Here is a 57671-nt window from a genome sequence, read left to right as displayed (position 1 = left end):
ACAATCATGATGATAAATGGAAAATACAGATTTACCTATTAGCTTATCTTTGGAAGTATTTAGTGTTTTAGCTAAAGTATTGTTGCACTCTAAAATTTTTGTTGTGGAAGCGCAAACCGATAATAACATATCGGGAGAACTGTCATATAAAATCTTATAGTTATCAAGAGTAAAAACAGATGGTTTGTCTTCTGCAGCTGTTTTGTTAAGCATTTGTTTTTTTGCATTATATTATGTTTATAAATATAAAAAATATTAACTAAAAAAAGCCGTCTAAATTCAAATATTAAACGACTTTTTTTAATGATAATGCTTTATTTCTTATAAATTAAAGGCAGTTTTAACCTTATCTACATAATCTAATTTTTCCCATGTAAATAGTTCAACATCAAGAGTTATGCTTTCTCCGTTGGGTTGATTAAAGGTTTTGGTAACAGTTTCATTTTTTCGTCCCATGTGTCCGTATGCGGCGGTTTCGCTATACATTGGTGAGCGTAGTTTTAAGCGTTCTTCAATAGCAAATGGTCGCATATCAAAAATTTCACTTACTTTTTGAGCAATTTCACCATCGGTCATGTTAAAAGGGCAAGTACCATAAGTGTCAATAAAAATTCCCATAGGCTCTACAACTCCAATGGCATAACTTACTTGAACTAAAACTTCGTCAGCAACACCAGCAGCAACCAAGTTTTTAGCAATATGACGTGTGGCATAAGCAGCACTACGGTCAACTTTACTCGGGTCTTTACCAGAAAATGCACCGCCACCATGGGCGCCTTTACCACCGTAAGTGTCTACAATAATTTTTCGTCCAGTTAAGCCAGTATCGCCATGTGGTCCACCTATAACAAACTTGCCTGTTGGGTTAATATGGTATGTAATGTCGTTGTTAAATAAAGCCTGTGTTGCTTCTGGTAATTTTGCTACTACACGAGGTATTAATATTTCAATAATATCTCTTCTAATTTTAGCAAGCATTGCTTCATCTTCATCAAATTCGTCGTGTTGTGTAGAAACTACAATGGCATCAATACGTTGCGGAATATTATCATCACTATATTCAATAGTTACTTGACTTTTACTGTCTGGTCTTAAATAAGTAATGTCTTTGTTTTCTCTTCGTAGTTCGGCAAGTTCGGTTAAAATGCGGTGCGATAAATCTAGTGCCAAAGGCATAAAATTCTCGGTTTCGTTGGTGGCGTAACCAAACATCATACCTTGGTCGCCAGCACCTTGAAGCTCTTTGCTTCCGCGGTCTACACCTTGGTTAATTTCATCACTTTGTTCATGAATTGCAGATAAAACACCACAAGAATTACCATCAAACATATATTCGCCTTTGGTGTAACCAATTTTATTAATGGTGTCGCGAGCAATTTGCTGAACATCTAAATAAGTTTTTGAGCGCACTTCTCCTGCAAGTACTACTTGTCCAGTAGTTACAAGAGTTTCGCAAGCTACTTTCGAGTCTACATCAAATGCTAAAAAATTATCAATTAAAGCATCACTAATTTGGTCTGCGACCTTATCTGGGTGGCCTTCAGAAACACTTTCTGAAGTAAATAAATAAGCCATAAAATATATTTTAATAGAAATCGATTTGACGGAAAACGTCAAGGTAGTTAACACTGCCTTTAGCATTTTTTTATTCATGCTGAACTTGTTTCAGTATCTTTATGTTTTTCTGAAAAGTTCAAATAGAATAGAGGTTGCAATCAGTCAAATCTTTCCTCTGTTATTTGTGGCGCAAAATTATAAAAATAAAAGAGAACCAAAACCATTTTTCTTTTTTTTATGAAAAAATTGGAACTTTAAAATAATTTATAAATCTTTGTTAAGTGAAAATGAGAAAAAACCTTTTAAATATCGTTTTAGTTATTGTCGTTGTGATTTTTTCACAATGATAGGGAACGGTATTTTTGAATATAAAACTTTTATGAAAGCCTTCCCGAAACGGAAGGTTTTTTTTATGCGTTTTTTTATAGGTTTTGAACATCATAAAAAAAATCATTTAAAGATCTGTAAAACAGCTTTTTATGTGTTTAATTGGGGTTGTGGATTTAAACTAAAAAAAGATAGAAAAATAGCTAGAACAGCTTAAAAAACTAATTTCGAAGCTTATTATGTCTTTTTTTAAGTGAAATTTAAAATGAGGAATTAAAAATTAAATATTTGCTAAAAAATTAAGATAAAAGATAAAATTTTCTGTAAACAAACAATGAAAGAATTAAATAAACACAGTAAAAGGTTAACGCAAGACGAATCGCAACCTGCATCACAAGCCATGTTGTATGCTGTTGGATTAACAGATGAAGACATGAACAAAGCCCAAGTAGGTATTGCAAGTACAGGTTACGATGGTAACCCATGTAATATGCATCTTAACAGGCTTAAAGATGAGGTGAAATTAGAATGTAAAATTGCTAACTTAGTCGGTTTAGGGTTTAACACAATAGGGGTTAGTGATGGTATATCAATGGGAACATCAGGAATGAACTATTCTTTGGCTTCTCGCGATATTATTGCCGATTCTATAGAAACTGTAATGAATGCACAAAGTTACGATGCGTTAATTTCTATTGTTGGCTGTGATAAAAATATGCCTGGAGCTGTAATAGCCATGTTACGATTAAATCGTCCGTCTATTATGATGTATGGTGGAACTATTGCTTCTGGAAACTATAAAGGGAGAAAACTTAATATTGTTTCTGCTTTTGAAGCTTTAGGACAAAAGGTAGCTGGTGAAATTGAAGAAGACGAATATAGAGAAATTATTCGTCGTGCTATTCCAGGAGCAGGAGCATGTGGTGGTATGTACACTGCAAATACTATGGCTTCGGCAATAGAGTGTATGGGCTTTGCTTTACCTTATAACTCATCTATTCCTGCAGAAAATCCTAATAAATTATCAGAAAGCGAGCGCCATGCGAGAGCGATTAAAAATTTGTTAGAGCTAGATTTAAAACCATTAGATATTATTTCTAAAAAATCTATAGAAAATGCCATTGCTTTAGTAAATGCTTTAGGCGGATCTACCAATGCGGTGCTTCACTTTTTAGCTATTGCACATGCTGCCGATATCGATTTTACTTTAGAAGATTTTCAGCGTGTAAGCGACAGAACTCCTTTAATAGCAGATTTAAAACCTAGTGGAAAATACCTAATGGAAGATGTTCACGGTATTGGTGGTACACCAGCAGTAATGAAATATCTTTTAGATAATGGTTATCTGCACGGAGATTGCATGACAGTTACAGGAAAAACTTTAGCCGAAAATTTAAAAGATGTAGAGCCATTAGAGTTTGAGGAGGAAAGTCAAGATGTAATTTTTCCAACAGATAAGGCTTTAAAATCTTCAGGAAACTTACAAATACTTTATGGAAACTTAGCGTCAGAAGGAGCTGTAGCAAAAATATCAGGAAAAGAAGGATTGGTTTTTGAAGGAAAAGCTGTGGTTTACAATGGCGAACAAGCGGCAAATACAGGTATTTCTAATGGCGAAGTAGAGCGTGGCGATGTCGTCGTTATCCGCTATGTGGGTCCAAAAGGAGGTCCAGGTATGCCAGAAATGCTTAAGCCAACATCATTAATTATGGGAGCAGGTTTAGGTAAATCTGTAGCATTAATTACCGATGGACGTTTCTCTGGAGGTACTCATGGTTTTGTGGTTGGTCATATTACACCAGAAGCACAAACGGGCGGTACAATAGGTTTGTTAAAAACTGGAGACAAAATTAGAATTAGTGCAGAAGACAATTCTATTAACGTTTTAATTTCAGATGAAGAATTAGCTGAAAGAAAAGCACAATGGAAAGCTCCAGAATTAAAACATAAAAAAGGAATTTTATACAAGTACGCAAAATCGGTAGCATCGGCTTCAAAAGGCTGTGTAACCGACGCGTAAAATAAAACGTTTTGTCATTTCTGTTTAGGCAGAAATCTCATGAATAAATATGAGCTATGGATACACAAACAATAAAACAAAATAAGAGCGTGGCAAATAAAACAGAACGCATCACAGGAAGCGAAGCCATTATAAGGTGCTTAATAGAAGAAGGTGTAGATGTACTTTACGGATATCCTGGAGGTGCAATTATGCCAGTTTACGACGAAATTTATAAATATCAAGGAAAAATTCATCACGTACTTACACGTCACGAGCAGGGAGCAGCTCATGCGGCTCAAGGTTACGCGCGTATTTCTGGTAAAGTTGGTGTCGCTATGGCAACATCTGGACCTGGAGCTACTAATTTAGTAACCGGAATTGCAGATGCTCAAATAGATTCAACACCGTTAGTTTGTATTACAGGGCAAGTGTTTTCACACTTATTAGGTAGCGATGCTTTTCAAGAAACCGATATTGTTGGTATTTCAACACCAGTAACAAAATGGAATTGCCAAGTTACTAAAGCTTCAGAAATACCTGAAGTTTTAGCAAAAGCTTTTTATATTGCTAAAAGTGGTCGTCCAGGACCAGTTTTAATCGATATTACTAAAGATGCTCAAGTTTCAGAACTTGATTTTCAATATAAAAAATGTACTGGTATTCGTAGTTATATTGCGGTGCCAAAAACAAAACCCGAAGCCGTAAAAGCAGCTGCAGATTTAATAAATAATGCTAAAAAACCAATGATTGTTTGGGGGCAAGGTGTTATTTTAGGTGAAGCCGAAAACGAACTTAAAGCGGTTATGGAAAAAGCAGGAATTCCTTCTGCTTGGACTATTTTGGGGGCTTCTGCCATACCAACATCACATCCTTTAAATATTGGTATGGTTGGTATGCATGGTAATTATGCACCTAATAAATTAACTAACGAGTGCGATGTATTAATAGCCATTGGTATGCGTTTCGACGATCGTGTTACGGGTAATTTAGCAACGTATGCAAAACAGGCTAAAATTGTACATTTCGATATAGATCCTGCAGAAATTGATAAAAATGTAAAAACCGATGTAGCTGTAATTGGCGATGCTAAAGATAGTTTATCTCAACTTTTACCACTTTTAAACGAAACAAAACATGAATCTTGGTTGCAAGAATTTAAAGATTTATACCAAATAGAGTTCGAAAAAGTTATCAAACACGATATTCATCCGGAAAAAGAAGGCTTAACAATGGGCGAGGTATTAAAACAAATTAATATCGAGTCTGAAGGTAAAGCAGCTATTGTATCAGATGTTGGTCAGCATCAAATGATTGCTTGTCGTTATGCCGATTTTAATGTTACTAAAAGTAATATTACCTCTGGTGGTTTAGGAACTATGGGGTTTGCCTTACCCGCAGCTATTGGTGCGAAAATGGCAGCGCCAGATCGTGAAGTTGTAGCCATAATAGGCGATGGTGGTTACCAAATGAATATTCAAGAGTTAGGTACCATTTTTCAGCAACAAGTACCTGTAAAAATTGTAGTATTAAACAATGAGTTTTTAGGAATGGTGCGCCAATGGCAACAACTGTTTTTCGATAAGCGTTATGCTTCAACCGAAATGGTAAACCCAGATTTTGTTACTATTGCAAAAGGTTATCATATTGAAGCTCGCAAAGTGGTAAAACGAGAAGAATTGGCCGATGCTGTTAAGGAAATGATTGCTTCTAAAAAATCGTATTTCTTAGAAGTGTGTGTTGAGAAAGAAGATAACGTGTTTCCAATGATTCCAACCGGAGCATCAGTTTCAGATGTTCGTTTAAGCTAAAATCTTATAAAAATGAGTGAAGATATAAAATCATATACCATTTCAATATATACCGAAAATAACATCGGGTTATTAAATCGTGTTTCGGCAATTTTTCAACGCAGACATATCAATATAGAGAGCTTAACAACTTCACAATCTGAGATTGAAGGGGTTAATCGTTTTGTTATTGTAGTAAATATTTGCGAAGATCAAGCTAAAAAAATTGTAGGGCAATTTGAAAAACAAATTGAAGTAATTAAAGCCTATTATCATACCGAAGACCAAACTATTTTTACAGAGTCTTGTATGTTTAAAATAAAGTCTGAATTACTTTTTGAAGAACCTCAAATTCAAAATATAATTAAAGAAAGTAACACCAGAATTGTAACGGTAAACAAAGAATTTTTTGTTTTAGAAAAATCTGGACGACGTCATGAAATTGAAGCATTACGTCGCGATTTAAACGTATTTGGTATTATGCAGTTTGTACGTTCAGGGCGCATAGCTGTAACAAAAGATGAAATGAAGATAACAGAAATGCTTGATGCATTTAATAATTAATAAATAAACAACAACTAGAAAAATAAAATGGGAAATTATTTTAACACACTATCATTAAGAGATAAAATCGATCAATTATCGAAGTGTAGATTTATGGACGCTTCAGAGTTTGAAGATGGTGTAGAAGCATTAAAAGGAAAGAAAATTGTTATTGTTGGTTGCGGTGCTCAGGGACTTAACCAAGGATTAAACATGAGAGATTCTGGATTAGATATTTCTTATGCCTTAAGACCAAAAGCTATCGAAGAAAAGCGTCAGTCTTTTGTAAATGCTACAGAAAACGGATTTACTGTTGGTACTTACGAAGAGCTAATTCCAACTGCCGATTTAGTTTTAAACTTAACTCCAGATAAGCAACATACAAATGTTGTTAACGCTGTTATGCCTTTAATGAAAAAAGGAGCTACGTTAAGCTATTCTCATGGTTTTAATATTGTTGAAGAAGGAACTCAAATTCGTGAAGATTTAACTGTAATTATGGTAGCGCCTAAGTGTCCAGGTTCAGAGGTTCGCGAAGAATATAAAAGAGGTTTTGGTGTGCCAACATTAATTGCGGTTCACCCAGAAAACGATCCAGAAGGAAAAGGTTGGGCGCAAGCTAAAGCCTATGCAGCTGCAACTGGTGGAGATAGAGCAGGTGTTTTAGAGTCATCTTTTGTTGCTGAAGTAAAAAGTGATTTAATGGGAGAGCAAACCATTTTATGTGGTTTATTACAAACAGGATCTATTCTTTGTTTCGATAAAATGATTGAAAAAGGAATTGATGCTGGTTATGCTTCTAAATTAATTCAATTTGGTTGGGAAACTATTACCGAAGGTTTAAAATACGGTGGTATTACAAACATGATGGATAGATTATCTAATCCAGCTAAAATTAAAGCGTTTGAATTATCTGAAGAATTAAAAGATATCATGCGTCCGTTATTCCAAAAACACATGGATGATATTATGGAAGGACGTTTCTCTAGCGGAATGATGGAAGATTGGGCAAACGGAGATGAGAAACTATTAGGATGGAGAGCTGAAACTGCTGAAACTGCATTCGAAAAAACTCCAGCTGGAGATGTTGAAATTTCTGAACAAGAATTTTACGATAACGGTGTATTAATGGTAGCTATGGTTAAAGCTGGTGTTGAATTAGCTTTTGAAGCCATGACAGATTCTGGAATCATCGACGAGTCTGCTTATTACGAGTCGTTACACGAAACACCACTTATTGCAAACACTATTGCAAGACGTAAATTATACGAAATGAACAGTGTTATTTCTGATACTGCAGAATACGGATGTTATTTATTCGATCATGCTTGTAAGCCTTTATTAGCAGATTTCATGACTAAAATTGATACAGACGTAATTGGTAAGCCATTCGCAAAAGATAATGGTGAAGGTGTAGATAATGCTAAATTAATTGCTGTAAATAAAGCATTAAGAGAGCATCCAGTTGAAAAAATTGGTGAATTCTTAAGAGCATCTATGACGGCTATGAAACCAATCGTGTAAATACAAAACACATATAGTTTTTCCGAAACCTCAAGATGCATTCTTGAGGTTTCTTTTTTAATTATTATTTTCGCTTTAGTAGCATAAAACGCTTTAAATATGAGTACGGAAACCACTTATTTTCCAAGTTTAGAAAACATTAAACAAGCAGCAGCCAATATTAAAAAAGTATCGGCAATTACGCCTTTAAGTCCGAGTTTAAGATATTCAAAACAGTTTCAAGCTAATATTATGCTTAAGCGCGAAGATTTACAACAGGTACGCTCGTATAAAATTCGTGGTGCTTACAATAAAATAAGTTCGTTAACTCTGGAGCAATCTAAAAACGGGGTAGTTTGTGCAAGTGCTGGTAATCATGCGCAAGGTGTGGCCTTGTCTTGTAAGTTGTTAAAAATTCATGGCACCATTTTTATGCCAGCTCCAACTCCCAAGCAAAAGGTTGAGCAGGTAAAAATGTTTGGCGAAGATTTTATTGAAATTAAGTTAATTGGAGATACGTTTGATGATGCTAATGCAGCAGCAACAAAAGAGTGTAACGAAAAACAAAAAACCTTTATTCATCCGTTTAACGATCCAAAGGTTATTGAAGGTCAAGGAACCATTGGGCTTGAAATTTTAGAACAAGCAACACAACCAATAGATTATGTGTTTCTTGCAGTTGGCGGAGGTGGTTTAGCGTCTGGATTATCTTCAGTATTTAAAAAATTATCACCAAATACTAAAATTATAGGAGTTGAGCCTGAAGGCGCACCTTCTATGAAGACTTCCATAAAAAATAATAAAAATACGGAGTTAGATTATATAGATAAGTTTATTGATGGTGCAGCAGTAAAACGCGTTGGCGACCTAACGTTTTCTATTTGTAAAGAAAATTTGCATAACATGATAACGGTTCCGGAAGGTAAGGTTTGCGAAACTATTTTAGAGCTTTATAATAAAGACGCTATTGTTGTTGAGCCTGCTGGAGCTTTAAGTATTTCTGCACTCGATTTTTATGCTGAAGAAATTAGAGGTAAAAACGTAGTTTGTATTGTTAGTGGAAGCAATAACGATATAACCAGAACTCCAGAAATTAAAGAACGTGCTTTACTATATGCTAATTTAAAGCATTATTTTATAGTAAAGTTTCCACAGCGTGCTGGGGCATTACGAGAATTTGTAGTAGATATTCTTGGGCCAGAGGACGATATTACCTTTTTTGAGTATGCCAAAAAAACAAACAGAGAAAATGGTTCGGCAGTAGTTGGTATTCAATTAAAAGCTTCAAAAGATTTAGAACCACTTATTTCTAAAATGAAAAGTAGAAACTTCTATGGTGATTATTTAAACAATAAACCCGATTTATTTCAGTTTTTAGTGTAAAAATCAGCTACAAATATTAAACATGTTTTAGCCGAAAACGTTTGCGGTTTTAAAACTTTAAGTAAATCAATTTAATCTGTTAAACTTATCCTATTTTTTTAATAACCCTTTAGTTTTTAAAGAGTTGTTTTTGTTCTTCTTCGTATATTAGTAGTAAACAATTAATCTATTTTAATATGAATATTGTAGCTACAGAAATACCAGAAGCATACAAAATTTCGTCACTGCTTCATCAAAAAACATATTTATCAAACGGAGAATTAAAAACATGGAACGGAGAAACTAGTGAGGTGTATTCCACCATTTCTTCAACCGACGATTATAAACCAACTCTATTAGGTAGTATTCCAACTTTAGGAAAAGCTGAGGCCATGGATGCGCTAGATGCTGCATTGGGAGCTTTTAATAAAGGGCAGGGTTTGTGGCCAACAATGAAAGTTGAAGATCGAATAAAATGCATGGAAAAGTTTGTTGAGCAAATGAAAACCAAGCGCGAAGAGGTTGTAAAACTTTTAATGTGGGAAATCGGTAAAAATTTACCGGATTCTGAAAAGGAATTCGATAGAACGGTAGATTATATTTACGATACCATTGAAGATTATAAACAACTCGATAGAGATTCTGCAAAGTTTGAAAAACACGATGGTGTTTATGCGCATATTCGTCGTGGCCCATTAGGTACGGTCTTGTGTTTAGGTCCTTATAATTATCCGTTAAACGAAACATTTACTTTGTTAATTCCTGCATTAATAATGGGGAATACCGTAATATTTAAGCCAGCAAAACATGGTGTTTTACTTATACATCCACTTTTAGAAGCTTTTCAAAATAGCTTTCCAAAAGGAGTTGTAAATATTATTTATGGGCGTGGTCGTGTACTAGCATCTCCAATAATGGAATCTGGTAAAATTGATGTTTTAGCATTAATAGGTAATAGTACATCGGCAAATGCTTTACAGTCTGCTCATCCAAAAGGAAACAGGTTGCGTATGGTTTTAGGTTTAGAAGCTAAAAATCCGGCAATAATTTTGCCCGATGCCGATTTAGATTTAGCAGTAAACGAGTGTATAGCAGGAACCTTGTCGTTTAACGGCCAGCGCTGTACAGCATTAAAAGTAATTTATGTTCACGAATCTGTTGCAGAAGAGTTTAATAGACGTTTTTCGTATGCCGTCGATCAATTAAAATTTGGAAATCCATGGGAACCAGGAGTGAAATTAACTCCATTGCCAGAAAAAGATAAACCCGCTTACATTCAGGAATTAATAGACGACGCTAAACAAAACGGAGCAACTATTTTAAATGAAAAGGGAGGAGAAACTACCGAGAATTTTATTTTTCCAGCCGTGTTATATCCTGTAAATAAAAACATGCGTGTTTATAAAGAAGAACAATTTGGCCCTGTTGTTCCTGTAATGTCGTTTAAAGACATTCAAGAACCTTTAGATGATATGGCAGAATCCAATTACGGGCAACAAGTAAGTTTGTTTGGTAAAAATGTAAACACTTTAGCACCATTAATTGATACGCTGGTAAATTTAGTATGTCGTGTAAACTTAAATAGTTCTTGTCAACGTGGTCCAGATGTTTATCCATTTACAGGGCGTAAAGATTCAGCTTATGGTACATTAAGTGTGCATGATGCTTTGCGTTCATTTTCAATAAGAACCTTTGTGGCTTCAAAAGATAATAATTATAACAAAGCTATATTAAATGAGCTTTTAGATACAAAAGCATCAAATTTTATTAGTACAGATTATATTTTATAGAATATTTTAACATACTAATTGGTTAAAGTGCAATATTTTTCAATGAAAAATACTGCACTTTTTTATGTTTTTTAATATTTATATTTGAAATTGTATATATTATGCTTCATAAACTAAATAGCCAAACTTTAAAAATGAAAACATTAAAATATGTACTCGTTGTTGTTTTTTCATCTACATTTTTAATCTCCTGCGGTAATAAGGAAGAAAAAAAGAAAGCGGGTTTTACTTATGAAAAATCTTCAGAACAACCAATAACTAAGCCTAGCGAAGAAAACAATTTGCAAACAGTTGTAATTTCTGGAAACGACCAAATGCAATTTGATATATCAGAAATAAAAGTACAATCTGGTAAAAAAATAAAGTTAACACTTAGGCATAAAGGAAAAATGGGTGTTAATATTATGGGGCATAATTTTGTGCTACTAAAACAAGGCGTAAATGTTGCGGGTTTTGGAAGAAAGGCTGCTTCAGCAAAAGACAATCAATTTATTCCTAAAGATGCCGAAAACGATGTTATCGCCTTTACTAAAGTTATAGGTGGTGGCGAAACGACGTCAATTGAGTTCGATGCTCCTAAACCAGGAACGTACGACTTTATTTGTAGCTTTCCAGGTCATTATGCCTTGATGAAGGGTAAATTTATTGTCGAATAATCCTAAAAAGAAACATATATTATAATTTAAAGGTGATAATTTATTAAATTATTAATATATCATCACTTTTTTTGTAGAAAAGATAAAAAATGAAGAAAATAGCAGTTCTGCTCCTCGTTGGGTTAGCCATGTTAGGTTGTAAGGAAAAAGAATATACAGATATTATTTACGAAAAACCGGAAATAGTACCTGAAGCACCATCAACTTTTATGTCTCCAGAAGAGAGTATGGAAACATTTCACTTACCTAAAGGCTTTAAAGTAGAGCTTGTGGCTAGCGAACCTATGATAAATGAGCCGGTTACCATTGCTTGGGATGGAGATGGCCGTATGTATGTTGCTGAAATGAATACCTACATGCAAGATGTTGATGCTACAGCCGAAAATAAACCAATAAGTAAAATTAAATTACTAGAAGATTTAGATGGCGATGGTAAAATGGATAAAAGCACTGTTTTTATTGATAGTTTATTATTGCCAAGAATGATTCTACCTTTAAAAGATGAATTAATAGTAAACGAAACTTACACATACGATTTATGGAGTTATAAAGACACAGATGGCGATGGCGTTGCCGATAAAAAACAGCGTGTATATTTTAATCCAAATCGTCGTGGTGGAAATTTAGAGCACCAACAAAGTGGGCTAATTTGGAATTTAGATAATTGGGTTTACACAACTTATAACCCAATTCGTTTCAAATTTAAAAGTAATGGTGAAGTAGTTGTAGATTCTGTTGAAGTTATGCCACGCGGTCAATGGGGACTAACACAAGACGATTTAGGAATAATGTATTATGCTTCGGCGGGAAGTGAAAACCCCGGGTATGGGTTCCAGCAGCCTGCAATTTATGGCGATTATAATCCTAAAGGTAGATTTGCAGAAGGGTTTATTGAACCATGGCCAATAGTAGGAACACCAGATGTACAAGGAGGAACAAAACGCTTGCGTCCAGATAATACATTAAACCATTTTACTGGTGTTGCGGGACAAGAAATTTATCGAGGGCACAAATTACCACCATCAGTTTATGGTGATTTATTTATACCAGAACCTGTGGGTCGATTAGTTCGAAGAGCTAAAGTAAAAACCGATAGATTTGGTAAACGTGTACTCCACAATGCTTATGATCAAGCTGAATTTATGGCGTCAACCGATTTAAATTTTAGGCCAGTTCAAGCTAAAACAGGACCAGACGGAGCCTTGTATATTGTCGATATGTATCGTGGTATAATTCAAGAAGGAAATTGGACGCGTAAAGGAAGTTTTTTACGTCCAGTAATTGTGCGAAAAGGTCTTGATAAAAATATTGGTAAAGGTAGAATTTATAGAATTGTTCATGAAGATATTGAGCCAGATGAGAAACCTAGTTTAACCAATAAAAGTGCTTCAGAATTAATTGAATATTTAGGGCATAAAAATGGGTGGTATCGTAATACCGCACAAAAATTAATTATTTTAGAAGATGATAAATCTGTAATCCCTTTATTAAAGGAAATTGCTTTAGATAATACCTCTTTATTGGATGAATGGTTTGGTTCTGATAAAGATTTAGGATTGCAACGTGTTCATGCGCTTTGGACTTTAGAAGGTATGGATGTAATAGATAAATCGCTTTTGCAAGCAAAGTTGAAAGATGAAGATAAACGCGTTAGAATAACAGCAATTCGTTTATGCGAAAACTTATTTAAAGAAGGCGATATTGAAATTTTAGATGATTTAGAAGAATTAATTTACGATCCGTCGGTAGAGGTTGTAAACCAACTAGCTTTAAGTTTAAGGTATAGTAAATATAAAAAATCAACCGAAATTTTAAACACGCTAAAAGATCGATTTGCAGCAAACGAAATAATTACACATTCGGTTACCGAAAGTTTAAAGAAAGACGACTCTAAACTGGAGAAACTTAAAGAGCAAATTAAAGGTTATGGCACAGGAACTAAAAAAAGCATTCTTGCTGGTTACGATGCCTATAATCAATTGTGTATTACATGTCATGGCCCCGATTTAATGGGTGTTCCAATTGGTACCGATGGTTTAGTTGCACCACCATTAATTGGAAGTGCTCGAGTTAAAGGTGATGTTACTACACTAAGTAGAATATTATTACACGGTTTAATTGGTCCTATTGAAGGTAAAGAATATGGTATAATGATGCCTTTAAAAGATAATAGCGACCAATGGATTGCCGATGTTTTAACTTATGTAAGAGCTATGAATGGTGAAGGTGGTGTGCACCGAAAATATGTAAGTAATGCAAGAAGAAAAGCTGGTGATCGAGAAGATTATTGGACCATGGATGAGCTTATGGATTTAGAGAAAAAAGAGAAATAGATCGTTTAAATTTGATATATTTTATAGTTAGTAAAAAAAAACACCTAAGGCATTTGTCTTAGGTGTTTTTGTTTTTTTACTAAGTATGTTCTAATTAAAAAACATAATTTAATTGAAGCATCGTAGCGCGTGGTAAAATAGGCACTACTACAAAACTCGCGTCTGGGTTAGCTTCAATATATTCTTGTGTGGCGCCATTGGCATTTGCTCCAAAGGTGTTTGCCCCAAAAAAGTTAGCTAATCCTTCCGAATTAAAAATGTTGCTTGCTAGTAAATTGGCTGATAAATTTTTGTTTATTTTATAACCAATACCGGCGTTAAACGTACTGTAAGGGTCTAATTGAAAGGCATTGGCAACATTACCTTCGCGTTTACCCATGTATTGCCATTTTATAAAAGATGAGAATTTATTTTTATTAAATTCGGCCGATAAATTAAATAGCAGTTTAGGGTTAAAAGCAAGTTGGTTTCCAGAATAGTCGGTGGTGCTGTCGTCGCTGGTGTCTACAGTTCCTGCGGCATCATAAACAGTCCACTTACTAGCTTTTGGGTTTTGTAAAACACCGTTAAAACGAAATGCTAAAACATCAATTGGTGAATAAACACTTTCCCATTCTAATCCAATAGTTCTTGAGGTGTTATTTTGAATAGGTGTGTAAAAAATACTTCCGTTATCGCTATCAAATTCAAAATTTGTGCTTCCAATATTTTTCAATTCGCTCCAAAATAAAGTTGTTGTAAACGAGAAATCTTTCAAACTTGATTTTAGTCCAAGTTCTATTTGGGTGATATCTTGAATTTCACCTTTATCATTAATTGGCACATTAGAAAAATTATTGAAATAATAATTTAATTCAGGAGCTTTATGTCCTTTTGAAAAACGTCCAAATAAGGCCGCATCTTCATTTAACTTATAATTTAATCCACCAGAATACGATAAATAATTATAGGTGAAATTAAAAGCGTTGCGCTCGCCGGTTGGCTGTAAAATATTATTATCGTAAGCTGTAGTTTCGTCGCCGTCTAAACCGCCGGTTGCTGTATAAGGTTCAAACATGTCGTTGCTTCCTTTGTGTTTTATGCTTTCAAAGCGTAATCCTAAATCTAAAAGTAGCTTGTTTGAAATTTTCCATTGGTCGTTAGCAAAAACAGCAATTTGACTAACATCGGCTCTACTATTCGTAAAAAATAAACCGCCATAGTTGCTTACACCATATTCATCAGACAAATAAAGGACATCATCTCCAGGATTTTCTAAAGTAACTTGTAGCATTCTTGGATTGTTTTCGTAGGTTGAAAACGCAAAACTTCCTTGTGTAAATACCGACGTGTCCGAAAAACCAGAAGCCAAACCAAAGTTTAAATCGTGATCGCTAAATTCTTTTCTAAAATTAAGTTGTTGCATAATTTCGTTAGCATCGTTGTCTTTATACCACGTTGAGGTTCCCATTACGGCATCGTTTGGTAGAGCACCACTAATGTATTGCGAACCAGTGCCGGCAAAAATTCCGCTGTTATTAATGGTTGCTAATTCGTTTCCAGTGTTGGCGTCTTTAAAAACAATTTGTCCAACAGGAAAAGGATTGCCATTACTTACTAAATAATAAACCGTAGGATCGCTAATTGATACAAAAGCATTACTAATTGAAGTTTGCCAATTTGCATCTTTAAATGAGAGCTTAATATTGTTTTTAACCGACCAATTATTACCTAAATCTTGCAGAAAATCGAAGCCAACAGCTAAATCTTTAGCATGAGCCCCTTGTGAGGGATCGAAACTGTTGGTTGTGCTTAAATTCCTGCCATCTGGAATATTGGCATTAAACTCGGGCATCATTAAAGCAGTGTTGTTAAAATCGAAACCAAAAGTAGGTGTTGGGTCGTTCCAATTTGTAGCTGCAACGCCATTATATCGGTTGGTTTTGTCGTTTAAATATTTTCCGTAAAGCTTAAAATAGCCTCGAGAATTTTCTTTAATAAGGTTAAATTTAAATTGCCCACCTTTACTAAACGTAAAATCGGTATTTCTGGCGCCTTCGTTATGTCGGTAATGTCCTCCAGCGCTAAAGAACCAATTGTTGCCAAGGCCGCTAGTTACAAAGGCATCGGTTCTGTAAATAGGGTTGCCGTCGCCTTGAATTCCCGTTTGTGCTTGTATTTCGCCCGATAAGGTTGCGCTGTGTTTTTTCGATATAAAGTTGTAAATGCCTCCAGGAGCATTCATAGCGGTAATAGATGCGCTGCCACCTCGTAATGCTTCTACTTTTTGCGTTGTAATATCTGCTCTGTGAAATAAATCGGACCCATAATACGAGTGTTGCACTAAGCTAACGGGTAATCCGTCTTCTTGAAGAGAAACATAATACCAACCTAAATCATCTTCGGCTGCAGCCGAAATACCTCTCGTATAAACTCTTGTAAATACTTCGCCTGCTGAGGCATCGGCGAAAGTTCCAGGAATGTTTTGCAGTAAACTTGCTGTACCTTGAGGGGTAATTTGTTTAAATTCGCTAGTGTTTAAAGTACTAATAGAAGTACTAGATTCTAGTTGGGGTTTAGGGGTGAAATTACCAGTAACTACAACCGTATGAAGGTTAAGTAAATCCGGGTTTAAAGTATAATTTTTTGTGAAATTTTCTGAAATATTTAAATCTTCAATAATGGTTTTGTAACCTAAATGAGAAATAGTAAGCGTGTAGTTGCCATCTGAAATATTTTCTAGTATAAATTCTCCATTAGAATCGGAAATAGTAAGGAGATTTGTATTTGATTTTAAAAGAATGGTAACACCTTCTAAAGGTGAGCTATTAGAGTCTAAAATAAGACCAGAAAATTTAGATTGAGATATTAATAAAAAGGAATTTAAAGCAAAAATAAATGCAATTATCTTGGTTTTTAACATAAAAATAGAATAAAGTTGGTTTTAGTATTTTTCAAAAGTAAAAAATAAATTCACTTATATCTGTGCAGTTTTTTACAATGAAATTTTTTAAACATTAATGTTGATAAAATAACTAATTTGCTGCTGAATTAATTTTAATAAAAATGAAAGTCAAAATAAATACAAAGCAAAAAGTAATAAATGTTTTATTTTTTATAGTTTTTGTAATATTTGCTTTATTACAAATTAACGACCCAGATCCTGTGCTGTGGATTTTAATTTATGGGTTTGTATCTGTTTTGTTTTTATGCGCTAATTTTTACAAATTCCCAAAGTGGTTTATTGGTTTGGTTATAGTAGCGTTACTTGTTTATGGTAGCTTTTACTTTTCTAGTGTTATAGATTGGTTGCAAACCGAAAATAAAAACGAAATTTTTGGAGATATGGTTTATGAAAAACCATATCTAGAAGGTTCTAGAGAATTTTTAGGTGTATTTATTGCTGCGTTTGCTTTAGTTGTTTTGTTAAGGCAAACAAAATAAGTTGATATTTATTAGATGATTAACTAAATGTTAAGATTTTGTTTCTTAATATTTAAATAGCTATTTTGCACTAAATGTTTAAAATATTTCAGTGGAAATTAAAACGCAATGTATACAGCCCTATGAAGCCGATGGTATAGTTTACCATGCTGATACTTGTTTGCCTTTAATTGATGCTGCAAAACGAAAAAAAATAACATTTAAAGCACTTTCTAGATTAAGCTACCCCGGAGATGAATTAGATGAAAACACTATTGGCTTAAACAGTGTTGGCTATTGGGATGCCAACGAACCACAAGATTGGGGTTTAGATTGGCACAGAAATGAAGGTATTGAATTTCATTTTTTGGAATCGGGTACAATGCCATACGCTCAAGAAGGTAAAGAAGTAATTTTAGAGCCTAATTACTTAACCATTACACGCCCGTGGGAGGCTCATAAAGTAGGAAACCCGCATATTGGAATGGGTAAGTTTTATTGGGTAATTATAGATTTAGGCGTACGTCGTCCCCATCAAGAATGGGTTTGGCCAGATTGGATTACACTTACTCCAAAAGATTTAACGCGTTTAACAACTATCCTTAGAAAAAATAAAAAGTCTATTTTAAAAACGAATTCAAGCATTCGTGATTGCTTTTTAAGAATCCAAAAAACTATTAATTCCGATGTTAATGGTAGCAGTGCTTCTCGTTTAAGGTTATTAATTAATCATCTATTAATTCTGCTTCTCGATGTAATGAATGCAGAAAAAATAGAACTTGACGAATCGCTTACCGATAGTTCCAGAAGTGTGAAATTCTTTCTTAAAGAACTCGATAAAAATCTTTCGGAAAATTGGACTATCGAAGATATGGCACAATCTGCAGGTGTTGGCGTTACACGTTTTACATTTCATTGTAAACAATTAACTAATTTAACACCTATGCGCTATTTAACCATGAAGCGTTTAGGGTTGTCTAAACAACTTTTAATCGAAAATGCAGAGTTGTCTATTGCAGAAGTGTCTTATATGAGTGGTTTTGCTACAAGCCAGTACTTTGCTACAGTTTTTAAAAAATACGAAAAGTGTTCGCCTAACGAATTTCGTTTAAAACACAACCTAAATAATTTGCAAGTTTCTTAAAATTAACTTGTTTAATTTTTTTCAATGAATTAAAACGCACAGTGTTTTAGTAATTTTTATTTAATTTTCACAGAACTATCTTTCTAATTCTTGATTTTAATATTGGAATCACCACACCAATAAATACCATTTAGAAAGTTAGAATATACCAACTTAATTAAATAATTATGAAAAAAATTAACAAAAGCCGCCTCTTTTTGGCAAGTTGTTTAGCTTTAATTACTACGGCAATGACGTTTGCTATTCGTGCCAGATTAGAAACTGTATTTGGTCCAGAAGGTGTTGGACTTACACTTGAACAAATAGGATATGCCTTTACGCCAGCCTTTTTTGGCTTTACTCTAGCCATGATTTTTGGCGGACCATTAGTAGATTTTTTGGGTATAAAAAAAATAACGTGGATGGCGTTTATAGCACATTCCATAGGTATTGTTTGGACCATAATGGCAGATTCTATGACTTCCTTATTTCTAGCAACATTATTTGTGGGTATTGGAAATGGTATGGTTGAAGCGGCACTAAACCCGTTGGTAGCCTCAATGTATTCTACAGAAAAAACAAAAATGTTAAATCGTTTTCATGTTTGGTTTCCTGGAGGCATTGTAATTGGCTCAATTGTAGGTTGGCTAGTTATGGATGTTTTAGGTTTAAGCTGGCAAATTATGGTTGCAACACTTTTTATTCCAGTAATTATTTACGGCGTTATGTTTTTAGGACAAAGTTTTCCAGTAACCGAACGTGTACAAATGGGAATTACTAATAAACAAATGTTTTCAAGTTTAGGAAAACCGCTGTTTATTTTTATGGTGTTTTGTATGTTTTTAACAGCAGCATCCGAGTTAGGAACTACGCAACGCATTGAATCACTCTTAAAAGAATCGGTAGCAGTACCATTATTAGTACTCGCTTTTATTAACGGTATTATGGCATTAGGGCGTTTATTTGCAGGTCCGGTAGCACACAAATTAAAACCATCGGGCATGTTGTTGTACTCGGCAATATTTACATTTATAGGCTTGTGGTTGTTAACCATAACCAGTGGAGGAATGACCTTTGTAGCTGCAGCAGTATTTGCAATTGGTGTTACCTTCTTTTGGCCAACCATGATAAGTTTTGTAGCAGAATATTTACCAGAAACCGGAGCGCTTGGGCTATCTATTATGGGTGGTGCTGGTATGTTTTCGGTATCGTTGGTTTTACCAATTATGGGAAGTTTAATGGATAATGCTAGTGCGGGCGAAGCGTTACGAACCATGTCTGTTTTACCAGCAATTTTAATTGTGGCCTTTTTTGGGTTGAATATGTATATGAATAAAAGAAAACAAAAAGCATAAAGTTAGCATGAATAGAAAATTAAGAATGGGAATGATTGGCGGAGGAACGGGCTCATTTATTGGCGATGTTCACCGAAAAGCTTCCGGAATTGATGGCATGATCGAGTTAGTTTGTGGTGCATTTAGTAGTACCGCCGAAAAATCGATTAGCTCAGGGAAAGCGTTGTTTCTTCCTGAAGATCGTTGTTATGGCTCTTTTGAAGAAATGATTTTAAAAGAAAAAGAACTTCCTGAAGGCGAGCGCATGGACTTTGTGTCTATTGTTACTCCAAATCATATGCACTTTCCTCCAGCTAAAATGGCTTTGGAACATGGTTTTCATGTGGTAAGCGATAAACCAATGACGCTTACTTTAGATGAAGCTATAGAGCTAGAAAAAATAGTAGAAAAAACGGGTAAGCTTTTTGCTTTAACACATAATTACACCGGGCACCCAATGGTAAAGCAAGCTAAGGCTTTGGTCGATCATGGTGATATTGGTACTATTAGAAAAGTGCAAGTACAGTATTTACAAGGTTGGCTATCTACAGCTGTTGAAAAAACTGGACAGAAGCAAGCGTCATGGCGTGTAGACCCGAAACGATCGGGTATTGGTGGCGCCTTAGGCGATATTGGTACGCATGCCGAAAATTTAGTGGAATATATTACCGGACTTAAAATTGATGAATTAGCTGCCGATTTAGGTGTTTTTGGTGAAGGAAGAACGCTTGATGATGATGGCAATGTATTACTTCGTATGGAAAATGGCGCAAAAGGAACGATGTCGTTTTCGCAAATTGCTTTAGGTGAAGAAAATAACCTAGCGATTAAAGTGTATGGCGATAAAGGAAGTTTGGAATGGCATCAAGAAAATCCAAACCAATTAATTACACATTGGTTGGAAGAACCTGTGAAAATTTACACGCCAAATGGTAATAATTTATACGATGAAGCTTTAAACGTTTCACGAATTCCTGCTGGACATCCAGAAGGTTATTTAGAAGCTTTTGCAACCATTTACAAAAATTTTGCTACGCATTTAATGGCTGTTTTAAATGGTAAAACTATTGATAAACCAGATTATCCAACGGCTAAAGATGGCGTTCGCGGTATGCAATTTATTTATGCGGCTGTTGCAAGTGATAAGAATAACGCCGCTTGGGAAAAAGTAGATTAAATAAACAAATAGTTGGCAGATGTGCCCGCGTTAGGGATTGAAGCGGCATCCTTTTTTATGTCAGTTCGAGTGTTTTGTGAAGCATGAGCAAAATGTATCGAGAACCAATAAAAAAGACCTGCCTGCCGGCAGGCAGGTATAGCGCAAAGCCCGACCCTTGTGGTAACGCCAAAATAAAAAATATAAAAAAATGAATACAATAAAAGGACCGGCTGTTTTTTTAGCACAATTTGCAGGAAGCGAAGCACCGTTTAATAGTTTAGATGGGATGTGTAAATGGGCTTCGGATTTAGGATACAAAGGCATACAAATTCCTACTTGGGAAGCCAGTTTAATTGATATTGAAAAAGCTGCCGAAAGCGAAACTTATTGCGATGAATTGAAAGGAAAAGTGCAGTCGTACGGACTGGAAATAACCGAATTATCGACGCATTTACAAGGGCAGTTGGTAGCGGTGCATCCAGCATACGATACGATGTTTGATGGTTTTGCGCCAGAACATGTTCGTGGAAACCCGAAAGCTAGAACCGAATGGGCAATAGATTTTGTGAAAAAATGTGGAACGGCTAGCGGACGATTAGGATTAAAATCGCACGCCAGTTTTTCTGGAGCTTTATTATGGCAAACTGTGTATCCATGGCCACAACGCCCTGCGGGATTAGTGGAGTTAGGGTTTAAAGAATTAGCTAACCGATGGTTGCCTATTTTAAATCATTTTGATGAGCATGGGGTTGATGTGTGTTACGAATTACACCCGGGTGAAGATTTACACGATGGCATTACTTTCGAGCGTTTTTTAGAAGCTACCAACAACCATACTAGGGCTAATATTTTATACGATCCGAGTCATTTTGTGCTACAACAACTCGATTATTTAACGTTTATAGATTATTACCACGAGCGCATTAAGGCGTTTCATGTTAAGGATGCTGAGTTTAATTCTAGTGGAAAACAAGGTGTTTATGGTGGTTATGCCGATTGGAAAGATCGTGCAGGACGTTTTAGAAGTTTAGGTGACGGACAGGTAGATTTTAAAGGCATTTTTACTAAACTAACAAAGTATAATTGTGATGTTTGGGCAGTTATGGAATGGGAATGTTGTATAAAATCGTCGGAACAAGGAGCAAGAGAAGGTGCGCCATTTATTAAAAAACATATTATTGAAGCGGCAACACGTAGTTTTGATGATTTTGCTGGCGGCGATATTGATGAAGATTATTTAAAGCGTGTTTTAGGGATTTAAGAAAGTAACTTTATGATTAAAAGAATTGTTTTTATACTGTTTGTAGTATCTGTTTTTGCAAATGGTTATAGCATTAATGATAAAAGAAAAAAAATTAAAGTTCTAATTGTAGATGGGCAAAATAACCATAATGTTTGGCCAAAATCTACCATTATGATGAAGCAATATTTAGAAGAAACAGGTTTGTTTAAGGTCGATATTGCAAGAACAAAATATTTAAATAAAAGCGAGCGATTTAAAGATTGGTTGGGTTATGCAAAACGCGTTCCCGATGGTGTAGAAGGAAAACCTAAAACCGATCCAGATTTTAAGCCAAAATTTAAAAAATACGATGTGGTAATTTCCAATTTTGGTTGGCAAGCAGCATCATGGCCAGAAGAAACAAAACAGGCTTTTGAAACTTATGTAAAAAATGGAGGCGGTTTTATAAGTGTGCACGCTGCCGATAATAGTTTTCCTAAATGGAAAGCCTACAACGATATGATTGCCGTTGGTGGTTGGGGAGGAAGAACCGAAAAAGATGGCCCATATTTATATGTAGATAAGGATAATAAAGTAAAAAGAGATTACAGCCCAGGTAAAGGTGGTACACATGGAAAAAGAGAGGCTTTCCCAATAACTATTTATAATACAGAACATCCAATTACCCAAGGTATGCCTAAAGTTTGGATGCACGCCGAAGATGAGTGTTATGCTTTTTTAAGAGGTCCAGCGAAAAATGTTGATATTCTAGCAACGGCTGTGTCAACTAAAAAGAAACCTGAATTGGAACAAAAAGAACCTGTGGTAATGGTTATAAATTATGGTAAGGGACGTGTTTTTCATACGCCTTTGGGACACGACGTAGAAGCCTTTGAATGTGTTGGGTTTATTACCTTGCTAAAACGTGGCGCCGAATGGGCTGCAACTGGCAAAGTGTCTCAAACCGAAATACCAACTGATTTTCCAACCGAAACCGAGGTGTCTAGCAGAAATTTCGAACTAAAAAATTAAAATTAATTCAATTTAGATTAGTTATTGAATTAATTAAAGCCTCTAAAAATGTGTGTGTTATATGTTTTGGAGGCTTTTTTATTGAAAATAGAGTGGTTTTTGGCTTAAAACGTAAAAGAAAAATTAATGTTATTGTTTACTTTTTAAGAATACGTTAATTCATGATTAACTAAATTTAAAATCTGTTTATTTTTAAATTATTTAGTTGCGTAATTCATAATTAGTTGTACATTTGCCACTCATATTAACGAAAGGGGCTCACGCCGACGATTTAGAGTTAATAGTAAAGATAGTTATTCAGTGAAAACAGGAAACAACATATCTCTTATCTCTTTTGTTCTAGTAAATTTTACTAGAGCGGTTGTTGTGCGTTTTCCACATACACGCCCCTAGGGGCTATTCTGTTTAAGAAAGCATTCGCTGCTTTCAATTTTCGTTATTATTTAGAGTAAAATTTTAAAAGTCGAAAGCTTTTATTTTCATTAACGTGCATTTTGCACTAGGTTTAATTATTACTGAAAATGGAAACCGTATTGGACGTTGAAAAAAATATTATTATTGAAGAAGCCAAAGCCTATTGTGAGTTACAAGGCTTACAGGTTGTATTCACGCACGACATTACACATGCGCAGCTGCAAATTATTTCAGAAAGAACTAAAAATCAAGCGGCGATGTATCATGCCAACGTGGGTATGTTGCTAGATCGTTTAAAAAACGGATGCTATCTTATAGTTAAAGATGGTGAAATTTTTGGTCATATCTTTGCGCACAAACATGTAGTTGGTAAATTTTCGGTTTACGAACGTTCTTCGCTTTGGGTTCACGAGAAATATCGTAACCATAACCTAGGTTTGTTGTTAATGGATTTGTTAACAAAGCACTTTAATAAAAACTTCCTTATTTCAATTGCTCAGGGTGCAACAGTGCATCATAATAATGAGTTGTTAGGAATGAAATATATAACTTTAAAAGATTTATCTCCAGTTTTAATTGAGGTTTTAGAAAAGTTAGGAAAATTAAGAGATGAGCTTAAATATAAGTATTATGTAAATGCTTATTTCGAGTCTAAAATTGGTCAGTTTAATAAAATTCTCAAAACTAAAATAGTAGAGTAAAAAGTGTACTCGGCTTTTAAAAATTCTATTAGTAAAATAAATTATTCAGATACAAAAAAACAATAAAAATAAACACATGAAAAAATTAGTAATAGCCTACAGTGGTGGTTTAGATACATCGTATTGTGCCGTAAGTCTATCAAAAGAATACGAAGTACATGCCGTTAGTGTTAATACTGGTGGTTTTACAACAGAAGAAGTTAATAAAATTGAAGAAAACGCCTATAAAATGGGGGTTACCACTTATAAAAATATTGATGCTGTACCAACATTTTATAGCAAAGTGGTTAAGTATTTAATATTTGGTAATGTGTTAAAAAACAATACTTATCCGTTATCGGTAAGTGCAGAGCGTATTATTCAAGCTATCGAAATTATAGAATACGCAAAAAGTATAGATGCAGAATATATTGCTCACGGTAGTACTGGAGCAGGAAACGACCAAGTGCGTTTCGATATGATTTTTCAAACCTTAGCACCAGGTATAAAAATTATTACACCTATAAGGGATAAAAAATTATCAAGACAAGAAGAAATTGAGTATTTAAAGGCAAATGGAATTGACATGTCTTGGGAAAAAGCCCAATACTCCGTTAATAAAGGACTTTGGGGAACTAGTGTAGGTGGCGCAGAGACCTTAACATCTGAAAAACCTTTACCAAGCGAAGCATATCCGTCGCAATTACAAAAAGAAGGTGAAGAAAAAGTGACTTTAACTTTCGAGAAAGGCGAGTTTGTGGCTTTAAATGGTGAAGCAAACGCTCCTGAAGTAAATATTGAAAAATTGAATACTATAGCTTCAGCCTATGCTATTGGTAGAGATATTCACGTAGGCGATACTATTGTCGGTATAAAAGGTCGCGTTGGTTTTGAAGCTGCTGCAGCTTTAATTACTGTAAAAGCACATCATTTATTAGAAAAACATACACTTACAAAGTGGCAATTACAACATAAAGATTATTTGTCTAATTTTTACGGCATGCATTTACACGAAGGACAATATTTAGATCCTGTTATGCGTGATATGGAAGCTTTTTTACAAAGTAGCCAAGATAAAGTTTCGGGCGATGTAACGGTAACATTAAAGCCTTATCATTTTACATTAGACGGTATTAAGTCGAAACACGATTTAATGAGTGCTAAATTTGGAAGCTACGGCGAAGAAAATAAAGGTTGGACTGCCGATGAGGCCAAAGGATTTATTAAAATAGTTGGTAACCAAAATAAAATTTATCAACAGGTAAATAATTAAGGTTGATTTGCCGAATCGTTTAAGCGGTTATACAAGTAAACATTTAAACAGTTAACCGAATAAACAATTACACATTAAGTACATGAAAAAAATACAAGTAGGAATTATAGGTGGTGCCGGTTATACAGCTGGTGAATTAATAAGATTATTGGTAAATCACCCAGAAGCCGAAATAGATTTTGTTTACAGCACCAGTAATGCTGGAAACCAAATAAGTAAAATTCATCAAGATTTAGTTGGAAGTTTATACCGAGTGTTTACAGATACGGTTAACCCAAATGTAGATGTGTTATTTTTATGTTTAGGGCATGGTAATTCGGTTAAGTTTTTATCGAGTCATACCTTTTCTGAAAACACTAAAATTATAGATTTAGGTAACGATTTTAGATTAGAAGCTGATAAGGTTTTTGAAGGTAAAACCTTTGTTTACGGTTTGCCTGAATTAAATAAAACGGCTATTGAATCGGCTAATTATATTGCAAATCCGGGTTGTTTTGCAACAGCAATTCAATTAGGTTTATTGCCACTTGCTGATGCTAATTTTTTACAAAACGATGTGTATATTAATGCTGTAACTGGTGCTACTGGTGCAGGAACTTCGTTGTCTGCAACGACGCATTATACGTGGCGCGATAATAACTTTTCGTATTACAAACCATTTACGCATCAGCATTTAGGAGAAATTAATCAGTCGGTTAAGCAATTGCAAGATAGTTTTGCTTCAGAAATTAATTTTATGCCTAACCGCGGTAATTTTTCTAGAGGGATTTTTGCAACACTTTATACAAAGTTTGAAGGAACAGTAGATGATGCTAAAAACTTGTATCAAAATTTTTATGATAGCGCTAAGTTTACTTTTGTAAGCGACGATTTTTTACACCTGAAACAAGTTGTAAATACCAATAAATGTTTAGTGCATTTACATAAGCATGAAGATAAATTATTAATAACAAGTATTATTGATAATTTATTAAAAGGTGCATCTGGACAGGCTGTACAAAACATGAATTTAATGTTTGGTTTAGAAGAAACAACAGGTTTAGGATTAAAAGGAACGTATTTTTAGACATGCTGCTATGCTGAATTTTTGGTTTCAGTGTTTCAGTATCACATAACAGTGGTGCGTTAGCGATTGCAGCGGCATCCTTTTTTATGTTAGTTCGAGTGTTTTGTGAAGTATGAGCAAAATGTATCGAGAACCAATAAAAAAGATATAGCGGAAAGCGCGACCCCTTGGGGGTAACGCCATAAAATAAATTTTTAAAATTATGAAAATAGCCATTATTGGAACGGGTAATTTAGGTAGTTCAATTGCCAAAGGACTTATAAAAAACAAATCGTTTACATCGTTGTATTTAAGCGATAAAAATACGGCTGCTGTTCAAGCTTTTTATAAGGAAGATTATGTAACTATTACTAGCGATAATGCTGAGGCTGTTAAAAAATCGGATGTTGTAATTTTTGCATTACAACCAAGGCATATTGAAGCTGTGATGGAAAGTGTTGCCAAGTGTATTAAAAAGCATCATGTAATCATGTCGGTTGCTGCTGGATTTGAAATTTCTAAAATTGAAAGCCTTATTGGAGCCGATAAAAATATTATCCGCGTTATGCCAAATACGGCGATTTCAATTGGAAAATCTATGACCTGTTTAGCTGCGAATGATAAAGGCGAGGAAAAAATTGAATTGGCAAAAAAAATATTTAACCAGTTAGGGGCAACTATGGTAATTCCTGAAGAACAAATACAGGCAGCAACTGTAATTTGTGCGAGTGGTATTGCATTCTGGATGCGACTTATTCGCGCTACAACCCAAGGCGCTATTCAGTTAGGTTTTGAGGCAGAAGAAGCTCACGAACTTGCGGTGCAAACTTGTTTTGGGTCGGCGAGTTTATTGCTGGAATCTGGCAAGCACCCAGAACAAGAAATAGATAGAGTTACCACACCAAGCGGTTGTACTATTGAAGGTTTAAACGCTATGGAACACCAAGGTTTAAGTTCGGCTTTAATACAAGGTATTGTCGCCTCTTTCGAAAAAATTAATCACCTAAAAAACAGTTAGTAGGTTTTGTTTAATAACCGATAACCAACAACAAAAAACAAACAACTAAAAGAACAAAGAAATGCCATTATTTGATGTGTATCCGTTATACAACGTAACGCCAGTGTCTGGAAAAGGCGCTTATGTTTACGACGATAACGGAACAGAATATTTAGATTTATACGGTGGTCATGCAGTAATTTCTATTGGTCATGCACACCCTAATTATACAAAAGCCATTACAGAGCAGGTTAATAAACTTGGGTTTTACTCTAACGCTATTCAAAACCCGTTGCAGGTTGAATTAGCAAATAAAATTGAAGCTTTATCTGGCTGTAAAGGTTACAACTTGTTTTTATGTAATTCTGGAGCCGAAGCAAACGAAAATGCTTTAAAATTGGCGTCGTTTAAAACAGGAAAAGAGCGTGTTGTGGCCTTTAAAAATGGATTTCACGGACGTACATCGGCGGCGGTTGCAGCTACCGATAATAAAAACATTATTGCGCCAATTAATGCCCAACAAAAGGTAACTATTTTAGAGCTTAACGATATTTTAGGCGTAAAAGCAGAACTTGAAAAAGGTGATGTTTGTGCTGTTATTATTGAGTTTATTCAAGGTGTTGGTGGTTTAGATCAAGCTACTGCAGATTTTTACGAACAAGTATTCGCGCTTTGTAAAGCTAATAACACCATGTTTATTGCCGATGAGGTGCAATCGGGCTACGGGCGTTCTGGTAAATTCTTTGCATTTCAGCATTACAATGTTACTCCAGATATTATTTCGATAGCTAAAGGTATGGGTAACGGTTTTCCAATTGGTGGCGTTTTAATTCACCCAGATATTGAGGCAAAATACGGTATGTTAGGTACTACTTTTGGCGGAAATCATTTGGCTTGCGCTGCAGGTTTATCGGTTTTAAATACTATTGAAGAAGAAGCGTTGATTGCTAATGTAAATGACATTTCTGAGTATTTTATTTCTGAAGCTAAAACCATTTCGCAAATAAAGAATATTAAAGGTCGCGGATTAATGCTTGGTTTAGAATTCGATTTTGAAGTAGGCGAATTAAGAAAAAAATTAATTTACGAACACCATATTTTTACTGGTGGTGCTTCAAATAAAAAATTACTTCGAATTTTACCGCCATTAAACATTACTAAGGCACAAATAGATGTCTTTTTTAAAGCCTTAAAAGAAGTACTTTAAAGTTTAACAAAACATTATAAATGCCTAATCGTTATTCAGTTTTAAAAATTGTACCATAAGGCAAACTATAAAAAAGAAAACACAATGAACACCTTACTATCTATTGAAAAAAGAAACGCCGTTTTATTGCGAATGGCAGAACTTTTAGAAGAAGAAAGGCAAGAAATTATTAACATTAATAAAACTGATTGCGACGCTTACAAAGGCGACGATATTTCGATGTTCGATCGTTTAAAAGTGAATGATGCCAAGGTTGATGAAATGATTAAATCTGCAAAGCATTTAGCATCGCAAGACGACCCAGTTGGTGTTGAACGCTTTAGCTTTAAGCACGAAAACGGCATGCAAATTTATAATAAAACGGCATCGTTTGGTACAGTTTTAATTATTTACGAATCGCGTCCAGATGTTACGGTTGAAGCTGCTGGAATTGCATTTAAATCGGGTAACAAAATTTTACTTAAAGGCGGTAAAGAATCTTTACGCTCTAACTTAAAAATTGTTGAGTTATGGCACCAAGCTTTAAAGGAAAATGAAGCGTCAACCGATTGGGTAGAGTATCTTCAGTTTAACAGAACCGAAACTCAAGCTTTTTTAGAAAATCCAACGCAACAACTCGATTTAATTGTACCTCGCGGTGGCGAACGCTTAATAGCATTTACAAAGGAACACGCTCGTTGTCCTGTTATTGTTAGTGGTCGTGGTAATAATTTTGTGTATGTGCATAAGGAAGCCGATTTAGATATAGCTATTGATGTTATCCTTAACGGAAAATCTAAAATTTCGGCATGTAACGCAGTCGATAAAGTTTTAATTGATGAAAACTTACCTAATAAAAACGAATTTGTTGCGCAATTAATTTCAAAATTAAACGAATCAAAAATTAAAGTTTTAGGCGATAATAAAATAGCACAAGCTAATAATTTAGAAGAAATTACTTCTGATGATATTTGGCATGAAGAATTTTTAGATTATAAAATTTTAATAGGTGAAATTGAGAATAATGAAGCAACCATCGCCATGATAAACAAATACTCTGGCGGGCATTCTTCATCTATCATCACAAAAAATGAAGCTGAAGCTAAAACCTTTATGGAAAATGTTGATACAGCAGCGGTGTATCACAACGCGTCAACGCGATTTACAGATGGCGGACAATTAGGTTTAGGTGGCGAATTAGCTATTAGTACAGATAAATTACACCAACGCGGACCAATAGGATTACAGCATTTAGTAACCAATAAATGGTACGTTCACGGTACTGGACAAACACGTTAAATTAAAGAAGTAACTGTAACACTAAGAATGTCACGCTGAGCGCAGTCGAAGTTAAAAATGGGAAAAAAGAAACGCATTTTACTAAAAATAGGATCTAACACGCTTACTAAAGAAACCGATAATTTATCTCGTGGAAAAATTGAAGATTTAGCAAATCAAATAGCAAAACTTCAAAAAGATTACGAGTTTGTAATTGTAAGTTCTGGCGCTATTGCAGTAGCAAAGCAATTTGTAAAGTTAGAAAGTAAGCAAGAAGATGTTTTTGTAAAACAGGCGCTAGCTTCTATCGGTCAGCCGCATTTAATTCGTATTTATCAAGAAATATTTAGAGAATATGGCTTGCTAACCTCGCAGTGTTTGCTGTCCTATTCCGATTTCGAAAAAGAAGAAAGCAAAGTAAATATTGTAAACACCATTAATGTATTGGTAAACAATAATTACATTCCTATTATAAATGAAAATGATACGGTTGCTACCGATGAAATTAAATTTGGCGATAACGATAAATTAGGCGCTTTAACAGCCTCGTTAATTGAAGCCGATTTGTTTATAATCGCAACAAATACAAACGGCATTTATACCAAAGCTTCTATGGAAAACGGAACGCCAGAAACCATTGCTTTGGTTGAAGATTTTGAAGATTTAAAAAACGAAGTTGTAAATTCTAAATCATCTCACGGTAGCGGTGGTATGCAATCTAAAATAGAAGCCGCTTCGGTAGCGAAACAATCAAATATAGAAACTTGGATTGTAAATGGACTTGAAGATAATTTTATAAAAAATGCCATTGAAAATAAAGTGTCATTTACTAAAGTAAAATAAAGAAATATGTAGCCTGCAAGACCGTTAAAGTCTTGTAGGTTTTTAATTAAATAAAAAGATGAAACATTACACATCAATAAACGATATCGATAACATCGATTCTTGGATTGAAGAAGCCAAAGCGCTCAAGCTAATGCCGTTAAAACATATAGATTTAGGAAAAAACAAAACTTTAGGTTTGTTGTTCTTCAATTCTAGTTTACGCACGCGCTTAAGTACTCAAAAGGCAGCTTTAAATTTAGGAATGAATCCTATTGTAATGAATGTTTCAGGTGACGCCTGGGGTTTAGAGTTTGAAGACGGTACAGTTATGAACGGTAACACCGCCGAACATATTAAGGAAGCCGCAGCAGTCGTATCTCAATATTGCGATATTATTGCCGTAAGAGCATTTCCAACCTTAACAGATAAAGTAAAAGACGAAAGCGAACAAGTTTTAGAGGCCTTTAAAAAATACGCATCTGTGCCTATTGTAAACATGGAAAGTGCCACAGGTCATCCGTTACAAGCCTTAACCGATGCGATAACTATTTCTGAGTTTTCTAAAAAGAAGAAACCAAAAGTAGTTTTAAGTTGGGCGCCACATATAAAGGCATTGCCACATGCGGTAGCAAATAGTTTTACACAGGCCATGCAAAAAATGGATGTAGATTTCGTGATAACAAATCCTGAAGGCTATAATTTAAGTCCAGAAATAACTAAAGACACGCCAATAATTCACAACCAAGAAGAAGCATTTAAAGATGCCGATTTTGTTTACGTAAAAAACTGGAGTTCGTATGAAGATTACGGTAAAGTGACAAACACCGATGCTAATTGGATGATTACTAAAGAAAAATTAGGCGATGCTAAATTTATGCACTGTTTACCAGTAAGGCGAAATGTAATTGTAGAAGATGCCGTGTTAGATTCTGAGAATTCAATTGTAATTCAACAAGCCAATAACAGAACATTTGCAGCGCAATTAGCACTAAAGAAAATATTGCAAAACTTATAGTTTTGTTATCCTGAATTGTCACGTTGAGCATAGTAGAAACGTTGTTTTGGGATATTATTTAAAGGAAATAAATTTTTGTCATTCTGAATTTGTTTCAGAATCAAATGAAACAATAATCAAGAACCAAATATCAAGTTCAGCTTAAATGGAAACACTTAAAATAGTAAAAGTAGGAGGCAACGTTATAGATAACGAAGCGGCATTAGAGAAGTTTTTATCGCAATTTGCTTCGCTTGAAGGCCTAAAAGTATTGGTTCATGGTGGCGGTAAAATAGCGACAAAATTAGCTGAAGATATGCAGATTCCTGTAAACATGGTCGATGGTCGCCGTATTACCGATGCGGCTACATTAGATATTATTTCTATGGTTTATGCTGGTAAAATAAACAAAAACATTATCGCAAAGTTACAAGCTTACAATTGTAACGCTATTGGTTTTTCGGGTGCCGATGGAAATACTATTGTTTCTGTAAAGCGTCCTGTTAAAAAAATAGATTATGGTTATGTTGGCGATGTAAAAAAAGTGAACACCAAAGCCATGCGAGTGTTAATTAATAACGATATTACTCCGGTATTTTGTGCTATTTCACACGACCAAAACGGACAATTACTAAACACTAATGCCGATACCATAGCTTCAGAAGTTGCTATTGCATTATCAAGGCATTATAAAACCGAATTAATTTATTGTTTTGAAAAAAACGGGGTGTTGTTGGATGTTGATGACGATAATTCTGTAATCGATTATATGGATTCAGGAACCTACGAAACCTTAAAAATTCAAGGGAAATTTGCAGGAGGTATGCTTCCTAAACTCGAAAATTGTTATTACGCACTGCAAGAAGGTGTTTCAAAAGTAATCATTGGTAATCCATCGGTTATTACAAATAGAGATCAAAAATTTTCAACCTTATATATATGATTGAGCAATTAACCAATGAGGCTGTCGCGTTACTAAAAAACTTGATAGAAACGCAATCATTTTCTTCCGAAGAAAACGAAACCGCGTTACATATTGAAGCTTGGTTTAAACAACAAAACATAGATTATAAACGAACAAAAAACAATGTTTGGGCGGTAAACAAACACTTTACCGAAGGTAAACCAACTTTGTTGTTAAATTCACATCACGACACGGTTAAGCCAAATTCTGCTTATACCAAAGACCCGTTTAAAGCCATTGTAGAAGATGGAAAATTATTCGGTTTAGGAAGTAACGATGCTGGAGGTTGTTTGGTGTCTTTGCTGGCAACGTTTGCTTATTTTTATAATAAGGAAAATTTAAAATATAACTTAGTTATTGTCGCTTCCGCGGAAGAAGAAAGCAGCGGTCCAAACGGGCTTAACAGCATGTTGTCTGTAATTCCAAAAGTAGATGTGGCCATTGTTGGCGAACCTACATTAATGAATTTAGCCGTTGCGGAAAAAGGCTTAGTGGTTTTCGATGCGGTTTTAACAGGAACACCAAGTCATGCCGCACACCCAAACAACGATAATGTCATTTATAAGTCTATTGAAGCCTTACAATGGTTTAAAGATTATAAATTTGAAAAAGGCTCTGAAGCTTTAGGCGATGTTAAACTTACGGTTAGTCAAATTAGTGCCGGAAAACAACATAATGCAGTTCCTGCCGATTTAAAATTAGTGATAGATGTTCGTGTAAACGATGCTTATAGTAATGCCGAAATTGCAGAAATTTTACAAAATGAAGCACCGGTAACAAGTATTACACCGCGAAGTTTAAGGTTAAATTCGTCGTCTATTCCTGTCGATCACGATTTGGTTAAAGCTGGAATAGCTATGGGTAGAGAAACCTATGGTTCGCCAACATTGTCCGATCAAGCGGTATTAAGCTGTCCGAGTTTAAAGTTAGGGCCAGGAGATAGTACGCGTTCGCATTCTGCCGATGAGTTTATTTATTTAAATGAAATAGAAGAAGGTGTAAAAATATATATTGAATTATTAGAAAAAGTATTATAAACTAGTTGATAGTTTATAGTTGTTTGTTTACGGTGTGTAGCTTTTAAACCAATAACTAGTAACTAAAAACTAATAACAAAATAAAATGAAACTCTGGGATAAAGGTATATCAATAGATAAAAAAATAGAGCAATTTACCGTTGGAAACGATCGTGAAATTGATATTCATATTGCTAAATACGATGTTATTGCATCGCGTGCTCATGCTAAAATGTTGCAAAAGATTGGCATTATTTCGGCTGAAGAATTAATTGATTTATTAGGCGGACTAAAAACACTTGAAAAACAAATTGAAAATGGTACGTTTGTTATCGATGAGCAGTTTGAAGATGTGCATTCTAAAATAGAATTCGAGCTAACCAAAATGTTAGGTGAAGTTGGTAAAAAAATACACACTGCCCGTTCTAGAAACGATCAAGTTTTAGTGGCTTGCCATTTGTATTATAAAGATAACCTTGCAGAAATTAAAACTAAAACAAAAACACTTTTCGATACACTTTTAGCTCAAGCTGAGAATTATAAGGAAAAATTGTTACCGGGTTACACACATTTACAAGTTGCAATGCCATCATCGTTTGGATTATGGTTTTCTGCTTACGCAGAACTTATGATAGATGATGTGTATATTTTAAATGCCGCCATAAAAACAGTAGATCAAAATCCGTTAGGTTCTGCTGCAGGTTATGGTAGTTCTTTCCCAATAGATAGAACGTTAACTACCAAGGAAATGCAGTTTTCTACCTTAAAATACAATGTGGTTGCAGCACAAATGGGGCGTGGTAAAAACGAACGAACTATTGCTGTGGCATTAGGTAGTTTGGCTAATACCTTATCGCGTTTTGCTATGGATGTGTGTTTGTATATGAGTCAGAATTTTAATTTCATTTCTTTTCCAGATGAATTAACTACCGGAAGTAGTATTATGCCTCATAAAAAGAATCCGGATGTTTTTGAGTTAATTCGCGGGAAATGTAATAAAATACAAGCGCTTCAAACCGAAATGATTTTAATTACGAATAATTTACCAAGTGGTTATCATAGAGATTTTCAGTTAATAAAAGAAAATATGATTGCTGCTTTCGAAGAGTTAAAAGGTATTTTAGATATTTTTAATTATTCCATTCAACAAATCATTGTAAAAGATATCGATTTAAACGACGATAAATACAAATACCTTTTCACGGTAGATAATATAAACACTTTAGTAGTTGATGGTATGAGTTTTAGAGAGGCCTATCAAAAAATAGGTGGCGAGGTTCAAAACGGAACATATAAACCCGATACTTCAAAAAAACACACACATGAAGGTAGTATTCATAATCTGTGTTTAGATAAAATAGCGGCTAAGTTTCCGCAGTAAAAAATAGAATAAATAAAAAAAGCACATTTTAAAATGTGCTTTTTGTTTTTTTAGGAAAAACCTACATAATTTTAACTACACCAAAATTATATAATTGTAGATTGCCCCAAATGGATGTTGGTAAAATTTAAGTTGGTCTCATCTGGATTATTGATAAAATCTTCAATAAAATCGCCAACTTTGGTGGTGGTAATATTGTCGTACTTATTATTTAAATCTGGGGTTGTTATGTGTAATGTTAATGATTTTTCTACAGCATCTCTAACTAGTGATGCTTCATCGTCTAACCCAAAATGTTCTAACAACATGGCTGCAGATAAAATAGATGCAATTGGGTTAGCAATGCCTTTATTAGTAGCCTTAGTATAAGCACCATGAATAGGTTCGAACATAACATGATTATCGCCAATAGAAGCAGAGGCTAATAAACCAATTGAACCTACAATTACACTTGCTTCCTCAGATAATATATCACCAAACATATTTTCGGTTAAAATAACGTCAAATTGTTTTGGGTTTATAATAAGTTCCATTGCAGCATTATCAATATACGTATAGTTTACCTCTACGTTCGGGTATTGCGCAGCTAATTCTTGTACTACACGACGCCAAAGTCTTGAGCTTTCTAAAACATTGGCTTTATCGACTAAAGTAAGCTTTTGTTTTCTACTTTGTGCAGCTTTAAATGCTGAGTGTGCTACACGTTCAATTTCCTCGCGTGTATATTTACAAACATCGCTTGCTGTGTTATTATCTTCACTTAAATATTTATCTCCAAAATAAATACCGCTAGTTAACTCTCTATAAATTAAAATATTCGTGCCTTTAATTTGCGTTTTTTTAAGCGATGATTTAATTAATAAATCGTCGTAAGCAATTACAGGGCGAATATTTGTGTGTAAATCTAGTGTTTTACGTAAACGAAGCAAACCTTGTTCAGGTCTTATTTTTGCATATGGATCTAGGTCGTAAGACGTTTTTCCAATAGCACCAAATAAAATAGCATCTGCACTTTTGCAAGTCTCAATAGTTGCTTCAGGTAATGGATCGTTAAATTTTTCAATGGCACTAGCACCAACTAATGCATTAGAAAAGGTAAATACATGATCGAAATTTATAGCAATAGCCTTTAAAACTTTAACGGCTTGCGCTGTAACCTCCGGACCAATGCCATCACCTGGTAAAACAGCTATGTTTAACTTCATTTTTTAGGGGTATTAGAAACTTACAGCGTGTAAAGTTAATTTAAAAGTAAGGCTTTTAAATCAAACTTTTATTACGCCGATGTAATTTCTTTATACAATCTACTACTTTCTATTATTTTATGAATGTCGTTATCGTCAATTTCCTTTTTCTTATCTGCAAATTCCAAGAAGCTCGCATAAATTTCGTCTAATTGAAGTTTCGTTAATTCGTATCCAACATTTTTAGCACGATAAGCTAAAGCTGCACGACCACTTCTTGCAGTTAAAACAATAGCAGATTCGGTAACACCAACATCTTTCGGATCTATAATTTCGTAAGTTTCACGATTTTTAATAACACCATCTTGATGAATTCCAGAACTATGCGCAAAGGCATTTGCGCCAACAATTGCTTTGTTTGGTTGCGTGTAAATACCCATGTTGTCTGAAACTAATTGGCTTAAGCCGTAAAGCATTTCAGAATTTATGTTAGTATCTAAATTTAAGTGAGGGTGTTGTCTTAAAATCATTACTACTTCTTCTAAAGCAGTGTTTCCTGCGCGTTCGCCAATACCATTTATAGTACATTCAATTTGGCGAGCCCCATTAATAACACCTTCAATAGAGTTTGCTGTAGCCAAACCTAAATCGTTATGGCAATGGCAAGATAAAATAGCTTTATCTATACCTTTTACGTTTTCTTTTAAATACTTTATTTTGGCACCATATTCGCTAGGTAAGCAATAACCGGTTGTGTCAGGAATATTTAATACGGTTGCACCGGCTTTAATAACAGCTTCACAAACACGTGCTAAATAGGCATTATCTGTTCGTCCTGCATCTTCAGCGTAAAATTCAACATCTTCTACAAACGATTTTGCATAACTTACTGCTTTAACAGCACGCTCTATAATATCATCTTGATTAGATTTGAATTTAAATTTAATATGAGATTCCGATGTGCCTATTCCAGTATGAATTCTTGGGGTTTTGGCATATTTTAAAGCTTCGGCAGCAACTTTTATATCGTTTTCAACAGATCTGGTTAAACCACAAACTGTAGCATTTTTTACAAGTTTAGATATTTCTTCAACCGATTTAAAATCGCCAGGACTAGAAACTGGAAAACCTGCTTCAATAATGTCTACGCCTAAATTATCTAGTTGTTCGGCAATAACTAGTTTCTGTTCTGTATTTAGTTTACAGCCAGGGACTTGTTCGCCATCTCTTAGGGTAGTATCAAAAATTTGGACTTTATTATCAGACATTTATTAAAATATATTTTCGTATTAGTTTACGAAGTTATATTTTGCTTTACTAAAACTTTACTAAAACCAAAATTTATTACGATGTTTAACTTGGTTTTTATTTGGTTAATGAATTAAAAATCAATATCTTAACATTGTTTTTGCACTATGACAAAAGAACAAAAAGATAATTTATTTGTATTAATTAAATCGTTGTCTAAATCAGAAAAAAGACAATTTAAACTTTATGTTGGTAGATTAGGCGGTAACGAAGATTCAAAATTTTTAACCTTATTCACAATTTTAGATAAACTACCGGTTTACGACGAGGCGGCAATTTTAAAAAAAGGTATTGTAAAAAAGCAACAACTGTCTAACCTAAAAGCTCATTTGTATAAGCAAATTTTAATAAGTTTACGATTAAATCCATCTCATAAAACCATTAGAATTCAAATTAGGGAGCAGCTCGATTTTGCCACTATTTTATATCATAAAGGCCTTTATAAACAGAGTTTAAAAATATTAGATAAAGCTAAAACTTTGGCCGTTTCAAACGAAGAAAAAAATATAGCTTACGAAATTGTTGAACTGGAAAAAATTATTGAATCTCAGTATATTACAAGAAGTTTAAGCAATAGGGCCGACGAGTTAACTATTCAAGCAAAAGAGCTTAGTTTGCATAACGTCGTGGCAAGTAAATTATCTAATTTATCGTTGCAACTTTATGGTTTGTTTTTAAAAACAGGTTATGTTAAAAACGATGAAGAGCATCAAATCGTTACCAAATACTTTAACGACAGAATGCCGAAGTATGACATTAATCAACTAGGTTTTCGTGAAAAATTATGGCTCTACAAATCGTATTTATGGTATAGTTTTTTAACTGTTGATTTTTTGTCATGTTACAAGTACGCTTCCAAATGGGTAGATTTATTCAATGAAAACCCAGAAATGATTAAGCAAAATCCTGTGTTTTATTTACGCGGAAATAATTATTTGTTAGAATCGCTTTTCTTTTTAAAACAGCACTCAAAATTTAAAAGTACATTATCGAAATTAGAAACAGTAACTCAAGAAAAATGGTTTCCTTTAGATGATAATAATGCTAGTTTAGCTTTCCTTTTTATATACAACAATAAGTTTAATTTTCATTTTATTGAAGGCAGTTTTAAAGAAGGTTTACCGTTAATTGAAGAAGTTTTAAGTCAGTTAGAAAGCTATAAAAACAGAATAGACGAACACCATATTATGGTGTTTTACTACAAAATTGCAAGTATGTATTTTGGTGCTGGAGAGAATAAAAAATGTATTGAGTTTTTAAATAAAATTATTAGTAATAAATCGTTGCAGTTACGCGAAGATTTATTGTGTTTTTCAAGAATTTTAAATCTTGTTGCACACTACGAAGCTGGTTTAGATTATAATTTAGATGTTTTAATACGAAGCACTTATAAGTTTTTAATTAAAATGCAAGACTTATACGACGTGCAAAAAGAATTTATAAAATTTTTACGTCGTTTAGGCGATATTTATCCGCATGAAGTAAAAAACGAATTTATAAAATTACATAAAAAATTAAAGGAATATGAAAACGATCCATATCAAAGTAGGGCGTTTTTATATCTAGATATTATTTCTTGGTTAGAAACTAAAATTGAAGGAAAACCTATTGATGTCATTATTCAAAATAAGTTTAAAGCACTACAAAACGATAAGTAGATTTTAAGAAATTAGTAAAAAAAGCACCAAAAAATTTGGATATTAACTTTTTCTAATTGAATATTTGTACTCACAAAGTTCAAACACTTATTGAAATGTTATCAAGAAAGGTGGAGGGAATAGACCCGCTGAAGCCTTAGCAACCTCCCGATTTTTCGGGGAAGGTGCTACATTCTACTAAAATTTTTGTTTTTAGATAGATAACTAACGTAAATTACTTTCTGTAATTACGCGCACAATCTTAATAACATTTTTCTAATAAGCATACCATAGTGGTACGTTTTGGCTTTTTAATTTAAATTTTAAACTAAAAAATTAGAAAAATGAGCAATCAAAAATTAGCAACAAACGCATTACACGCAGGTCACGATGTTACAGCAAACGCAGGAACAAGAGCAGTGCCTATTTACCAAACATCAAGTTATGTTTTTAATAACTCAGATCATGCAGCCAACCTATTTTCGTTACAAGAATTAGGGTTTATTTACACCCGATTAAATAACCCAACAAATCAAATTTTACAAGAGCGTTTAGCAGCAGTTGAAGGCGGTATTGGTGCGGTAGTTTTTGCATCGGGAACATCGGCGATTTCTACAGGTTTATTAACGCTTTTAAAAGCAGGAGACCACATTGTAGCATCGAGCAGTTTATACGGCGGAACCTATAATTTACTTAAAGTTACTTTACCACGTTTAGGCATTACAACTACTTTTGTTGATGCTGATAATCCTGATAATTTTGCAGCTGCAGTACAAGATAATACACGTGCATTTTTTGTTGAATCTTTAGGAAACCCAAAATTAGATGTTTTAGATTTAGAAGCCATCGCAGCACACTCCAAAGCAGCGGGTGTACCGTTTATAGTTGATAATACGGTTGCAACTCCGGCATTATTAAACCCAATAGAGCATGGTGCAAATATTGTTATTCATTCGTTGACCAAATATATTGGCGGACAAGGAACATCGCTTGGTGGAGCCATTATTGATGCAGGAACTTTTGATTGGGCAAACGGAAAATTTCCTGAATTTACCGAGCCATCTGCAGGTTACCACGGATTAAAATATCATGAAACTTTAGGTGCTGCGGCCTATACTTTTAAATTAATTTTAGAAGGTTTACGCGATTTTGGTGGCGCTTTAAGTCCTACAAATGCATTTAATATTATTCAAGGTTTAGAAACCTTACCGGTTAGAATTAAGCAACATAGCGAAAATGCCCTAGCTTTAGCAGAATGGTTAGAAGCACAAGATGAAGTGGCTTGGGTTAACTATCCTGGTTTAAAAAGTAATAAATACAATGCTTTAGCTGAAAAATATTTGCCAAAAGGACAAAGCGGAATTGTTACCTTTGGTGCTAAAGGTGGTTTTGAAGCTGCTAAAACTATTGCAGACGAAACTAAATTATTCTCGTTATTAGCAAACATTGGCGATACAAAATCTTTAATTATACACCCAGCAAGTACAACGCATCAACAATTAACTGAAGCTGAACAAGAATCGGCAGGTGTTGGTCCAGATTTAATTCGTTTATCGGTTGGTATTGAAGACATCGAAGATTTAAAAGCCGATTTAAAAGCGGTTTTTGCTAAGCTTTAGTTTTAGAATTTACCTTAGCAAATAAGCTCCGCGTTAGGGATAGTAGTAGAAAGCCCACAGCGATAGCGAGGACTTGTAACGTATAGCCCGACCTCGACCCCGAATATTCGGGGCGAGGTAACGCCAAAATAATATACATTGGAAACACTTTTGGAACATATAAAAATTAATAATTACACGACTATAAGCGGTGTGGAAATTCCGGAAATTAACTTGAGTTATCAGGTTTTTGGGAAGCCGCTTGGTACTGCGCAAATTGTTTTGGTAAATCACGCATTAACTGGTAACAGTAATGTGGCTGGCGCCGATGGTTGGTGGAAGGATTTGATTGGAGACGATAAGGTTATTGATACTAATTTGTATACGGTTTTAGCCTTTAATATTCCGGGTAATGGTTACGATGGTTTTGTAATTGATAATTATAAGGATTTTGTAGCGCGCGATGTGGCAAAATTGTTTTTGTCTGGTTTAGAAATTTTAAAAACAGGCAAAATTTACGCCACTATTGCGGGGTCGTTAGGTGGTGGAATTGGTTGGGAAATGGCGGTTTTAAAACCCGATTTTACCGAGCATTTTATTCCGGTGGCGACAGATTGGAAATCGACCGATTGGTTAATTGCTAATTGCCAAATACAGGAGCAATTTTTATTAAATTCTAAAAACCCAGTGCACGATGCGCGTATGCATGCCATGTTGTGTTATCGTACGCCAGAATCGTTTAAAGAGCGTTTTCAGCGTAGTAAAAATGAGGATTTAGAGATTTTTAATGTAGAAAGTTGGTTGTTGCATCATGGTAAAAAGTTGCAAGAACGTTTTCAGTTATCGGCGTATAAATTAATGAATCAGTTGCTTAAAACCATTGATGTTACCAAAGGTAGAGGCGATAATTTTAATGTGCTAGATGCTATTAAAGCCAATATTCATATTGTTGGTGTAGATTCTGATATGTTTTTTACGGCGGAAGAAAACCGTGAAACACACAAGCAATTGGCGCTAACAAAACCTAATGTAACGTATAACGAAATACATTCGGTACACGGTCACGATGCGTTTTTAATGGAGTACGACCAGTTAGAAAAAATTGTAGAAGGCATTTTTGTGCCAAATTCTAAAAAGAAAAGAATGAAAGTATTAAAGTTTGGAGGGAAATCTTTAGCGAATGGAGAAGGGTTAAACCGCGTAATCCAAATAATTGAAAATAAAGTAAATGCTGGAGAAAAAATTGCTGTGGTGGTTTCTGCTCGCGGTAGTGCTACAGACGAGTTGGAGACTATTTTAGATTTGGCTCACAAAGGAAGAGATTATAAAACGTTGTTTGAAGCTTTTAAAGCTGAACAATTACAGCCGCTACCAAGTATAGATTTTTCTGAAGAGTTCTCTACACTCGAAAAATTGTTTGAAGGTGTAAGTTTATTAGGCGATTATAGTAAAAAAACTAAAGATGAAGTTTTAGCACAAGGCGAACTATTATCTATTAAAATAGTTTCGGAAATACTAAAGCAAAAAGGTATTAACGCGAACCCAACAGATGCGCGATTACTTATAAAAACCGATGATGTTTTTGGTAATGCAAAACCTATAAATCAGTTATCTAAGGATAACGTAAAAAAACATTTTAAAGCACATGGTGGCGATGTTGTAAATGTTGTAACTGGCTTTATTGCATCAAATAAAAATGGTGAAACTACTACTTTAGGGCGTAACGGTAGTAATTATTCAGCCGCCTTATTAGCTAATTTTTTAGATGCCGAAGAGTTAGAAAATTACACACATGTTAATGGTATTTACACGGCAAACCCAGATTTGGTTGAAGATGCTAAAAAAATACGCGAATTATCGTTTAGTGAAGCTAACGAGTTAGCCAATTTTGGAACAACGGTTTTACACGCAAAAACCATAATTCCGTTAGTAGAAAAAAATATAAACCTACGTATTTTAAACACCTTTAATGCAGACGACGAAGGCACGTTAATTACAGCAAAGCCAAACTCTAAAGAGGTAACATCTTTGTCTGTTTTAGATAATGTGGCACTTTTAAATTTAGAAGGTCGCGGTTTATTAGGTATTAGTGGTGTTGATGCCAGAATTTTTGGAGCTTTAGCAAATAAAAACATTAGTGTAAGTATAATTTCTCAAGGTTCTTCGGAGCGTGGTATTGGTTTAGTTATTGATGCTAACGATGCAGACCAAGCTATAATTGCTTTAGAACGTGAGTTTGAAAGAGATTTTTACTCGCAAGACGTTAACGAAATAAAAGTGGTAGACGATGTTGCTGTAATATCAATTGTGGGTATTGAGTTAAGTTCGTTTCATAAACCATTTAATGCACTTATTAAAAACCAAATTACGCCGTTGTTGTTTAATAATACGGTAACTGGGCGAAACGTGAGTTTGGTAGTTAAAAAGAGCCAGTTGCATAAGGCTATGAATGTTATTCATGGTGAAATTTTCGGTATTTCAAAGAAAATTAATATTGCCATTTTTGGTCATGGCGGTGTTGGAGGTGCTTTAATAAATCAGATTTTAAAGTCGAAAGATGAAATTGAAAAACGTAAAGGCATCAACTTAAATGTGTTTGCTATTGCGAACTCCAGACGATTGTTACTAAACAAAAATGGCGTTAAAACCAATTGGGCAACCGAGATAAAATCTTCAAATTTTGAAAGTTCGGTTGAAGATATTATTGCTTTTGCAAAGAATCATCACCTTGAAAATTTAATTGCGGTAGATAATACAGCTAGTGCAACATTTTATCAAAATTACGTGCCGTTGGTTGAAGCTGGTTTCGATTTGGTGTCGTCTAACAAAATAGCAAATACCATTTCGCACGATTTTTATAAAGACTTACGCGTTCAGCTTGAAGAAAATAATAAACAATATTTATACGAAACTACTGTTGGTGCTGGTTTACCGTTAATTGATACGATTAAGTTGTTACACGAATCTGGAGAAAATATTACAAGGATTCGAGGTGTGTTTTCAGGAACGTTAAGTTACTTATTCAATAATTTTTCTGTGGAAGACAAGCCGTTTAGTGAAATTATTCAGGAAACTATCGACAAAGGTTTTACAGAACCAGATCCACGAGAAGATTTTTCGGGTAACGATGTTGCAAGAAAGTTATTAATTTTGGCACGAGAATTAGATTTAGAAAATGAATTTGAAGATGTTTCGGTGCAAAATTTAATTCCAGAAGCGTATCAAAATATATCTGTTGATGAATTTTTAGGTCAGTTAAATGTGTTAGATGAGCAATATCAAGGCATAAAAGATGCGCAAAAACCAGGACATGTATTGCGTTATGTAGGCGATTTGTCGGGCGATTTATCGCAAAACAAAGGACATTTAGAAGTGAAATTAGTGTCTATACCAGAAGATAGCACTTTAGGTCACGTAAAAGGTAGCGATGCTATTTTTGAAATTTTCACCGAAAGTTACGGTACGCAACCTATAGTAATTCAAGGTGCGGGTGCGGGTGCTGAGGTAACAGCTAGAGGTGTGTTTGGCGATATTTTAAGGTTGTCTAAACACATAAACTAGTTTTTGTGAAAGAAGAAATCTCTAAGTAGATAACTGTGATTTTTAGTATTGTTTTAAATTACACGAAAAATAGATTGTCACACTGAGCGCAGTCGAAGTGTAATAATAAATTGAAAAATAAAAAGAAAAAGAATGAGCGATAAAAACCATTTTGAAACCGAAGCTATACGAACACAGACAGAAACAAGTCAGTTTTCAGAGCATTCTGTACCATTATACTTAACCTCTGGTTTTGTTTTTGATGATGCTGAGGAAATGCGAGCCTCGTTTGCAGAAGAAAAGCAACGCGATTTATACAGTCGTTACAGCAACCCAAATGTAAACGAGTTTATAGATAAGGTTTGTAAAATGGAAGGTGCCGAAAGTGGTTTTGCCTTTGCAAGTGGTATGGCGGCAGTGTTTTCAACATTTGCGACCTTGTTAAATGCTGGCGATCATGTATTGTCATGCAGCTCGGTGTTTGGTGCAACCCATGGTTTGTTTACCAAATATTTACCAAAATGGAATATTGAATGCTCATATTTTAATATAAATGAAGTTGAAACTGTAGAAAGTTTAATTCAGCCAAATACTAAATTTATTTACGCCGAAACACCTACTAATCCAGGAGTTGATGTGTTAGATTTAGAGTTGTTAAGCGCCATTTGTAAAAAGCATAATTTACTACTCGTTGTAGATAATTGCTTTGCTACGCCGTATTTGCAAAACCCAATAAAATATGGTGCCGATTTAGTAATTCATTCAGCAACAAAATTAATGGATGGTCAAGGTCGTGTACTTGGTGGTGTTACAGTTGGTAAAAAAGAGTTAATTCGCGAAATTTATTTGTTTTCGCGTTTAACAGGGCCAGCTATGAGTGCTTTTAATGCTTGGGTATTATCAAAATCTTTAGAAACTTTAGCAGTTCGTGTTGAAAAACACTGTGAGAATGCACTTAAGATTGCAGCGTTTTTAGAAAATCATCCCAAAGTAAATTGGGTGAAATATCCGTTTTTAAAATCGCATCCTAAGTACGATATTGCGAAAAAACAAATGCGATTAGGAGGTAACATTATAGCTTTTGAAGTAAAAGGCGGTATTGATGGCGGTCGTAAATTTTTCGATAATATTAAACTTTGTTCCTTATCGGCCAATTTAGGGGATACCAGAACTATTGTAACGCATCCGGCAAGCACAACACATGCTAAAGTAGAGGCAGAAGTTAAGGCTGCAGTTGGTATTACAGATGGTGCTGTAAGAATTTCGGTAGGATTAGAGCATGTCGATGATATTATTAAAGATCTAGATCAAGCTTTAAATCATGCTGAATAATAGTATAATATATCAAGTTGATGCCTTTGCAGAAGAAGCTTTCAAAGGAAACCCAGCAGGTGTAATGCTTTTAAAAGAAGAGGTTTCTGAAGCTTGGATGCAAAATATGGCAATGGAAATGAATTTGTCTGAAACGGCATTTGTATTTCCTAAAAATGATTATTTCGAAATTAAATATTATACGCCAACAGTCGAGATTCCGCTTTGTGGTCACGCCACTTTGGCTTCAGCTCATATTATGTACAGTGTTGGTTTAGTACCAACAGATCGACCTATACACTTTAAAGCTAAGGGAGGCGATTTAGTAATTCATTACGAAAACGGATTTATTGCTATGGAATTCCCAGAATACCAAGTCAGTGCAACCGAAATTCCTGTAAATTTTGAATCCCTTTTAGGGTTTATGCCTAAGGAAATGTATAAAAGTGAAGCAAATTGGTTTATGGCGATTGCTGAAAATCAAAAAAATATTGAAAATTGTTCGCCTAATTTCGAAGCTTTAAACGCAAATGGCTTAGGGCATTTAATGATTTCCGCGGAAGCGACCCATAAAGAAGCCGATTTTGTTGTACGTTGTTTTGTGCCAGAATCTGGAATTAATGAAGATCCGGTTACCGGTTCTGCACATTGTGCTTTAACACCTTTATGGGCAAAAAAATTAAACAAAAATAATTTAGTGTCGCACCAAATATCAAAACGTGGCGGTGCCTTAATGTTAAATTATTCTAATAATAAAGTAAAAATAAAAGGAAAGGCAATTACAGTCTTTAAAGCCGATTTATCGATTTAATTTGGCATGCTCATTGTGGTTCTTTTATATAAATAAACTAAAACTAAACTTGTGAATAAGAAAACATTAATACTATTTGGGTTAATCGCTTTTACAGCGATTTTTGGGTGTAGTTCAAACGATGCGCCAACAGAAGAGGAAGAGGTTGTTGAAGAAGTTGAGGAAACTGAAGATGATGATACCGATGATAATAATAATCAAAATTCAGGAGGATTAAATGCTGATGCTTCACCAGCAGAAAACTTCGATTTATCTACATGGAATTTAAGTATTCCAGAAGATGAAGGCGATGGCACCTCGGTTACTGTTACGGTAGCTCAATTGAATGATAATTACGAGAATTCAAAGTATTTTTATACTGCCGAAGATGGCGGAATGGTTTTTAAATGTCCAATTGCGGGATTTAAAACATCAACAAATACAAGTTATACACGTGTGGAGTTTCGCGAAATGCTTCGTGGTACCAATACAAGCGTTAGTACACAAGGTGTAAATAAAAATAATTGGGTCTTTGGTTCTGCACCAGCTACCGATATTACTGCAGCTGCAGGTTACGATGGCGAAATGTTAGCAACACTTGCGGTAAACCATGTAACAACTACCGGAGATAGTGGACAAGTAGGACGCGTAATTGTTGGGCAAATTCATGCAAACGACGATGAACCGATTCGAATTTATTACAGAAAATTACCAGAAAATAATTTAGGATCTATTTACTTCGCCCACGAACCTCGCGATGGTTATGGCGATGAGCAATGGTACGAGTTAATAGGTTCGCGAAGTAGTTCGGCTTCAAATCCTGAAGATGGCATTGCGTTAAACGAAAAGTTTTCATATAAAATTAGAGTGGTAAATAATACTATGGTAGTTACCATTTTACGTGAAGGTAAGGACAACGTGGTTAAAACCATAAGTATGGCAAATAGTGGCTATGATCAAGGTGGGCAATACATGTATTTTAAAGCCGGAGTTTATAATCAAAATAATTCTGGTAACGATGAAGATTACGTTCAAGCCACGTTTTATGCATTAGAAAAATCGCACACGGTAAATTAAATAATTGTAAAATAAGTATATTAGCAATATGCTATCCAAAAAAACTAAATACGGCCTTAAGGCTTTAACTTTTATTGTGAATTCTGCAGGAGATAATCCTGTGCAAGTAAGTGCAATTGCTAAAAACGAACAAATACCACAAAAGTTTTTAGAGAGTATTTTGCTTACGTTAAGAAAAGCAGGAGTTTTAGGTTCTAAAAAAGGAAAACATGGTGGTTACTATTTACGTCAGGATCCGGCAGATATTTTAATGACCGAAGTTATGCGGGTGCTTGAAGGTCCAATTGCAATGGTGCCATGCGTGAGTTTAAATTATTACGAAAAGTGCGACGATTGTGTCGACGAAGATACTTGTAGTGTGCATAAACTCATGATTCAAGTTCGCGATAGTGCTTTAAATGTATTTAGAAATACAACACTTGCCGATTTAGCAGTAAAAAAGACTGAGAATATTGTAAAATAATATCTGGCTTATTGCTTTTTTTAACCTGAAACTCAATTAATTTAAATATTTCTTAAAAATAGTTTTATGGCTTTTTTGTTTAAAAAAAAGTTATACATTTGTAATTCCTATTAAATTGATAGGATTAATATGTGAAAACAGAATGATATGTTAGGACACGAATTAGATATTGAGTTTTGGAATAAGAAATTAAGGAACTTATCACCTGCCGAAATTATTGATTGGGCATTAAAACTTTCAGATAATAGATTGGTAACTACAAGTTTTGGTATTTATTCAGCAGTGTTATTAAGCACAATTACAAAACATGATAAAAACATAAAGGTAATTTGGTGCGATACATTGTACAACGAACCAGATACCTATAAGCATGCCGAAAATTTAATAGAGAAATACAACTTAAATATTCATAAATATCAGCCTTTAAAGCCAAAATCAGAGATTGATGCTACAATTGGTTTACCTGGCGTAGAGGATGAAAATCATTCGTTGTTTTCAGAAGTTGTAAAGTTAGAGCCGTTTAAACGTGCTTTAAGTGAACATCAACCAGAAGTTTGGTTTACAAATATTAGAGATAGAAAAACAGAATTACGTTCTAAAAAAGACATTTTAAGTTTAAGTAAAGAGGGAATTTTAAAAGTAAGTCCTTTTTATTATTGGGATGATGATGCTTTAGATCGTTTAATAGAAAAGAAAAAATTACCAAAAAACGTTAACTATTTCGATCCTGTAAAGGCATTAGATAATAGAGAGTGTGGTATACATTTACAATAAGCTAAAAAAAGAATTGCAATATGTTAAGTTTCGAAACGGAAATAGAAAATCCAATTGTACAAAAAGATATTATTGAATTAGCCAATAAAATCGAATTGTTTCATAAAGGAAAAATTGATGAAGAAAAATTTAGAAGTCTTCGTTTAGCGCGTGGTGTTTACGGACAGCGTCAAGAAGGTGTTCAAATGATTCGTATTAAGGTGCCTTACGGTAAATTAAAAAGTAATCAATTACGCCGAATTGCCGATGTGTCCGATGAATATTCTCGCGGAAGATTACATATTACAACACGTCAAGATATACAAATTCATTACGTAGATTTAAATAGAACGCCAGAGCTTTGGGCAGAATTAGAGAAAGATGAAGTAACTGTTCGCGAAGCTTGTGGTAACGTAGTAAGAAATGTAACAGCTAGCGAAACAGCAGGTATTGATGTAAACGAACCATTCGATGTATCGCCGTATGCAGATGCCTTATATAAATTCTTTTTACGTAACCCAATTTGTCAAGAAATGGGGCGTAAATTTAAAGTGTCATTCTCATCAACCGATGCAGATACCGGATTATCGTATTTACACGACATAGGATATATTGCAAAAGAAAAAGATGGTGTTCGCGGATTTAAAGTTATGGTTGCTGGCGGATTAGGTTCGCAACCAAGACATGCCGATGTGTTATATGATTTTGTTGAAACCGATAAAATCATCCCAATAATGGAAGGTATATTAAGAGTTTTCGATCGTTATGGTGAGCGTAAAAGTCGAGCCAAAGCAAGAATGAAATTCTTAGTAAAAGATATAGGTCTAGAAGCATTTAAAGAACTAATCGATAACGAACAAAAAGCGATTGAGTTTAAATCTGTAGCAATTGATGCCGATGCTTATGTAGCTTCTAAACCAGTTCAAGTTGAAGCACCTCAAGTTGAAATTAAAAACGAAGAAGCTTTCAATCTATGGAAATCAACAAACTTAATTCCTCAAAAGCAAGCAGGCTATGTAGCTATTGGTGTTAAAGTTTTATTAGGCGATTTTTATACAGATAAAGCACGTTTATTAGCAAATTTAGTAGATAAATATGCGGCGGGCGAAGTACGTTTATCACTACGTCAAAATATTGTAATTCCTTTTGTAAAGGAAGATTTAGTGCCGTTTTTCTATCAAGAATTAGAAAAACTAGGATTTGTAGAAGCTGGTTATAACAAAGCAGTCGATATTACAGCATGTCCAGGAACAGATACTTGTAACTTAGGTATTGCGAGTAGTACCGGAATTGCAGAAGAGCTAGAGCGCGTTATAAAAACAGAATATCCACAGTATTTAAAAAACGAAGATTTAGTTATAAAAATTAGTGGTTGTATGAATGCTTGTGGGCAACACAATATGGCAAATATTGGTTTCCAAGGGATGACGGTTCGTACAAAAGATAAATTGGTAGCTCCAGCTTTACAAGTTTTACTTGGTGGTGGAAACCAAGGCGATGGTAACGCTACTTTTGCCGATAAAGTGGTTAAAGTACCAAGTAGAAGAGGGCCTGAAGCGTTACGCAGAATTTTAAATGACTATGAAGCTAATGCAAACGGAAAACAGTTTGTAGAGTATTATAAAGAAACTGGCGATCGTTATTTTTACGATTTGTTAAATGATTTACAAGATGTTACTAATTTAACAGATTTAGATTTTATCGATTGGGGTGAAGAAGAAAAATATGTTAAAGCCATTGGTGTTGGTGAGTGTGCTGGTGTGGTTATCGATTTAATCGCTACCTTGTTTTTCGAAAGTGAAGAGAAAATTGAAAACGCAAAAGAATCTTTTGGAAATGAAGTGTACTCTGGTGCTATATACTTAGCATACCAATCGTTAGTTAATTCCGCGAAAGCGTTATTATTAGCCGAAAATAAGAAAACAAATACGCATGCAGGAATTATTTCTCAGTTCGATGAACTTTTTATTGAAAGCGGAAGAATAGATTTAGGTGTTTCTTTTTCAGAATTAATCTATGAAATTAACAAAAATGCACCCACTAAAGATTTTGCTGTAAGTTACATCGCTAATGCGGAAAAGTTCTTAGCTGCGGTTAGAGCGTTTAGAGAAGCAGAACAAGCTCAAGAAGCTTAAAATCGATATAAAATGAATGTATTAACCCCTAAATTAACAGTTGTAGGCGCAGGTCCTGGAGACGAAGATTTAATAACTCTTAAAGCAATTAAGGCTATAGAATCGGCAAACGTTATCCTGTACGATGCACTTATAAACGAGCGTTTACTAAAATATGCTTCTCAAGATGCGGAGCTTATTTTTGTAGGTAAACGTAGAGGGTGTTATGCATATCAACAAGAGCAAATTAACGATCTTATAGTTGCTAAAGCTAAAGAAAAAGGGCATGTGGTACGATTAAAAGGTGGCGATCCATTTATATTTGGTCGTGGTGCCGAAGAAATCGATTATGTTCGTCAGTTTGGGCTAGAAACCTTTATGGTTCCTGGTATTTCATCAAGTTTAGCGGTGCCTGCTTATCAAGGTATCCCGTTAACAAAACGAGGTGCTTCAGAGAGTTTTTGGGTAATTACAGGAACTACGAAGGAACATAAAATTTCTGGTGATGTTGCTTTAGCTGCAAAATCAACGGCTACGGTTGTTATTTTAATGGGTATGGGTAAACTTGGTAAAATTGTTGAAATTTTTTCAGCAGAAAACAAGCAAGATGCGCATATTGCCATTATTCAAAACGGCACTAGAGCCGATGAAAAAGTAGGTATAGGCAGAATACATAATATTGAAGCTATTGTAAAAGAGCAAGAGTTAGCAAACCCAGCAATAATTATTATTGGCGATGTGGTTAAAGAGCGTGCTATTTTAAGTTCTATTGCTTCAGAAGTTATAAATAACGGATAAAAATGGAAAGAAATAATTTATATCCGGTGTTTTTAAAGGTTAAAAATCTCAAGGTGCTTATTGTAGGTGGAGGTTTTGTTGCAGAAGAGAAACTTACTTTTTTGCTCAAATCAAGTCCAGATGCAAAAGTAACAATGGTATCCCCAATGTTTCGAGAAGGGACTTCAGCTTTAGCTGAAAAAGGAGATGTTACCTTAATTGAGGATGTTTATAGTAAAAAATATTTACAAGGGCAACATATTGTTGTTGCAACAACCGATGTGCCTGAAGTTAATGTTGAGGTTTACAAAGATTGTAGAGCTGAAGCAAAACTAGTAAATGTAGCAGATAACCCACCGTATTGTGATTTTTATATGGGTGGTATTGTAACTAAAGGAAACGTAAAAGTGGCAATTTCTACCAACGGAAAATCGCCAACAACAGCAAAACGTTTACGTCAGTTTTTCGAGGAGGTTATTCCTGAGAATATCGACGATTTAGTTAAAAATTTAAACGAATACAGAAAAACTATAAAAGGCGATTTCGAACAAAAAGTGGAAGCGCTAAACGAATTTACTAAAGGATTAATAGAGAAAAATTAATATTTCAAAATGATTAAAACAGATATCATAATCATAGGAGCAGGACCAACAGGTTTATTTACAGTGTTCGAAGCTGGATTATTAAAACTTAAATGTCATTTAATTGATGCATTACCGCAACCAGGTGGACAATGCTCAGAATTATACCCAAAAAAACCAATTTACGATATTCCTGGTTTTCCAGAAATTTTAGCTGGAGACTTAACTAAAAATTTACTTGAGCAAGGTAAGCAATTCGAGCCTGGATTTACTTTAGGTGAGCGTGCAGAAACTATCGATAAACAAGAAGATGGAACGTTTATTGTAACTACAAATAAAGGAACACAACACCAAGCGCCAGTTGTTGCAATTGCAAGTGGTTTAGGTAGTTTCGAACCTCGTAAGCCACAATTAGATAATCTTGCAGATTACGAAGATAAAGGTGTGGAATACATGATTAAAGAACCAGAAATGTATCGCGATAAAAATGTGGTAATTGCTGGTGGTGGAGATTCTGCGTTAGATTGGAGTATCTTTTTAGCCGATGTTGCTAAAAGTGTAACACTAGTACACCGTCGTAATGAGTTTAGAGGTCATTTAGATTCTGTTGAAAAAGTAGGTGAGCTTAAAAAGTTAGGTAAAATTAATTTAATTACACCTGCCGAAGTAACTAATATTATTGGTGATGGTAAGGTTGAAGCTATTGAAATTACTAAAAAAGACGAAGAACCAATAACTTTAGAAACAGATCATTTTATTCCTTTATTTGGGTTGTCTCCAAAATTAGGGCCAATTGCAAATTGGGGCTTAGAAATTGAGAAAAATGCTATTAAAGTTAATAATGCATTAGATTATCAAACAAACATTCCTGGTATTTTCGCTATTGGCGATGGTAACTTTTACCCAGGAAAATTAAAATTAATTCTTTGTGGTTTCCATGAGGCAACTATTATGTGTCAAGCGGCATATAAAATCATTAATCCAGGAAAGAAATTTGTGCTAAAATACACAACAGTTTCTGGAGTAGATGGTTTTGACGGAACACGTAAAGAGGCGCCAAAAGCTGTTGTGCAAGCCATAGACTAAGCATTATTTAAAATATAACAAAAATTAAATCCTGCAAGGTTGCATTTACCTTGCAGGATTTAATATTTTTGAACGACTATCAATTAAAAATTAAATAAGCTGTAAATTAAACACAAATGAAAAGTTACAACGTTTGTTTAAAGGACACTGTTAAAAAATTCACTAAAAAACTATTTTATTCTTTATTCGATTGCGAACAAGAGGAAGCGAATAGCGCGTATTTAGAAAAAACGTTTATAAACATTCTTTCAAAGTTAAATATTGAAAATGCTGAAGATATCTGGGAAACCTTTAAAAGTGAGTTACCAAATATTAGAAAACAGTTAGATGATGATGCTATAGCTTTCGAAACAAATGATCCAGCATCGCATTGTTTAGAAGAAATTTATCTGGCTTATCCAGGTTTTCACGCCATTTCAATACATAGATTAAGTCATGCGCTTCATAAATTAGGTGTTTATATTTTACCTCGAATGATGAGTGAATATATTCACGGCATTACAGGTATCGATATTCATCCAGGAGCAACCATAGGCGATTCGTTTTATATAGATCACGGTACAGGAATTGTAATTGGTGAAACCTCAATTATTGGTAAAAATGTAAAAATTTATCAAGGTGTTACGCTTGGCGGCATTCAAGTTTCAAAAGATTTAGCGTCAACTAAACGCCATCCAACCATTCAAGATAATGTTTGCATTTATGCCAATGCCACAGTTTTAGGTGGCGATATTGTTATTGGTGAAAACAGTATTATTGGTGCTAACGTTTGGATTACGCATTCCGTTCCTAAAAATTCATTGGTAACCTATCAAACCGAAATTAAAATAAGACCCAAAAAAAATGGCATTTAAAACAATATTAGATCAAATAGGGAATACACCTTTAGTTGAAGCAACGCATTTAGTTAAAAAAGAAGGCGTGCGCTTACTATTAAAATTAGAAGGAAATAACCCTGGAGGAAGCGTTAAAGATCGAGCGGCATACAACATGATTTCTGAAGCTTTAAAACGGGGCGACATAAAAAAAGGAGATACCTTGGTAGAATCTACAAGTGGTAACACTGGTATTGCTTTAGCTTTTATAGCACAACTTTTAGGGTTAAAAATGATTTTAATAATGCCCGAAAACTCTACTGTAGAACGTGTAAAAACTATGCGAGCTTATGGAGCCGAAGTTATTTTAACTTCTGTAGATGTTGGTATTGAAGGTTCAAGAGATTTAGCCTATAAATTAAGAGACGAAAAAGGATACACGCTGCTAAACCAGTTTGCAAATAACGATAATTGGAAAGCACATTATAAAACCACAGGGCCAGAAATTTGGGAAGAAACAGAAGGTAAAATAACTCATTTTGTATCTGCCATGGGAACCACTGGAACTATAATGGGCGTTTCTAGATATTTAAAAGAACAAAACAAAAATGTAACTATAGTTGGGGCACAACCAGCCGATGGTGCTAAAATACCAGGTATTCGTAAATGGCCAGAAGCCTACTTACCAGAATTTTTCGAGCGCGAACGTGTTGATCAAGTTGTTGAGGTTTCAGAAGAAGATGCTAAGGTAACAACACAACGTTTGGCTAAAGAAGAAGGTGTTTTTGCAGGAATGAGCAGCGGTGGTTCGGTGTATTCTGCGTTGCAAATTGCTGAAACTATTGACGAAGGACTCATTGTTGCTATTATTTGCGATCGTGGCGACAGGTATTTATCGTCTACCTTATTCGAATAAAAAATGAAACAATTTTTACTGCTATTTGGTTTAGTAATTAGTCTTTTTGCTTGTAAAAAAGAGGTAAAGCAAGCGAAGCAACAATCTAATTCAAATTTTAAAATTGGTATTGTTGCCGACTGCCAATATTGTTTTTGTGAACCCAATTCAGATTTTGGTAGATATTACAAAAAATCAACTCAAAAATTAGCAAAAGCCGTTGCCGAACTAAATACTTATAATTTAGATTATACTGTTCATTTAGGTGATTTTATAGATAAAGATTTTGCGAGTTTCGATTCGGTTTTACCCATTTGGAATAATTTAAAATCGGAACACCATCACGTTTTAGGAAATCACGATTTTAGTGTGGCCGATTCTTTAAAAGGAAATGTTGCTAATAAAATGGGGCTTCAAAATCGCTATTACAGCATCATTAAAAATAACTGGCGATTCATTGTTTTAGATGGTAACGATTTAAGCTTTTTCGCAGCATTAACCCAAGCTAAAAAGACTGAAACCGATTCGATGTACAATCAGCTTAAATCGGAAGGTTATAAAAACATTCAAAAATGGAATGGCGGATTAAGTTTTGAGCAGTTAAAATGGGTGAAATCAGAGTTAGAACAATCCGTTAAAAATAACGAAAATGTAGGTTTTTATTGTCATTTTCCAGTAGCCGAAAAAGATACCATGCATAGTTTATGGAACTACAATCAGTTCTTTAAAACCATAGATAATTACAATAATGTGAAATTCTATTTTAACGGTCATAATCATGCCGGTGGTTACTTTAAACGCAAAGGCGTACATTATGTTACTTATAAAGGCATGGTCGATTTCGCGGATAGTACAGCCTATTCGGTTGCTACAATTTTTAAAGACTCTATTTTGATTAAAGGATTTGGTCGAGAAAACAGCAGAAATTTAAAGTTTTAGCATAAAAAATATAGTTAATTGTGTTACTTTTGCGCACTAGTTCATTAATATAAAAATGTTATCAAGAAAGGTAGAGGGACTAGACCCAATGAAACCTTGGCAACCTCCCGATTTTTCGGGGAAGGTGCTAAATTCTACTAATTGTAAAAGTAATTAGGCAGATAACGAAGCGTTTTTCTACTTGCTTTTCTTGAAACATCATATAAAATAAAAAATTAAGTTGTGTTAAACTGAAAGGATTTCAGTTTCTCATTAAATAATTCATTTCATGCTGCTTGTGTATACTTCAGAATGAAAAAATATTGAAGAAATGTCAGATATAAGAAAGGCTTTAAAAGAACGCATTTTGGTGTTAGATGGTGCCATGGGAACCATGCTGCAAGCCTATAAGTTTACCGAAGAAGATTTTCGTGGTGAGCGTTTTAAAGATTATCCAACGCCGTTACAAGGGAATAACGATTTGTTGTCTATTACACAGCCCGAAGCTATAAAAACCATTCACGCAAAGTATTTCGAGGCTGGTGCCGATATTATTGAAACCAATACCTTTTCAGGAACAACCATTGCTATGGCCGATTACCAAATGGAAGATTTGGTTTACGAACTTAACTACGAATCCGCTAAAATAGCAAAAGAAGTTGCTGTAGAATTCACAAAAAAAGAACCAAATAAACCTCGTTTTGTAGCAGGTTCAATTGGGCCAACAAACCGTACAGCAAGTATGTCGCCCGATGTAAACGATCCGGGTTACAGAGCCGTAACGTTTAATGAATTACGAATAGCATACAAGCAGCAAGTTGAAGCTTTAATGGATGGTGGCGCAGATATTTTATTAGTTGAAACCGTTTTCGATACATTAAATGCAAAAGCAGCGTTATTTGCAATAGAAGAAGTAAAGGACGAAAGAAATTTAGATATTCCTGTTATGCTTAGCGGTACCATTACCGATGCTTCAGGACGAACCTTATCGGGGCAAACCGCCGAAGCTTTTTTAATTTCGGTGTCGCACGTGCCATTGCTTTCTATCGGGTTTAATTGTGCTTTAGGAGCCAATTTGTTACAGCCACATTTAGAGGCCATTGCCAATAAAACTGAATTTGCAATTTCGGCACATCCAAATGCAGGTTTACCTAATGCTTTTGGCGAGTACGATGAATCTCCAGAAGAAATGGGCGAGCAAATTGAGGCGTACTTAAAAAAGAATTTAATAAATATTATTGGTGGTTGTTGTGGTACAAGTCCAGAACATATTCGCGTTATAGCAAATATTGCTGCGAAATATAAACCACGTGAAGCTGTCACTTTGAGCGCAGTCGAAAAGTCTCTTTAAAGCGAATAGATTAATGAAAGTAAAGCAAACAAAATACATGAAGTTATCTGGTTTAGAGCCTTTGGTTTTAAACGAAAACAGCAACTTTATAAATGTAGGAGAGCGAACTAACGTAGCAGGTTCACGTAAATTTTTACGTTTAATTAAAGAAGAAAAATTTGATGAAGCTTTAGATATTGCACGTCATCAAGTAGATGGTGGTGCTCAAATTATCGATATTAATATGGACGACGGACTTATAGACGGTAAAGAGTCTATGGTTCGTTTTTTAAATCTTATTGCCGCAGA

The 57671-nt window shown here is 34.5% G+C and carries 47 protein-coding genes and 2 riboswitches (2 of these 49 cut by a window edge); of the genes, 42 read left to right on the top strand and 5 right to left on the bottom strand.

From position 1 onward, the window contains the following. On the bottom strand, window positions 1–213 hold the beginning of the coding sequence (locus tag LG651_RS00495) for a PAS domain-containing protein (protein WP_226694209.1). The gene continues 396 nt to the left of window position 1, outside the view; 213 of the gene's 609 nt are visible here — the first part of the coding sequence; it begins with the start codon at window positions 211–213; its stop codon lies off the left edge, out of view. Between the two features lie 108 nt (window positions 214–321). After that, a complete protein-coding gene (metK, locus tag LG651_RS00490; RefSeq protein ID WP_226694208.1) occupies window positions 322–1575 on the bottom strand; it encodes a methionine adenosyltransferase in 1254 nt (417 codons plus the stop codon). Window positions 1576–2218: 643 nt separating this feature from the next. Here metK and ilvD point away from each other — a divergent pair. The 8 genes from ilvD to LG651_RS00450 all read left to right on the top strand — a co-directional run bounded on the left by ilvD (window position 2219) and on the right by LG651_RS00450 (window position 13860). Continuing rightward, the gene (gene ilvD / locus LG651_RS00485; RefSeq protein WP_226694207.1) at window positions 2219–3904 is read left to right on the top strand and encodes a dihydroxy-acid dehydratase; all 1686 of its coding nucleotides are present in this window, start codon (window positions 2219–2221) and stop codon (window positions 3902–3904) included. 56 nt (window positions 3905–3960) lie between these two features. Beyond that, the gene (ilvB, locus tag LG651_RS00480) at window positions 3961–5694 is read left to right on the top strand and encodes a biosynthetic-type acetolactate synthase large subunit (RefSeq protein WP_226694206.1); all 1734 of its coding nucleotides are present in this window, start codon (window positions 3961–3963) and stop codon (window positions 5692–5694) included. A 12-nt stretch (window positions 5695–5706) separates the two neighbouring features. Beyond that, entirely contained in the window at window positions 5707–6237 is a 531-nt protein-coding gene (ilvN, locus tag LG651_RS00475) for an acetolactate synthase small subunit (protein ID WP_226694205.1), read from the top strand. 27 nt (window positions 6238–6264) lie between these two features. Then, complete coding sequence (gene ilvC, locus LG651_RS00470) at window positions 6265–7740, top strand: ketol-acid reductoisomerase (RefSeq protein WP_226542658.1); 1476 nt, start codon at window positions 6265–6267, stop codon at window positions 7738–7740. Between the two features lie 99 nt (window positions 7741–7839). Then, window positions 7840–9102, top strand: coding sequence for a threonine ammonia-lyase IlvA (ilvA, locus tag LG651_RS00465; RefSeq protein ID WP_226694204.1), 1263 nt, complete (start codon window positions 7840–7842; stop codon window positions 9100–9102). Between the two features lie 176 nt (window positions 9103–9278). Continuing rightward, a complete protein-coding gene (locus LG651_RS00460) occupies window positions 9279–10871 on the top strand; it encodes an NADP-dependent glyceraldehyde-3-phosphate dehydrogenase (RefSeq protein ID WP_226694203.1) in 1593 nt (530 codons plus the stop codon). Window positions 10872–11005: 134 nt separating this feature from the next. Then, window positions 11006–11527 carry an azurin gene (azu, locus tag LG651_RS00455; RefSeq protein ID WP_226694202.1) on the top strand — a complete coding sequence of 174 codons (522 nt, stop codon included), beginning with the start codon at window positions 11006–11008 and terminating at the stop codon, window positions 11525–11527. Window positions 11528–11616: 89 nt separating this feature from the next. Beyond that, window positions 11617–13860, top strand: coding sequence for a DUF7133 domain-containing protein (locus tag LG651_RS00450; RefSeq protein ID WP_226694201.1), 2244 nt, complete (start codon window positions 11617–11619; stop codon window positions 13858–13860). A gap of 94 nt (window positions 13861–13954) precedes the next feature. Here the strand turns inward: LG651_RS00450 and LG651_RS00445 are convergent, their stop codons facing one another. Next, window positions 13955–16762, bottom strand: coding sequence for a TonB-dependent receptor (locus tag LG651_RS00445; RefSeq protein ID WP_226694200.1), 2808 nt, complete (start codon window positions 16760–16762; stop codon window positions 13955–13957). A gap of 143 nt (window positions 16763–16905) precedes the next feature. Here LG651_RS00445 and LG651_RS00440 point away from each other — a divergent pair, with 143 nt between their 5' ends. The 17 genes from LG651_RS00440 to argH all read left to right on the top strand — a co-directional run bounded on the left by LG651_RS00440 (window position 16906) and on the right by argH (window position 35185). Beyond that, window positions 16906–17283 (top strand): transmembrane 220 family protein, encoded by a 378-nt coding sequence (locus LG651_RS00440; protein WP_226694199.1) that lies wholly within the window; start codon window positions 16906–16908, stop codon window positions 17281–17283. Window positions 17284–17374: 91 nt separating this feature from the next. Continuing rightward, window positions 17375–18406 (top strand): AraC family transcriptional regulator, encoded by a 1032-nt coding sequence (locus LG651_RS00435; RefSeq protein WP_226694198.1) that lies wholly within the window; start codon window positions 17375–17377, stop codon window positions 18404–18406. Window positions 18407–18573: 167 nt separating this feature from the next. Further along, window positions 18574–19740 (top strand): MFS transporter, encoded by a 1167-nt coding sequence (locus tag LG651_RS00430; protein ID WP_226694197.1) that lies wholly within the window; start codon window positions 18574–18576, stop codon window positions 19738–19740. Window positions 19741–19747: 7 nt separating this feature from the next. After that, a complete protein-coding gene (locus LG651_RS00425; RefSeq protein WP_226694196.1) occupies window positions 19748–20896 on the top strand; it encodes a Gfo/Idh/MocA family protein in 1149 nt (382 codons plus the stop codon). Window positions 20897–21086: 190 nt separating this feature from the next. Beyond that, the gene (locus LG651_RS00420) at window positions 21087–22139 is read left to right on the top strand and encodes a sugar phosphate isomerase/epimerase family protein (protein WP_226694195.1); all 1053 of its coding nucleotides are present in this window, start codon (window positions 21087–21089) and stop codon (window positions 22137–22139) included. Window positions 22140–22151: 12 nt separating this feature from the next. Then, window positions 22152–23132 (top strand): ThuA domain-containing protein, encoded by a 981-nt coding sequence (locus tag LG651_RS00415; RefSeq protein ID WP_226694194.1) that lies wholly within the window; start codon window positions 22152–22154, stop codon window positions 23130–23132. Between the two features lie 521 nt (window positions 23133–23653). Next, the gene (locus LG651_RS00410) at window positions 23654–24247 is read left to right on the top strand and encodes a GNAT family N-acetyltransferase (RefSeq protein ID WP_226694193.1); all 594 of its coding nucleotides are present in this window, start codon (window positions 23654–23656) and stop codon (window positions 24245–24247) included. 76 nt (window positions 24248–24323) lie between these two features. Then, window positions 24324–25499: an argininosuccinate synthase gene (locus LG651_RS00405; protein ID WP_226694192.1), complete on the top strand. Its 1176-nt coding sequence runs from the start codon at window positions 24324–24326 to the stop codon at window positions 25497–25499. Between the two features lie 82 nt (window positions 25500–25581). Continuing rightward, on the top strand, window positions 25582–26565 hold the full coding sequence (gene argC, locus LG651_RS00400) for an N-acetyl-gamma-glutamyl-phosphate reductase (RefSeq protein WP_226694191.1): 984 nt from the start codon (window positions 25582–25584) through the stop codon (window positions 26563–26565). Window positions 26566–26767: 202 nt separating this feature from the next. Then, on the top strand, window positions 26768–27562 hold the full coding sequence (gene proC, locus LG651_RS00395; RefSeq protein ID WP_226694190.1) for a pyrroline-5-carboxylate reductase: 795 nt from the start codon (window positions 26768–26770) through the stop codon (window positions 27560–27562). Window positions 27563–27623: 61 nt separating this feature from the next. Continuing rightward, a complete protein-coding gene (locus tag LG651_RS00390) occupies window positions 27624–28748 on the top strand; it encodes an aspartate aminotransferase family protein (RefSeq protein WP_226694189.1) in 1125 nt (374 codons plus the stop codon). Between the two features lie 84 nt (window positions 28749–28832). Further along, window positions 28833–30026 carry a glutamate-5-semialdehyde dehydrogenase gene (locus LG651_RS00385; RefSeq protein WP_226694188.1) on the top strand — a complete coding sequence of 398 codons (1194 nt, stop codon included), beginning with the start codon at window positions 28833–28835 and terminating at the stop codon, window positions 30024–30026. Window positions 30027–30083: 57 nt separating this feature from the next. Further along, window positions 30084–30848, top strand: coding sequence for a glutamate 5-kinase (gene proB, locus LG651_RS00380; RefSeq protein ID WP_226694187.1), 765 nt, complete (start codon window positions 30084–30086; stop codon window positions 30846–30848). 58 nt (window positions 30849–30906) lie between these two features. Continuing rightward, complete coding sequence (locus LG651_RS00375; RefSeq protein WP_226694186.1) at window positions 30907–31845, top strand: N-acetylornithine carbamoyltransferase; 939 nt, start codon at window positions 30907–30909, stop codon at window positions 31843–31845. A 145-nt stretch (window positions 31846–31990) separates the two neighbouring features. Next, window positions 31991–32767, top strand: coding sequence for an acetylglutamate kinase (argB, locus tag LG651_RS00370; protein ID WP_226694185.1), 777 nt, complete (start codon window positions 31991–31993; stop codon window positions 32765–32767). Continuing rightward, on the top strand, window positions 32764–33825 hold the full coding sequence (locus LG651_RS00365; RefSeq protein ID WP_226694184.1) for a M20 family metallo-hydrolase: 1062 nt from the start codon (window positions 32764–32766) through the stop codon (window positions 33823–33825). The genes argB and LG651_RS00365 overlap by 4 nt, the downstream gene beginning before the upstream one ends. Window positions 33826–33910: 85 nt before the next feature. After that, a complete protein-coding gene (gene argH / locus LG651_RS00360) occupies window positions 33911–35185 on the top strand; it encodes an argininosuccinate lyase (protein WP_226694183.1) in 1275 nt (424 codons plus the stop codon). Between the two features lie 86 nt (window positions 35186–35271). Here the strand turns inward: argH and leuB are convergent, their stop codons facing one another. Both leuB and LG651_RS00350 read right to left on the bottom strand, forming a co-directional pair. Continuing rightward, on the bottom strand, window positions 35272–36390 hold the full coding sequence (gene leuB / locus LG651_RS00355) for a 3-isopropylmalate dehydrogenase (protein ID WP_226694182.1): 1119 nt from the start codon (window positions 36388–36390) through the stop codon (window positions 35272–35274). A gap of 71 nt (window positions 36391–36461) precedes the next feature. Continuing rightward, on the bottom strand, window positions 36462–37637 hold the full coding sequence (locus LG651_RS00350) for a 2-isopropylmalate synthase (RefSeq protein WP_226694181.1): 1176 nt from the start codon (window positions 37635–37637) through the stop codon (window positions 36462–36464). Between the two features lie 147 nt (window positions 37638–37784). Here LG651_RS00350 and LG651_RS00345 point away from each other — a divergent pair, with 147 nt between their 5' ends. The 17 genes from LG651_RS00345 to metH form a co-directional block, all read left to right on the top strand. After that, window positions 37785–39335: a hypothetical protein gene (locus tag LG651_RS00345; protein ID WP_226694180.1), complete on the top strand. Its 1551-nt coding sequence runs from the start codon at window positions 37785–37787 to the stop codon at window positions 39333–39335. A 95-nt stretch (window positions 39336–39430) separates the two neighbouring features. Next, window positions 39431–39542: riboswitch (SAM riboswitch) on the top strand. 116 nt (window positions 39543–39658) lie between these two features. Continuing rightward, window positions 39659–40933, top strand: coding sequence for an O-acetylhomoserine aminocarboxypropyltransferase/cysteine synthase family protein (locus LG651_RS00340; RefSeq protein ID WP_226694179.1), 1275 nt, complete (start codon window positions 39659–39661; stop codon window positions 40931–40933). Window positions 40934–41071: 138 nt separating this feature from the next. Beyond that, window positions 41072–44473 carry a bifunctional aspartate kinase/homoserine dehydrogenase I gene (gene thrA / locus LG651_RS00335; RefSeq protein ID WP_226694178.1) on the top strand — a complete coding sequence of 1134 codons (3402 nt, stop codon included), beginning with the start codon at window positions 41072–41074 and terminating at the stop codon, window positions 44471–44473. A 132-nt stretch (window positions 44474–44605) separates the two neighbouring features. Further along, window positions 44606–45784, top strand: a complete 1179-nt coding sequence (locus tag LG651_RS00330; protein WP_226694177.1) for a trans-sulfuration enzyme family protein — start codon at window positions 44606–44608, stop codon at window positions 45782–45784. Further along, window positions 45774–46574, top strand: coding sequence for a PhzF family phenazine biosynthesis protein (locus LG651_RS00325; RefSeq protein ID WP_226694176.1), 801 nt, complete (start codon window positions 45774–45776; stop codon window positions 46572–46574). The genes LG651_RS00330 and LG651_RS00325 overlap by 11 nt, the downstream gene beginning before the upstream one ends. 51 nt (window positions 46575–46625) lie before the next feature. Then, on the top strand, window positions 46626–47630 hold the full coding sequence (locus LG651_RS00320; protein WP_226694175.1) for a polysaccharide lyase family 7 protein: 1005 nt from the start codon (window positions 46626–46628) through the stop codon (window positions 47628–47630). A 28-nt stretch (window positions 47631–47658) separates the two neighbouring features. Continuing rightward, window positions 47659–48093 carry an RrF2 family transcriptional regulator gene (locus LG651_RS00315; RefSeq protein ID WP_226694174.1) on the top strand — a complete coding sequence of 145 codons (435 nt, stop codon included), beginning with the start codon at window positions 47659–47661 and terminating at the stop codon, window positions 48091–48093. 147 nt (window positions 48094–48240) lie between these two features. Next, entirely contained in the window at window positions 48241–48867 is a 627-nt protein-coding gene (locus LG651_RS00310; protein ID WP_226694173.1) for a phosphoadenosine phosphosulfate reductase domain-containing protein, read from the top strand. Between the two features lie 20 nt (window positions 48868–48887). Further along, window positions 48888–50981, top strand: a complete 2094-nt coding sequence (locus LG651_RS00305) for a HEPN domain-containing protein (RefSeq protein WP_226694172.1) — start codon at window positions 48888–48890, stop codon at window positions 50979–50981. Between the two features lie 12 nt (window positions 50982–50993). Then, complete coding sequence (gene cobA, locus LG651_RS00300; RefSeq protein WP_226694171.1) at window positions 50994–51758, top strand: uroporphyrinogen-III C-methyltransferase; 765 nt, start codon at window positions 50994–50996, stop codon at window positions 51756–51758. 2 nt (window positions 51759–51760) lie between these two features. Beyond that, on the top strand, window positions 51761–52339 hold the full coding sequence (locus LG651_RS00295) for a precorrin-2 dehydrogenase/sirohydrochlorin ferrochelatase family protein (protein ID WP_226694170.1): 579 nt from the start codon (window positions 51761–51763) through the stop codon (window positions 52337–52339). A gap of 9 nt (window positions 52340–52348) precedes the next feature. Continuing rightward, window positions 52349–53404 (top strand): NAD(P)/FAD-dependent oxidoreductase, encoded by a 1056-nt coding sequence (locus LG651_RS00290; protein ID WP_226694169.1) that lies wholly within the window; start codon window positions 52349–52351, stop codon window positions 53402–53404. A 116-nt stretch (window positions 53405–53520) separates the two neighbouring features. Beyond that, a complete protein-coding gene (gene epsC, locus LG651_RS00285; protein WP_226694168.1) occupies window positions 53521–54258 on the top strand; it encodes a serine O-acetyltransferase EpsC in 738 nt (245 codons plus the stop codon). Further along, entirely contained in the window at window positions 54248–55135 is an 888-nt protein-coding gene (cysM, locus tag LG651_RS00280) for a cysteine synthase CysM (protein WP_226694167.1), read from the top strand. The genes epsC and cysM overlap by 11 nt, the downstream gene beginning before the upstream one ends. 3 nt (window positions 55136–55138) lie before the next feature. Then, a complete protein-coding gene (locus LG651_RS00275; RefSeq protein WP_226694166.1) occupies window positions 55139–56053 on the top strand; it encodes a metallophosphoesterase in 915 nt (304 codons plus the stop codon). Window positions 56054–56108: 55 nt separating this feature from the next. Then, window positions 56109–56221: riboswitch (SAM riboswitch) on the top strand. 142 nt (window positions 56222–56363) lie between these two features. Continuing rightward, window positions 56364–57383, top strand: coding sequence for a homocysteine S-methyltransferase family protein (locus LG651_RS00270; RefSeq protein WP_226694165.1), 1020 nt, complete (start codon window positions 56364–56366; stop codon window positions 57381–57383). Between the two features lie 13 nt (window positions 57384–57396). Continuing rightward, window positions 57397–57671, top strand: partial view of a methionine synthase gene (metH, locus tag LG651_RS00265; RefSeq protein ID WP_226694164.1) — the beginning only. Its footprint extends 2398 nt past the window's final position; the window shows 275 of its 2673 coding nt (coding positions 1–275); its start codon is at window positions 57397–57399; its stop codon lies beyond the right edge, outside the window.

The sequence above is a fragment of the Neotamlana sargassicola genome, from assembly GCF_020523965.1.
GTDB lineage: Bacteria > Bacteroidota > Bacteroidia > Flavobacteriales > Flavobacteriaceae > Neotamlana > Neotamlana sargassicola.
Note: the sequence above shows the minus strand (reverse complement) of the source record. Positions and strands in the feature narration are given on the sequence as shown.

Coding starts and splice junctions, on each gene's coding strand:
- LG651_RS00450 (WP_226694201.1), top strand. CDS start 11,617: ATGAAGAAAATAGCAGTTCTGCTCCTCGTTGGGTTAGCCATGTTAGGT.
- LG651_RS00315 (WP_226694174.1), top strand. CDS start 47,659: ATGCTATCCAAAAAAACTAAATACGGCCTTAAGGCTTTAACTTTTATT.
- azu (WP_226694202.1), top strand. CDS start 11,006: ATGAAAACATTAAAATATGTACTCGTTGTTGTTTTTTCATCTACATTT.
- LG651_RS00440 (WP_226694199.1), top strand. CDS start 16,906: ATGAAAGTCAAAATAAATACAAAGCAAAAAGTAATAAATGTTTTATTT.
- ilvC (WP_226542658.1), top strand. CDS start 6,265: ATGGGAAATTATTTTAACACACTATCATTAAGAGATAAAATCGATCAA.
- epsC (WP_226694168.1), top strand. CDS start 53,521: ATGAAAAGTTACAACGTTTGTTTAAAGGACACTGTTAAAAAATTCACT.
- argB (WP_226694185.1), top strand. CDS start 31,991: ATGGAAACACTTAAAATAGTAAAAGTAGGAGGCAACGTTATAGATAAC.
- proB (WP_226694187.1), top strand. CDS start 30,084: ATGGGAAAAAAGAAACGCATTTTACTAAAAATAGGATCTAACACGCTT.
- LG651_RS00430 (WP_226694197.1), top strand. CDS start 18,574: ATGAAAAAAATTAACAAAAGCCGCCTCTTTTTGGCAAGTTGTTTAGCT.
- LG651_RS00460 (WP_226694203.1), top strand. CDS start 9,279: ATGAATATTGTAGCTACAGAAATACCAGAAGCATACAAAATTTCGTCA.
- LG651_RS00305 (WP_226694172.1), top strand. CDS start 48,888: ATGTTAAGTTTCGAAACGGAAATAGAAAATCCAATTGTACAAAAAGAT.
- ilvD (WP_226694207.1), top strand. CDS start 2,219: ATGAAAGAATTAAATAAACACAGTAAAAGGTTAACGCAAGACGAATCG.
- metK (WP_226694208.1), bottom strand. CDS start 1,575: ATGGCTTATTTATTTACTTCAGAAAGTGTTTCTGAAGGCCACCCAGAT.
- LG651_RS00410 (WP_226694193.1), top strand. CDS start 23,654: ATGGAAACCGTATTGGACGTTGAAAAAAATATTATTATTGAAGAAGCC.
- LG651_RS00295 (WP_226694170.1), top strand. CDS start 51,761: ATGGAAAGAAATAATTTATATCCGGTGTTTTTAAAGGTTAAAAATCTC.
- cysM (WP_226694167.1), top strand. CDS start 54,248: ATGGCATTTAAAACAATATTAGATCAAATAGGGAATACACCTTTAGTT.
- LG651_RS00290 (WP_226694169.1), top strand. CDS start 52,349: ATGATTAAAACAGATATCATAATCATAGGAGCAGGACCAACAGGTTTA.
- LG651_RS00390 (WP_226694189.1), top strand. CDS start 27,624: ATGCCATTATTTGATGTGTATCCGTTATACAACGTAACGCCAGTGTCT.
- LG651_RS00310 (WP_226694173.1), top strand. CDS start 48,241: ATGTTAGGACACGAATTAGATATTGAGTTTTGGAATAAGAAATTAAGG.
- LG651_RS00330 (WP_226694177.1), top strand. CDS start 44,606: ATGAGCGATAAAAACCATTTTGAAACCGAAGCTATACGAACACAGACA.
- leuB (WP_226694182.1), bottom strand. CDS start 36,390: ATGAAGTTAAACATAGCTGTTTTACCAGGTGATGGCATTGGTCCGGAG.
- LG651_RS00425 (WP_226694196.1), top strand. CDS start 19,748: ATGAATAGAAAATTAAGAATGGGAATGATTGGCGGAGGAACGGGCTCA.
- argC (WP_226694191.1), top strand. CDS start 25,582: ATGAAAAAAATACAAGTAGGAATTATAGGTGGTGCCGGTTATACAGCT.
- LG651_RS00375 (WP_226694186.1), top strand. CDS start 30,907: ATGAAACATTACACATCAATAAACGATATCGATAACATCGATTCTTGG.
- ilvN (WP_226694205.1), top strand. CDS start 5,707: ATGAGTGAAGATATAAAATCATATACCATTTCAATATATACCGAAAAT.
- LG651_RS00415 (WP_226694194.1), top strand. CDS start 22,152: ATGATTAAAAGAATTGTTTTTATACTGTTTGTAGTATCTGTTTTTGCA.
- cobA (WP_226694171.1), top strand. CDS start 50,994: ATGAATGTATTAACCCCTAAATTAACAGTTGTAGGCGCAGGTCCTGGA.
- LG651_RS00365 (WP_226694184.1), top strand. CDS start 32,764: ATGATTGAGCAATTAACCAATGAGGCTGTCGCGTTACTAAAAAACTTG.
- LG651_RS00340 (WP_226694179.1), top strand. CDS start 39,659: ATGAGCAATCAAAAATTAGCAACAAACGCATTACACGCAGGTCACGAT.
- proC (WP_226694190.1), top strand. CDS start 26,768: ATGAAAATAGCCATTATTGGAACGGGTAATTTAGGTAGTTCAATTGCC.
- LG651_RS00385 (WP_226694188.1), top strand. CDS start 28,833: ATGAACACCTTACTATCTATTGAAAAAAGAAACGCCGTTTTATTGCGA.
- ilvA (WP_226694204.1), top strand. CDS start 7,840: ATGAGTACGGAAACCACTTATTTTCCAAGTTTAGAAAACATTAAACAA.
- LG651_RS00420 (WP_226694195.1), top strand. CDS start 21,087: ATGAATACAATAAAAGGACCGGCTGTTTTTTTAGCACAATTTGCAGGA.
- LG651_RS00345 (WP_226694180.1), top strand. CDS start 37,785: ATGACAAAAGAACAAAAAGATAATTTATTTGTATTAATTAAATCGTTG.
- LG651_RS00405 (WP_226694192.1), top strand. CDS start 24,324: ATGAAAAAATTAGTAATAGCCTACAGTGGTGGTTTAGATACATCGTAT.
- LG651_RS00350 (WP_226694181.1), bottom strand. CDS start 37,637: ATGTCTGATAATAAAGTCCAAATTTTTGATACTACCCTAAGAGATGGC.
- ilvB (WP_226694206.1), top strand. CDS start 3,961: ATGGATACACAAACAATAAAACAAAATAAGAGCGTGGCAAATAAAACA.
- argH (WP_226694183.1), top strand. CDS start 33,911: ATGAAACTCTGGGATAAAGGTATATCAATAGATAAAAAAATAGAGCAA.
- LG651_RS00325 (WP_226694176.1), top strand. CDS start 45,774: ATGCTGAATAATAGTATAATATATCAAGTTGATGCCTTTGCAGAAGAA.
- LG651_RS00275 (WP_226694166.1), top strand. CDS start 55,139: ATGAAACAATTTTTACTGCTATTTGGTTTAGTAATTAGTCTTTTTGCT.
- LG651_RS00270 (WP_226694165.1), top strand. CDS start 56,364: ATGTCAGATATAAGAAAGGCTTTAAAAGAACGCATTTTGGTGTTAGAT.
- LG651_RS00445 (WP_226694200.1), bottom strand. CDS start 16,762: ATGTTAAAAACCAAGATAATTGCATTTATTTTTGCTTTAAATTCCTTT.